The organism is Xanthomonas sp. 3307 (assembly GCF_014199735.1).
Classification (GTDB): domain Bacteria; phylum Pseudomonadota; class Gammaproteobacteria; order Xanthomonadales; family Xanthomonadaceae; genus Xanthomonas_A; species Xanthomonas_A rydalmerensis.
Window position 1 is genome coordinate 230,687 of sequence record NZ_JACHOG010000006.1, and the last position, 56,617, is coordinate 287,303.

A 56,617-nucleotide genomic window follows, 5' to 3' on the forward strand; every position below is an offset into this window, starting at 1 on the left:
ATGGATTTTTCTTTCCCTGCCCTGCGCAGGAGGGTCATGGAGCGACATCAATCTTCCGCTGTGCCTGTTCCCCCCCTCTCGCCGATGGCACGCATCGCGTCCTATGCACGCGATGCGCGCATGCGTGTGGCATGCGGCGACGCTGGGCAAGGACAGAGCCGCTGGCGATGCATTTTTTCGTAGCTGTATCAACAAGGGGTAGTCGATGAAGGACAGTGTGATCAAGGGGACCATGGGGTTGGCGCTTGCGTTGGGCCTGGCGGCTTGCGCGACCGAAACCCATCAGAGCGTCAAGCCGCAGACCGTGGCGGCGGCCAGCGTGCCCTACGCCGGCGCACGCGCGCCGATCGCGGTGGGCAAGTTCGACAATCGTTCGTCCTTCATGCGCGGCCTGTTTTCCGATGGCGCGGATCGTCTGGGCAGCCAGGCCAAGACCATCCTGATCACCCACCTGCAACAGACCAATCGTTTCCGCGTGCTGGATCGCGACAACATGGGCGAGATCAAGCAGGAAGCCCAGATCAAGGGGCAGGCGCAGCAGCTCAAGGGCGCCGACTATGTCATTACCGGCGACGTGACCGAGTTCGGCCGCAAGGAGACCGGCGATACGCAGCTGTTCGGCATTCTCGGTCGCGGCAAGCAGCAGCAGGCCTATGCGAAGGTCAGCCTGAACGTGGTCGATAGCGCGACGTCCGAAGTGGTGTATTCGGTGCAGGGTGGTGGCGAGTACACCTTGTCCAATCGCGAGATCGTCGGTTTCGGCGGGACCTCCAGCTACGACTCCACGCTCAACGGCAAAGTCCTGGATCTGGCGATCCGCGAGGCCGTCAACAATCTCACCGCCGCGGTCCACGCCGGCGCATGGAAGCCGGTCAAGTGACCCGCAACGGACCCTCGCACATGAACACCATCAACGTCCGCACGCGGATCTGGCTCGGCGCCTGCGCCATGCTCGCGCTGGTCGGCTGCGCCCACCAGAACGCATCGCTCTACCAGTGGGGCAGCTACCAGGATCAGGTCTACAGCCACTTCAAGGGCGATAGCCCGGAGCAGCAGATCCAGGCGCTGGAAAAGGACCTGCAGGTGATGCAGGCCGCCAATCGCAGGCCGCCGCCCGGACTGCAGGCGCACCTGGGGATGCTGTACGCGGAAACCGGCAACGATGCCAAGGCCCAACAGCAGCTCCTCGCCGAGAAGGCCCAGTACCCCGAGTCCACCACGTACATCGATCTGCTGTTGAAGAACGGCAGCAACGCCAGGAGCGCGCAATGAAGAACGTCGCAAGAATGGCCTGCGTGGCCGTGCTCGGTCTGCTGCTGAGCGCCTGCGCGACGCAGCCGATGTCCCGCGATTACAGCGCGTACAAGGCCAGCAAGCCGCGGTCGATCCTGGTCCTGCCGCCGGTCAGCCATGCCCCGGATGTCAACGCCAGCCTGAGCGTGCTGTCGGTGACCACGCTGCCGTTGGCCGAAGCCGGCTACTACGTGCTGCCGGTGGCGCCGGTCTACGAGACCTTCAAGCAGAACGGCATCACGGTGGCCGACGAGGCGCAGGCGGTCGCGCCGGAGAAGCTGCGCGAGATCTTCGGAGCCGACGCGGCCCTGTACATCACCGTGGAAAAGTACGGTGCCGTGTATCAGATCATCAACAGCGTGGTGGTGGTTTCAGCCAACGCCAAGCTGGTGGATCTGCGCACCGGGACGGTGCTGTGGCAAGGCCAGGCGCAGGCGTCGAGCGGCGAGAATCAGAACAACGCCGGTGGCGGCCTGGTCGGGATGCTGGTGACCGCTGCGATCAATCAGGTCGTCAACCAGGTCACCGACCAGGGGCATCAGATGGGTAACGTGGCCAGCCAGCGTCTGCTGTCCGCCGGCCACCCTGGCGGTCTGCTGTACGGGCCCTACAACCCGAAGTACGGCACCGATTGACCCTGCGCCACGCCCGGTCTCCGTCAGGTTCGGCGGAGACGGGCATGGCCGCACCTCACACGTCGCCGCCGTCCGCCCAGCCTTCGCCGCTGCCGGCATGGAACACGCGGTCCTGCGGCTGCACCTGGCCGGCCGGCAACTGCGCCTGGTCGGCCAGCGCCGCATAGATCGGGGTGAAGTCCGGCGAGGTCGCCTGCATCAGCTGCTCGAAGCTGTCGATGACGAAGTAGGTCTTCTGGTAGGTGTCGATGCGGTAGCGGGTGCGCATGATCCGCTGCAGGTCGAAGCCGATGCGGTTGGGCGCGTCCGACTCCAGCGAATACAGCGATTCGCCCTTGGACGAGACGATGCCGGCGCCGTAGATGCGCAGGCCGTTCGGCGTGTCGATCAGGCCGAACTCCACCGTGTACCAGTACAGCCGGGTCAGGTTCTGCAGTGCCTCCGGGCCGATCGCATGCGCCTTCACCCCGCCGCGGCCGTAGGCCTGCATGTAGTCGGCGAACAGCGGGTTCATCAGCAGCGGCACGTGGCCGAACAGGTCGTGGAACAGATCCGGTTCGGCGATGTAGTCGATCTGCTCGGGACGGCGGATCCACCAGGTCACCGGGAAGCGGCGGTTGGCCAGATGGTCGAAGAAGTCCAGCTCCGGCAGCAGCCCTTCCACGCCGACCAGGGTCCAGCCGGTGGTCGCCTGCAGTACCGCGTTGAGCGCGTCGAAGCGCGGGATCGCCTGCGGACTCATGCCCATCGCGTCCTGCGCCTGCAGGAACTCGTCACAGGCGCGGCCGACCAGCAGTTCGCGCTGGCGCGTGTACAGCGTGCCCCAGGTGGCGTGGTCGTCGGCGCTGTAGCTGTCCCATGGCTGGGTCACCACGGCGGTGGTGTAGACCGGCACGTAGCCCTTGTCGGTCTGCTGGTGTTCGACGCGGCGCGGTGCGGTGTCCATGGTCGACGCTCCGGAAAGGGATGCCACGATGGTAGGCGCGCAGCCACGCAATGAGCTTGCGAAGTTGCACGGATCCGCGCGCTGCGCGCAAGATTGTTGCGTAGATTCCATGTTGCAGAGCAATAAATGACCGGAACACCGACCTTCGACCGCACCGACCTGCGCCTGCTCGCCCTGCTGCAGCGGCAGGGCCGCGCCAGCAATGCCGAGCTGGCGGCGCAGGTGAACCTGTCGCCCTCGGCCTGTCTGCGCCGGGTGCAGCGGCTGGAGGCCGAGGGTGTGGTCGCCGGCTACGCCGCGCGGCTGGTGCCGGCGGCGATCGGCCTGGGCCTGCAGGCCTTCGTCCGCGTGCAGTTGGAGAAGCACGGCCAGAGCGGCATCGCCCATTTCGCCGACAGCGTGCAGGGCTGGGACGAGGTCGTCGCCTGCCATGCGCTGACCGGCGACATGGACTACCTGCTGCACGTCTACGTCCGCGATCTGGCGCACTTCTCCGCGTTTCTGCTGGACAAGTTGCTCAACGCCGCCGGCGTCGCCGACGTCAATTCCAGCTTCGTGCTGCGTACCGTCAAGGACTTCGCCGGCCTGCCGTTGCCGCGCGGCTAGCGACCAAACCCGGGTGTGCCACTGCGTGTCGGCGCATGGCAGCCCTTGTTAAGTTGTTGCTAACGATTTACATTTGCGTTCTGCGACGGCCATCCATGGCCACAGCCCCTCCGCCAGCCCTCTTGGGCCAGCCACGCCGGTTTCCCCGCCGTGGAGCGCGGCTGCGCCTGCCTGTTTCCTGCCACCCGCAGCGTGACCGTGTTGTCGCTGCTGCGCCCCACCCCGCGAGATCGATCCATGCTTCCCTCCGCTCCACGCCGCCTGCTGTCCCTCGCCGTGCTGTCCGCGCTCTCCGCCGCCTCGGCCCCGTTGTTCGCCGCAGAGGCCGAGGTCGCCGCCGACGTGCAGCCGACCACGCTGGACAAGGTCGAGGTCAGCGGCAGCCCGAGTCGTGCGCAGCCGTCGACGACCACCCGCCTGCCGCTGACGCTGCAGGAGACGCCGCAATCGGTAAGCGTGCTGGGCCAGCAGCGGCTGGAAGAAGCATCGCTGTTCAGCATCAACGATGTGATGCGCAACGTCACCGGCGTCAACGTGTCCTTCTTCGACACCCAGCGCCCGCTGTACTTCGCGCGCGGCTTCCAGATCACCGACTTCCAGGTCGACGGCCTGCCCACCTACAGCGGGTCCACCAACCAGGAATACGACATGGTCTTCTACGACCGCGTCGAGGTGATCCGCGGCGCCAACGGCCTGCTCAGCGGCGCCGGCATTCCCTCGGCCACGGTCAATCTGCTGCGCAAGCGCCCCGGCAAGACCTTCGATGCGGCGTTCGCGGCCTCGCTGGGCACGTGGGACTTCCGCCGCACCCAGGCCGACGTCACCGCGCCGCTGACCGCCGACGGCCGCTTCCGCAGCCGCTTCGTCGCCGCCTGGCAGGACCGCGACTACTACTACGACCACTACACCGAGCAGAAGATGTCGGGCATGGCGGTGCTGGAAGGCGACCTCACCGACACCACAACGGTCACCGTCGGCTACCAGCGCCAGGACAACGACCCGGTCGGCTCGACCTGGGGCACGGTGCCGTACTTCTTCGCCGACGGCGGCTTCGCCGACCTGCCCAGCTCCACCAACCTGGCGCCGAAGTGGGCGCGCTGGCAGCGCAACACCCGCACCACCTTCGCCAACCTGGAACAGCGCTTCGGCGAGAACTGGCTGCTGAAGGTCAACCTGGCGCGTACCGAGGGCGAGGTCGAAAACCTGCGCGTCTACGGCAGCGGCTATCCCCAACGCGACGGCAGCGGCATCTACCTGCGCGCCGCCGCCGGGCAGACCACCGACACCCGCGACGGCCTGGACGTGTACCTGTCCGGCAGCTTCCCGCTGTTCGGCCGCGACCACGACGTGGTCGTCGGCGGCAGCTGGCAGGACCTGCAGTCGAACACGCCGACCCTGGCGCTGCGCTATCCGGGCGACTGGACCACCTGCGGCCGCGAGCGCTGCTACTACATCCCGAACGTCTACGACTGGCAGGGCGACGTGGGCCAGATCACCACGGCCCGCACCGGTGCGCGGCGCGAGGCGCGCACCACCCAGCGCGGCGTGTACGCCTCGACCCGGCTGCGCCTGGCCGAGCCGCTGTCGCTGATCGCCGGCGCGCGCCTGAGTTCCTGGCAGACCCGCACCCAGGCCTTCGCCGCCGACGGCAGCTACACCGGCACCAGCGGCCGCTACCGGGTCAGCGACGAGGTCACGCCCTACGTCGGCCTGGTCTACGACATCACCCCGGCCATCTCCACCTACGCCAGCTACACCGAGATCTTCAATCCGCAGAACTACAAGGACAAGGACAACAACCTGCTGGCGCCGGTGCAGGGTTCCAACCTGGAAGCCGGCATCAAGGCGCAGCTGGCCGACGGCCGCGGGCTGCTCAGCGCCGCGGTGTTCGAGGCCAAGCAGGACAACTACGCGGTGCGCGACATGACCCAGCCGGAAGCCTCGCTGCCCGACGGCAGCTCGGCCTACATCGGCGTCGACGGCACCAAGAGCCGTGGCTGGGAACTGGAGTACAACGGCGAATTGCGCCCGGGCTGGACGCTCAATGCCGGCTACACCCACGCCAAGGTCACCCGCGCGCCCACCGATGCGATCTACGCCAACCTGCCGGAGGACTATCTGCAGCTGTCCACCCAGGTGCGCCTGCCCGGCGCCTGGCAGCGCCTGAGCCTGGGCGGCGGCGTGAGCTGGCAGAGCGCGGTGCGTGGCTACAACATCCAGCGTCCGCTCGGCGACGGCAGCGCCGCCACGCGCCCGGTCACCGTGGTGCAGGATCCGTACGCGCTGGTGCACTTCAATGCCAACTACCAGCTCAGCACGCAGTGGACCGCGACCCTGGCGGTGACCAACGCGCTGAACAAGAAGTACTGGGCCAACCTGGACTACCAGAACTACGGCGAACCGCGTTTCGTCAGCTTTACGTTGCGCTGGCGGTACTGAGCGGCGGCGCATGGCGGGCAAGGACGCCCGTCGCACAGCCTGATATGGCTGCGGCGGTGGCCGCTGTGGCGATGCGTGCCGATGGCCGGCACCGCGCGTCTATACTGCCGCCGCCATTATCGGAGGATGCAGATGCGACCCGCCACGCGCTTGGCCCAGTGCTTGTTGCTTGCCGGCATCCTGCCCCTGGCAGGGTGCGCCCAGTCCGGCTCTGCCGACACGCCGGCGTCCACCTCCACCAATGCCCAGGGCTGCGTGCGAAAGCGCCAGCTCGGCCCACAGGATCCGTTCAAGACGCCGCCGCCACTGATGGAGGCATGCCTGGGTCCGTACAAGCTACGCATTCCGGCCAACTACTTCGGCGACCAGATGGGGCCGAACTTCGACGACAGTTTCGGCCTGTACCTGGAATACCCGTCGCTGCAGCCGTTCGCGCCGGGCGAACGCACGCATCTGCGCCTGGATGTGTCGACGCGGACGGTCGATATCGGGTATCACTATCTGGATCGGGTGAATGTCCATGAGGCGCTACGCAGGCGCTATACAGGCTATTCCGCAGACAAGGACAATCCGGCAGAGCATCTGGAAAGCCGTCTCGAACAAAGACCGGTGTATGGGCTGACCCCCTACTATGCGGACCTGCCGAAAGTGTTTGCCTACTACCAGGCAAAGGGATACCAGGCGTCGGCGCCCGTGTTCAAAGCGGAGGAACACGACGATTGGTATGTCGAACGGGATGCGGATGGCGAAATCCGTACCTTCATCAACTGTACCTCGCACGTGGTCGCCGAAACCGGTGTCGAGTATCGAGACGGCAAGCTGGTGCGCAGCAAGGACGCCGAACTTCCAGAGTGCCATCATATCTTCGCGCTTCCCGAGATCAGTACGCTCGTGGAGGTGCGCTACGTGCGCGCCGCATTGCCGGACTGGAAACGAATAGAGGATGCAGCCCGCAGCTATCTAGATAAGTTCATGGTGACACGGGATAGGACGCAGAACAGGTAGTTCTGCAGGCGGACGGCAAAGGAGCTCTGGAAATGAATGGTCTGGACAAGCGCGATATCGAGGTTCTCGGTTACTACGCCGGGCAGGGGAATCGGGAGCTTTACTGGAACTACCTTGCAAACAAGCAAGGCAACGATGGCTATGGGTTGCTCGCGCTCGGCGTAGTCCGCAACGATAACGCGCCAGGCGCCACCGCAAACGCGTTCGCCGAAAGCCAGGCACGCAGCGATGGTGTCGCAATGAGCGAACGGCAGTGGAACGAATTCGGCGTGGATCTTATGAAGCGCGACTTCGAGAGTCGGCGAAGCTACTTTGACAATGACCAGCCCGCACAAGCACTGAATCTTCCAGTCAAGGACGTCGAAGCCGTCCACGACGCCACCTTTCAGAAGCACCACATCAATCCCAACGGCTGGACGCCACGCGAGCTGCTCGACGCCGCGCGCCGCCATGGCGGTGAGCCCGAGGCGGAAAAGGTCTGGTCGATGATGCTCGACAACTCCGCGCTGGGCCTGGATCGTGCAGGCGCCACGTTGAACGACGTGCGCAAGTACGACGACGCGCAACTCGATGTGGTGTCCTACACCACACGCATGACCGCCGCGCGCCTACTCGCGCACGAAGCGCGGCCGATCACCGATCCGGACCGGATCGGTGCACAGAGCTTCTATTACGAGCGCGATGCGCGAACCGGGCAGTGGACCAATTGGGTGTCCGGTGGCGAGCAGACCATCGCCCAGCCGGTGCGCGACCCGCAGCAGATCCGGGAACTCGACGAGACCCGTGCGCTGCGCCTGGAGCGCCAGCAATTCCGCGAGCAGTTCCATCCCGAGGATCCGTATCGCCACCAGCCGATCCTGCGCAGCCCGCAGACGCTGGCCGAGGCCGATCCGGTCCAGGCGGGTCCGGCGGTCGCGCAGGCCGCGCACATGTCCGATCCCACCGAGCCGGGCCATCCGCGCCATGCGCTGTACCAGCAGTGTGCCGCCGGCACCCAGGCGCTGGACCGGCAGTTGGGACGCAGCCCCGATGCGGACAGCGCCTGCATGGCGGCCAGCGTCACCGACCTGGCCGCACGCAACGGTCTGCAGCGAGTGGATCACGTGCTGTTGAGCGAGCAAGGGCGCACGGCGCAGCCGGGCGAGCGGGTGTTCGTCGTGCAGGGCGATCCGAAGGATCCGGCGCACGTGCGCGCCCACATGTCCACCGAAGAAGCGATCCGCACGCCGGTAGCGCAGTCCTTTGAGCGGCTTGCCGAGTTCGATCGGCAGCAGGCGTTGGTCCAGGCGCAGCAAGTCGCGATGCAGCAGGATGTACACCAGCAGGACGCGCAGCGGCAGAGTGCGGCGGTGCCGCGGATCTGAGCGAAGCGAACCCTGTGGCGCTGCGATCAGGTCCGCAGCGCGGATGGCTGAAGGTACCTGTGGCCTCGACATGAGCCCCAGGTTGGATGAGCCGGCGAGGGGCGTTCGTGTAGAGGCCCCTGGCGCCCGGACCCTCACCCCCGGCCCCTCTCCCGGTGGGAGAGGGGAGCGAAGCCTCAGTCCTTCGGCTTGCAGGGATCGTCGCGGCGCAGCAGGCGGCCCAGGCGCGATGGCGGTTCGCACGGCGGTGGCGCCGGTTGCGCGGCCTTTGCCGCCGCAGCTGCGGCGGCCGCGCGCAGCTGCTGCAGTTGCGCCAGCTTGGCCTTGATCTGCGGCATCGCCGCCAATGCGGCCTTCTCGCCTTCCAGGATCGCGGCGTTGCGCTGGGCGAAGTCGGCCGCGCCGATGTCGTTGACCTTGGGCCGGATCACGATGTCGGCGCGGCCCAGTTCCTGCTGGCCCAGGCGCTGGCCCATGATCGCGATCGACTGGTTGACGGTGCCGAGCATGCTGCCTGGGTTCTTGCCGCTGGCCTTGCTGGAGATGTCCACGGCGATGACGAAGTCGGCGCCGAGCTGACGTGCGGCGTCCACCGGCACCGGGCTGACCACGCCGCCGTCCACGTAGTGGAACTTGCCGATGGTCACCGGCTCGAACACGCCGGGAATGCTGCTGGACGCGCGCACCGCCTGGCCGGCGTTGCCGCGCACGAACACGGTGCGCTCGCCGTCTTCCAGGCGGGTGGCGACCGCGGCGAACGGCTTGGCCAGCTTCTCGATCGGCTTGCCCTTGAGCTGCGCGTTGACGTAGTCCTGCAGCGCTTGGCCCTGCACCAGGCCGCCGGAGAACAGGCGCATGTCGCGGATGCTGCTCTCGTCCAGCGCCACCGCAGCCTGCTGCATCTGGAACGCGTCCATGCCGCTGGCGTACAGCGCGCCGACCACGCTGCCGGCACTGGTGCCGGACACCACCGTCGGCTCCAGGCCGTTGGCCTGCAGCATCTTGATCACGCCGATGTGGGCGAAGCCCTTGGCCGCACCGCCGCCCAGGGCGATGCCGATGCGCAGCGGCTTGGCCGCCGGCGACGGGGCCGGCCCGTTCACCACCGGGGCCGGCGGCGCCGGCTTGGGCTCGCCGCCGCAGGCGGCAAGCAGGCCGAACAGGGACAGGGACAGCAACAGGCGCGGGGAACGGAACACGGTCATGGAAGCGTCGCGGACAAGAGGAAGGAGCCGGCGCGAGCATAGCCGCATCCTCCTGCACCGCCCACGACCGGAGGTCATGCCACGTGTGGTTCTTGCGCTTCAGCGGAGGTGTGGGCGCCTGTGCTCCTGATGCTGCGAGGCGCTGCGCGCCCGTACCCTCACCCCAACCCCTCTCCCGGGGGGAGAGGGGCTAAGTGTGCCGCCTCAGAAGTTGTTGTCGCCGTCCAGGATCCGGCCGAAGCCGCCGAGCACCGAGCCTTCGCCGCGGTTCTGCCCGCCGCCCTGCGGCGCGGCGGCGAACATGCGCCCGGCCAGGCGCGAGAACGGCAGCGATTGCAGCCACACCTTGCCGGGGCCGGTGAGGGTGGCCAGGAACATGCCTTCGCCGCCGAAGAACATGCTCTTGATGCCGCTGACCGGGCGCACGTCCATGTCCACCGAGGAATGGAAGGCGACCACGCAGCCGGTGTCCACGTCCAGCCGCTCGCCGGCGGCGAGCTCGCGCTCGATCACGCAGCCGCCGGCGTGCACGAACACCCAGCCGTCGCCCTCGAGCTTCTGCATGATGAAACCTTCGCCGCCGAACAGCCCGGTCATGATCTTGCGCTGGAAGTGGATGCCCAGCGACACCCCGCGCGCGCCGGCCAGGAAGCTGTCCTTCTGGCAGATCAGGCGGCCGCCGTGCTGGTCCAGCTTCATCGCCAGCACCGTGCCGGGGTAGGGCGCGGCGAAGGCGACCTTGGCCTTGCCCTGGCCCTGGTGGGTGAACACGGTGGTGAACAGGCTCTCGCCGGTGACCAGGCGTTTGCCCGCCGACAACAGCTTGCCCATCAGGCCGCTCTGGTTGCCGCCGGAGCCGTCGCCGAACACGGTGTCCATCTGCACCGCCGCGTCCTTGAACATCAGTGCGCCGGCCTCGGCCACCGCGCTCTCGCCCGGGTCCAGCTCGATCTCCACGAACTGCATCTCGTGGCCGACGATGCGGTAGTCGATCTCGTCGGCGCGGCCGCCCGCGGCCGGCGGCGGCGGCAGGCCCGGCGGCAGGAAGGCAGCGCCGCCCTGCAACGCGGCGATCTGCGCCACCGGGAGCCAGCCGCTCTGGCCCTGGCACCAGGCCAGCGCCGTGGGGTTGTTGCGGGCGAAGGCGACTGCGTCGGCATCGTCGAACGGGCCGGAGCGGGTCTGTTCGCTGCCGGTCAGGAAGTACCACTGGGTCATGGGTGCAGGTCCTTGGCGGGTAGTGGCGGCGAGTCTAGCCTGCCGTCCCGGACCGTTCGCATCTGTCCAAAGGCAGGGGGCCGCAGCGGCGCGGTGCGGGGCAGCGTGGCTCCGCGCAGGCAGCGCCCTGTGGCCGCCGCGGGCGCAGGCGTGGGCAAGCGTCACCTCGACGCGGTGGCCGGATGCACACGCTGCCTGTCCGGCGGATCGTCCATGGATGCGTCCTCGGCGCGCGGGCCGCGCACCGATAGGCGTTGCTACAGCGCGCTGGCCGGGCGCACCTGCAGGACGTCGGCCTCCGCGGCGCAGTCGCTGGCCGGCGCTCGCCCGGCCGCGCGCGCGGCGGCGATCTCGCCGCGTGCCGCGGCCAGGTCGGCGCGGAAGTCCGGGTCGTCGTGCAGCCGCGCCACCGTGGCTGCGCCCATGAAGCGGCCGGCGAGCACGTCGCTCTGCCAGTGCACGTTGCACACCAGCCGGCTCTCGCCGTAGTTGCGGCCGCGCGCGATCAGCGCCTCGGCGCGTTCGGGCGCGATCTCGCTCAGGATCAGCGCCCAGGTCCAGCCGATGGCGCTGTGTCCCGACGGATAGGCACCGCTCTGGCGCAGGTCGTCGAGATCGCCCGGGGTGCACACCGCCTGCTGGTTGCGCAGGAACGGCCGCGCGCGCTGGTACTGGCGCTTGGCCGCCTTGGTGGCGGCGCTGGCGTCGATGCGGCTGCGCTCCAGCAGGGTGTACAGGTGCGGGGTGTGCTGCGCATCGATCGCCACGCCCAGCGCGCAGGCGAACTGGCCGGCGCCGGTCGGGAAGCTCAGATCGGCATCGCGCGCGGCCTGCTGCCAGCGCGCGCTGCCGCGCAGGGCCAGCGCCTCGCGGTTGACCCCCAGGTCCAGCGCCTCGCCTGGCGAGCCGGCCGCTGGCGGTGCCGGCAGCAGTTGCAGGCTGTCCGGGACCGCGGTGGCCGGCAGATAGCCCACGGCCTTGTCCGCTGCAGGCGACGGCGCACGCAGCGCGGGGCCGCTGCACGCGGCCAGGGCGAGCGCCAGCACCACGGCGATGGAGCGGACACGACAGGCGGGCGACACGGGCATGCGAACTCGGACAGCGACGGCGGACCGGTCAGTGTACGGCGCGTGGTGGGGCGAGCGTCGCCTGCGACGATGTCCTTCGCTGGACGCGCTTTGCTGTAGGAGCGGCTTCAGCCGCGACCGGACTTGCCGCGTGGAACCCGGTCGCGGCTGAAGCCGCTCCTACGCATTGTCATGCTCATCCCCCGTCACGCTCCTCGCGCGGCGGGAAGCGCAGCACCACCCCGCGCGACACCGGCGGCGGTTGCCACAGCACCGGCACCTGGGTCGGCGGCGGCGGTTCCAGTTCGTCGTCTGCGACGAGGATCTCGTCCGCGTCGTCCTCGTCCTCCCAGCTGTAGCGCTTGCGTGGCGGCAGCGGATCGCGATGGCGCAGCAGCAGCGCGGCGACCACGCCGCCCACCGCACCGCCCAGGTGCGATTGCCAGGACACCCCGTCCTCGTGCGGCAGCACCGTCACCAGCATGCCGCCGTAGAACAGGAAGGCGATCATGCTGGCGGCGATCGCGGCGCGGTCGCGGCGCAGCAAGGCGAGCACGAATACCAGGAATAGCAGGCCGTGGGCGACGCCGCTGGCGCCCAGGTGATGGCTGCCGGGGTCGCCGAGCCACCAGGCGCCCAGGCCCGAGCCCAACCACAGCAAGGGCAGCCCGGCCAGGGTGGCGCGCGGATACACGCTGCCGGCCAGGGTGCCCAGGATCAGCAGTGCGCCGGCATTGGCCCCCAGGTGCTCCGGCGAGCCGTGCAGCAGCGGCGCGGTCAGCACGCCGAGCAGGCCGGCGGCCGTGTGCGGCGCGACCGCCCACGGCCGCCAGTCGAACAGGCCCTGGCTGGCGAACACCGCCACCAGTACCGCCACAAAGGCCAGGCTGGCATTGAACGCGCGCAGGATCCGCGCGCGGTCGAAGCGGCCCTGCGCCTCGGGTTCGGGCGGGGGCGAGGGGAGCGAAGAGGTGTCCATGCTCCCTGGATGGCGGCGCCCGGCCTGCAAGGCAAGGCGCCGCCGGTGGGAGGGACTGGCCACGGCCGCGGGACAATCCGCGGCCGCGGTGCCAGTGCCGGGTCAGTGCGCCGGCTTGGCCGGGCGCAGCAGGCTCAGCACGATGGTCGCGCCGATCACCACCGCCACCGCCAGCAGCGACACCAGCACCGGGATCTTGTACAGGTCGATGATCAGCATCTTGGTGCCGATGAACACCAGCACGATCGCCAGGCCGTAGGGCAGCAGGTGGAAGCGGTCGGCCATGCCGGCCAGCAGGAAGAACATCGCGCGCAGGCCCAGTACCGCGAACACGTTGGAGGTCAGCACGATGAACGGGTCGGTGGTGATCGCGAAGATCGCCGGGATGCTGTCCACCGCGAAGATCACGTCGGTGATCGCGATCAGCATCAGCACCGCGAACAGCGGAGTGAACCAGCGCTTGCCTTCCTGGGTCACGCTCAGCGCGTTGCCGTGGTACTGCGGGGTCAGGCGCAGATGCTTGCGCATGAAGCGCAGCACCGGGTTGGCTTCCAGGTCAGGCTCCTTGCCCGCCGAGAACCACATCTTGATACCGGTCAGCAGCAGGAACGCGCCGAACACGTACAGCAGCCAGTGGAACTTGGTCAGCAGCACCGAACCGGCGAAGATCATCACCGCGCGCAGCACGATCGCGCCGAGTACGCCGATCACCAGCACGCGCTGGCGCTGCTCCTCCGGCACCGCGAAGTAGCTCATGATCATCAGGAACACGAAGATGTTGTCGACCGCCAGCGACTTCTCGACCAGGTAGCCGGTCAGAAACTCCAGGCCCAGGCGGTTGCCGGTGGCCACGTCGATGGTCTCGCGCAGGTACCACCACAGGCCGCCATTGAACGCCAGCGCCAGCGCGATCCAGCCGATGCTCCACCACAGCGCTTCCTTGAAGGTGACCTTGTGCGGACCGCCGTGGCGCATCAGCACCAGGTCCGCCAGCAGCGCCACGATCACCACGATCGCGAAACCGCCCCACAACCACACGTTGCCTATCGTTTCCATTGGGAATTTTCCGTCAGTGAACAGGGAACCTCGGGGCCGCGGTGGCGGAGGCGTTCCGGACGGAGACGACGGATGTCGTCCAGAGGGTGCCTTCGCCACTGCGGCGAAGGTCTCGCTCGCAGCCGATGAACCGGCTGCCGTTGCACCGGAGCCCGCGGGCTCGAATTGACGGCGACAACGTCGGGAGCTACTCCCCTTCTGCGCGCATTCTTGCCGCTGCCGGCGGTGCCGTCAATCGGGGCGGCTACAATGGCATTCATGAATAGTCCCCTGCCCGTAGTCCGCCTCAAGAACGCCTGGCGCTCCAGCCATCCTTGGATCTTCCAGAAACTGGTCGAAAAACCCGCCGCCAAGCCCAAGCCGGGCGCGCTGGTGGACGTGGTCGGGGTGGATGGCGACTGGATCGGCCGCGGCTTCTACAACGGCCACTCGCGCATCGCCGTGCGCATCCTCGAGACCAATCCCGACATCGCCGTCGACGAGTCCTGGTTCGCGCGCAAGATCGCCGAGGCGGTGTCGCTGCGCCGTGACGTGCTCAAGCTGGACGCGGTCAGCGACGCCTGGCGCGTGGTGCATGCCGAGGGCGACGGCCTGTCCGGGCTGGTGGTGGACCGCTACGGCGACCTGCTGGTGGTGGAGTTCTTCAGCGCCGGCATGTTCCGCCACCGCGAGTGGATCTACGCCGCGCTGCGCGCGCAGTTCCCCGGTGCGCGCTTCTACAGCTTCGCCGAGGAACACGTGCAGAAGCAGGAGAGCTTCGACTACCGGCCGGTGTCCAGCAGCGGCGAGCGCCCGGAGCCGGCGATCATCAGCGAATACGGCGTGCGCTTCCGCGCCGATCCGGCCGGCGCGCACAAGACCGGTTTCTTCGCCGACCAGCGCGAGAACCGGCAGTGGCTGAGCCAGCAGGTGGAGGGCAAGCGCGTGCTCGACCTGTGCTGCAACACCGGCGGCTTCGCGGTCTACGCCAAGGTCCGCGGCGCCACCGAGGTGGTCGGCGTGGACATCGACGAGGACGTGATCGAGATCGCCAAGGGCAACGCCCGCCTCAACGACGTGCGGCCCAAGTTCGTGCAGGCCGACATCTTCCCGTACCTGCGCGATGCCGCCGCGCGCGGCGACCGGTACGACGTGGTGATCCTGGACCCGGCCAAGATGACCCGCGACCGCGATCAGGTGATCCCGGCGCTGAAGAAATACCTGGACATGAACAAGCTGGCGCTGGGCGTGGTCGCGCCGGGCGGGCTGTTCGCCACCTTCTCCTGCACCGGCCTGGTCGCCGAGCACGAGTTCCTGGACATGCTGCGCCGCGCCGCCTATTTCTCCGGCCGCACCATCCAGATCCTGAAGGTGGCCGGCGCCGGCGCCGACCACCCGTTCATGGCCCACGTGCAGGAATCGCGCTACCTCAAGGCGGTGTTCTGCCGCGTGCTGGACTAGCGCGCGGCGCATGTGCCGGGCCGAGCGGCGGTTCCTGCGCAGCGCACCGGTGCGGGTGCGCGCGACGCTGACGACCGCGCGCCGCGCATGAAAATCGTCATCGCCCCGGACGCGTTCAAGGAAAGCCTGTCCGCGGCGCAGGCGGCCGCGCAGATCGCGACCGGCTTCCGCAGCGTGTTCCCGGAGGCGCAGTACGTGCTGCTGCCGTTCGCCGACGGCGGCGAGGGCACCGTGGACGCGCTGGTCGCCGGCGGCGGTGGACGCCGGGTCGCCTGTACGGTGACCGGTCCGCTGGGCACGCCGGTCGCGGCGCAGTTCGGCCTCAGCGAGGATGGCGGCACCGCGTTGATCGAGATGGCGGCGGCCAGCGGGCTGATGCTGGTGCCGCCGCCGCAGCGCGATCCGCGCCTGACCGGCACCCGCGGTGTCGGCGAACTGATCCTGGCCGCCCTGGATGCCGGCGCGCGCCGGCTGCTGATCGGCATCGGCGGCAGCGCCAGCAACGATGGCGGCGCCGGCATGGTGCAGGCGCTGGGCGTGCGCCTGCTGGACGCGCATGGCCGCGACCTTGCGGCTGGCGGCGCGGCGCTGGGTGCGCTGGCGCGCATCGAGATGGGAGGGCTGGACCCACGGCTGCGCGACTGCACCATCGAAGTCGCCTGCGATGTCGACAACCCGCTGACCGGGCCGACCGGCGCCTCGGCGGTGTTCGGGCCGCAGAAGGGCGCGACGCCGGCGATGGTCGCCCAGCTCGACGCCGGGTTGCAGCACTACGCCGCGGCGATCGAACGCACCCTGGGCGTGGCGGTGGCGCAGCTGCCCGGGGCCGGCGCGGGCGGCGGTATCGGCGCGGCCCTGGTCGCCTTTCTCGGCGCGCGCTTGCGGCCGGGCGTGGAGATCGTCGCGCAGGCACTGGGTCTGGAAGCGCACCTGGACGGCGCCGACTTGCTGGTCACCGGCGAGGGCCGTCTGGACGGGCAGAGCGCGCAGGGCAAGGTCCCGGTCGGCCTCGCCCGCATCGCCCGGCGCCATGGCGTGCCGGTGCTGGCCATCGCCGGCGGCCTGGGCGAGGGCGCGGCGGACCTGCATGCGCAGGGGATCGACGCGCTGTTCGGCGCGGTGCAGCGGGTGGCCACGCGCGAGGCCGCCCTGGCCGACGCCGCGGACGCCCTGCGCCAGGCGGCGCGCAACGTGGCCGCGGCGATCGCGCTGGGCCAGCGCTTGGGCGGCTCCCGGGCGCAATAGCGGCCTGCGCCGTTGGCGCGGCTTGGCGGCGCACTGGAATCCGCGGCGATGGCTCGCGGTACGTCAGCCCCTGTGGGAGGGACTTCAGTCCCGACCCGATGACCGGTGATTGCCGCAGGGCCCCCGCGCGGCTGTTGCCCCGCGCGTCGCGGCTGAAGCGCTCCCACACGTGGGTCCCCGCCAGCGGATGCATCACGCGCGGGCAAGCCTTGTGGGAGGTTCAGTCCCGACGCGATGACAGGCGGCGGCCCAATGCGCGCAGAGAAGCAGGTCCCCGGGCCAGGCATGGCAGCGCCAGCCCGCTATTGCCAATCCCGAATCCCGAATCCCGGGCGATCGTGCCTGCACCAAACTGGTGCTCCAGTCCGCGCCCATTTGGCGCGCGCTGCCCCGTTCAGGTAAACTGAAAACGTTTACAACACGGATGCTCATAACCATGGAAACGCCCAATCTCCCGCAACGCGCCCCGCTCAGCCCGAAGTGGCAGTTCCGCTTCGATTTCTTCGATCGTTACGGCGGACCGTCCACGCCCGAGTACAAGGCCGCGTTCAAGGCGCTGCCGTTCATGGAACGGCTGAAGATCAACATGAATTTCTTCGCGCTGTTCTTCGGCTTCATCTACTTCTTCATTTTGGGCATGTGGCGCAAGGCGCTGGGACTGATCGGCATCTCGCTGGCGGTGGGCATCATCGCGGCGTTCCTGCCCGATGCAGTCGGCCGCGGCCTGGGATTCGCCTACTCGGTGCTGGTCGGCATGGCCGCCAACTACGCCTATTACCTCGACCAGCGCAAGGGCAGCGTCAGCTGGAACCCGTTCGAAGGCGTGCGTTGGTGGTAATGGCCGGGCGCGGCGGCGCGCAGGTGCGATGCGCCGCCGCCGCGTTCAGCGCTTGCGTTTCCAGAACTGCCAGGCCGGTACCGGCGTTGGCGTGACCACGGCGGCGGCCGGCTGCGGGGCCAGTTGGCCTTGCACGCGGGTCAGCCGCGCCTGCGCATCGAACTCCAGCACGATGCGGGTGTTGCCGCGGGTCGCCACGGTCTGCGCGGCGTCGCGCTGCAGCGCATAGCCCTGATCCCCGAGCAGGCCTTCAGTCATGGGCCGATGGTCCAGTCCGAACTGCATCGGCAGCTCCCCGAGCAGACGTAGCACGCGGGCGTCGTCGCAAGGTGCGAACACCGTGGCCGGCACGTCCTCGAGCAGGAAGAACAGCGCGCCGCCGTCGTACGGCGCGCGGTAGTAGCAGCGCCCGCGCAGGGCGCCGGCGAGCAGGGCGATGTGGTGGCCGCCGTCCTCGTCCAGCGCCGAGGATGGCGTGGCCAGCTCTTCGATGCCTTCGCGCTCGCCGTGCATGCGCAACGCTTGCGCTTCGGTCAGCAAGGCCGGCGGCAGGTTGCTGGCGGTATTGGCCCAGGCCCACAGCCAGCTGGCGCTGGCCTCGGCGGCGGTGCCCAGCAACTGCATCGGAAACGACAGATCCTCGCCGAAGCGCACCCGGCCTTCGCCCAGGTCCACGCGCCAGTCGCGCTCGCCCAGCACGTCGGCCAGCGCCTGCTGGCGGGCGTAGGCGCTGCCGATGTGCCGTGCCAGCGCTGCCTGGAACTCCGGACTCATCGCGGCGTCTGCGGCGCGCGCTGCAGCAGGCTGTTGCGGCGGCCGTACAGCAGGTAGGCGACCACGCCCAGCGCGTTCCACAGTGCGAACCAGATCTGCGTGGTATGCGGCAGGCTCCAGAACAGGTACAGGCAGCCGCCGATCGCCAGCGGCCCGACCACCCACGCCAGCGGCGTGCGGAAGGTGCGGGTGCGGCCGGGTTCGCGGCGGCGCAGGACCAGCATGCACGCGGCCACGGCGATGAAGGCGGCCAGGGTGCCGGCATTGGCCAGTGCGGCGATCTCGTCCAGCCGCGCCACGCCGGCCAGCGCCGCCACCAGCGCCGCGGTGAACAGGGTGGTGGCCACCGGCGTGCCGGTGCGTGCGTTGACCTTGGACAGTCCGCGCGGCAGCAGGCCGTCGCGCGACATCACGAAGAAGATCCGGCTCTGCCCGTATAGGAACGCCAGCAGCACCGTGGGCAGCGCGATCACCGCCACCACGCCGATCGCCGCCGCCGCCTTGCCGTGACCGAGCTCGCGCAGGATCAGCGCCAGCGGCTCGGCGCTGGCGCCGAACACGTCGTAGCGCATCGCGCCGACCGCGGCCAGCGCCACCAGGATGTAGATCAGGGTGCAGCCGATCATCGAGCCGACGATGCCGATCGCCAGGTCGCGCTTGGGGTTCTTGGTTTCCTCGGCGGCGGTGGAGATCGCATCGAAGCCGTAGAAGGCGAAGAAGATGATCGCCGCCGCCGCCATCACCCCGTGCGCGGCGCCATCGGCACCGACCGTCTTGGGGAAGCCGTAGGGCATGAACGGATGCAGGTTGGCGCTGTTGAACGCCGGCAGCGCCACCGCCACGAAGATGCCCAGCGCGATCAGCTTCAACACCACCAGCACCGCGTTGAGCGTGGCGCTCTCCTTGGTGCCGGCCATCAGCAGGCCGGCCACGGCGAAGGTGATCAGCACCGCCGGCAGGTTGACGATGCCGCCGGCGTGCGGCCCGGCGGTCAGCGCCGCCGGCAGGTTCAGGTCCATGCCGGTCTGCGCGCTGGCCCAGTGCAGGAAGCCGACGAAGTAGCCGGACCAGCCCACCGCCACCGTGCTGACCACCAGCGAGTACTCCAGGATCAGGCTCCAGCCCACCACCCAGGCGATCGCCTCGCCCAGCGCGACGTAGCTGTAGGTGTAGGCGCTGCCGGCGGCCGGCATCATCGTCGCCATCTCCGCATAGGCCAGCGCTGCGCAGGCGCAGATCGCCCCGGCCACCGCGAACGACACCAGCACCGCCGGACCGGCCAGCTGCGCGCCGACGCCGATCAGGGTGTAGATGCCGGTGCCGACGATCGCGCCGATGCCCAGCGCCACCAGATGCGGCCAGCTCAGCGACGGCACCAGCCGGCGGCCGGCCTCGTGGACGGTGACCAGGTCGAGCGACTTGCGCCGGAACAGGAACGACATGCGGGCCTCATGGACGGGAGTGACAAGCCCGGCAGTGTCGCCGAACGCAGTGCAGCAAAGCTATGCCTGCGGCGCGCCGGGGCGCTTGCGCGGGTTGGTGCCAGGGCTATCGAGAGCACATTCGGCGGCGGAGTTGGAGGAACTATTGCCTCGTAGGAGCGGCTTCAGCCGCGACGGGCTTTCCCGATGAGGCCCGTCGCGGCTGAAGCCGCTCCTACGGAATAACGGTGCGTCAGGACGTGTTCCGCCACGCGGCAATCCGCGCGTTCTCGCAACCGACTACCGCCCCAGCCGCTCCGCCAACCGCACCAGCTCGGCCAGCGAGCCGACCTCCAGCTTGCGCATCGCATTGCCGCGGCGCACCTTCACCGTGATCTCGCTGAGCTGCAGCCGCGCTGCCACCTGCTTGTTCAACAGGCCCTGCACCACCAGCTCCACCACCTCGCGTTCGCCGCCACTGAGTCGCGCCCAGCGCGCCTGCAGTTCCGCCTGCGCCGCATCGGCGGCGCGCCGCGCGCGGTCGCGGGCGATGCCCTGGCCGATCGCGTCGAGCAGGTCCTGGTCGCGGAACGGCTTGGTCAGGAACTCGATCGCGCCGTTCTTCATCGCCTCCACGCTCATCGGGATGTCGCCGTGGCCGGTGATGAAGATGGTCGGCAGCGCCAGCCCGGCCTCGTGCATGTTGCGATGGAAATCCATGCCGCTCTGCCCGGGCATGCGGATGTCCAGCACCAGGCAGCTCGGCGCGTCGGCGCGCGGATGCGCCAGGAAGTCGCGGGTCGAGGCGAAGGCGTGCACCTGCAGGTCCACCGAGGCGAACAGGTCTTCCAGGGCGGCACGGATCGAGGCGTCGTCGTCGATCAGGTACACCACCGGGCGCGCGGTCGCGTCGGCGTTCATGACTTGGCTCCGCCGGCGGTGGGCAGGCACACGCAGAACACCGCGCCGCGCGGCCGCCCGGGTTCGGCCCAGATCCGCCCGCCGCCGGCCTCGACGATGCTGCGGCTGATGCTCAGGCCGATGCCGATGCCGCCCTGCTTGGTGGTCCAGAACGCATCGAACAGATGCGCCTGCGCCTGCGCGGACAGGCCTTCGCCGCTGTCGGCCACGCTCAGCCGCACCGAACGCGCGTCCTCGCGCGCGGTGACGATGCGCAGCGTGCGCTGCGCCGCCGGCGTGGCGGCCATCGCCTCGATCGCGTTGAGCAACAGATTGCCGATCACCTGCTGGATCTGCACCGGGTCGGCCGACACCGGCGGCAGCAGCGCCGACAGCTCGGTGTGCACGCTGACCGCGCTGCGTTCCAGTTCGCCCCGCGACAGCGCCAGTACTTCGTTCACCGCGGCGTTGAGATCGAAGACGCGCTGCTGCGGCGCTTCGCCCCGGGTCAGGCTGCGCACCCGCGCGATCACCTCGCCGGCGCGTTCGGCGTCGGCGAGGATGCGCGCCAGCGCCGCGCGCGCCTTGTCCAGGTTCGGCGGCTGCTGGTCGAGCCAGCGCTGGCAGGCGTTGCCGCTGGTGACGATGGCCGCCAGCGGCTGGTTGACCTCATGCGCGATCGACGCGGTCAGGCTGCCCAGGCTGCGCACCCGCGCCAGCCGCAGCAACTGCGCCTGCGCCGCGTGCGCGGCGGCCTTGGCGCGCTCCATGCGCACCGCGATGGAGGCGGTCACCGCCACCACCACGATGCTGATCGCCGAGTTGATCACGCCCACGTGATAGGCCCCGGCGTGGGTGAGATGGAAGCTGAGCACCACCAGCACCACGCAGATGCCGGCCAGCACGCCCAGCCCGGCCGGCGCCAGCAGCCGCACCGCGCCTAGGATCGCCACGGTGTAGAACAGCGCCGCGGCCACCGCGTAGTCGGTGACCGTGTCGGCGACGAAGATCGCGCCCAGCGCCAGGCCCAGCGCGGTCAGGCCGAGCAGGCGGCGGTGCGGCGGCAGCGGCTTGAACCAGGCGATCATCGGCGGCGCAGCATCGGGCGGGGAGTGGAGGCGAACATGGCCGGCTCAGCCTTCGACGCCGGCGTTCCAGAACGCCTGTTGTACACCGGGTTCGCCCTCCAGGCGCTGCACCACCGCATCCAGTTCCTCGGCGCGCACCGCGGTGGCGTACAGGGTGGCGGCGATCTCCACGTCCTTCTGTCCGAACGGATGCTGCTCGACTTCGCGCGCCGGGTAATGCGCTTCCTCCAGCAGCTCGATCAGGCGCTCGCGCACGTCGCCGTGCACCTCGCGCGCGCAGATCGCGTAGAACATGTAGGTGGCTTCCAGCGAGGATTCCTTCAGCGGATGCCGGTTGATCCGGTTCACCATCGGTCGCAGCAGGGTATTGCTGAGCAGCACGAACATGGCCGCCAGCACCGCCTCGGCGACCAGCCCGGCACCGGCGCAGGCGCCGACCGCGCCCGATCCCCACAGCGTGGCCGCAGTGTTGAGCCCGGTGACGTTGGCGCCTTCCTTCATGATCGCGCCGGCGCCGAGGAAGCCGATGCCGGAGACGACGTAGGCCACCACCTGCACCGCGCCCTGGGTGCCACCGTGGATTTCGAACAGGCGGTCGCCGAGCGAGACGAAGATCGCCGCGCCGACCGCGACCAGGGTGTTGGTGCGCAGCCCGGCGGTGCGCTGGCGCACCTGGCGCTCGAAGCCGATGATCGCGCCGAGCACGAAGGCGGCGGTCAGGCTCACCAGGGTGTCGAGCAGCGAGCCGAGATTGAACAGGCGCAGTGCTTCCATCAGGGCGCGTTCCGGTAGGCGAGGGGAGCGATCATGGCGGCTCCAGGAAAGGGAGTGAGCGGATGGAGGGGAGCGCATGATGCCGGGGCAAGATGGCATCCAACACCGCGGCTCAGGCGCGCGCGGCTCAGCGCACCCCGGGCCACCACGCGAGCGCGACATGCAGCCAGTGTGCAGCCGGGGCGCTGGCCCCGGCCTCGTGCAGGCGCCGCTGCGCCGCATGCGGCAGGCGCGCGCGGACGCGGATGCGGTCTGCGACCGGCAGCTGCGACAGCGCGTCGGCCATCACCCGCGGCGATTGTGCGGACAGCGCCAGGGCGAAGGCGCGGGGGCCGTGGGCGGCGAGCAGATGCCGCAGCGCCTCGGTGCGGCGCATGGCGACCGCGGCGCGCAGCGCGCGCTGCAGGCCGCGCTGCAGACGGAAACGGCGGGAAAACAGCGAGAACGCGAACATGACGACCTCCTTGCGGCGCGTGGCCGGCAAGGACGTCGCGGCGTGCGGGCGGCGGGCGTCTTCCGGCTCAGCGCCAGGCAGCGACCAGGCGGGGGGAATGGCAGTGGAATGCGGCGCTGACGCCGCGTCGATGCGGATCGGGGTCCATTACTCGCCTCCAGTGTCAGGGGGAAAGGATCGCGCGGTGCGCGACGCCCTGGCGCGGCTTGATGCCGCAGCGCCGCCCACTGGCCGGGCCAGGAGCGGGTGGCGCAAAGCTTGGCATGGGGCATCTGGGCGCACCAGCCTGCATGAGGCCATGGCGGCGATACCAAGGTATATCCCGGCCCCTTCCGCCTACCGGCGCGTGGCGCAGCGACTGAGACGCGGCCGGCTACACTGGCCGCATGCAAAACGATGCCCATTTCCTGATCCTCGCCGGCCTGTTGTGCGCCGTCATCGTCCTGTTGCTGGCCGTGCTGCTGCGGCGCGGCAACCACGCAGCGCTGGAGACGGCTCTGCGCGAGGAGCAGCGCAGCGGCCGCGGCGAACTGCGCGAGCAACTCGACAGCCTCGCCCGCCAGCAGGACGCGCGCAGCGAAGGCTTCGCCCGCAACCTGGCGGATCTTTCCACCCGCACCGACCAGCGCCTGGACCTGCTGCGCGAAGCGCTGACCGAGGACGCACGGCGTGGCCGGGTCGAGGCCGGCGCCGCGCAGCAGCGCATGGCCGAGCTACTCAGCCAGCGCCTGGTCGAGATCCGCGGCCAGCTGGATGCCTTCGGCCAGCAGCAGGACGCGCGCATGGCCCAGTTCGGCCAGCAGCAGGCCGAACTGATCGCGCGCATCGACGCGCAACTGGGCGCGTTGCGCGAGGCCCTGCTCGAGGACACGCGCAAGGGCCGCCAGGAAGGCGCGGACGCGCAGCAGCGCTTCGCCGACGCGCTCGGCCAGCGTCTGAGCGAGCTGGTCCAGCGTAACGAGCAGCGCCTGGGCGAGATGCGCGGCACCCTGGAAGAGCGGCTGAAGGAGCTGCAGGCCGATAACGCGGCCAAGCTCGAGCAGATGCGCGGCACCGTCGACGAGAAACTGCAGACCACCCTCAACACGCGCCTGGACGCCTCGTTCAAGCTGGTCTCCGAACGGCTCGAGCAGGTCCAGCGCGGACTGGGCGAGATGCAGCAGCTCGCCACCGGTGTCGGCGACCTCAAGCGCGTGCTGAGCAACGTCAAGAACCGCGGCGGCTGGGGCGAGGTGCAGCTGGAGAACATCCTCGAGCAGACCCTGACCCAGGAGCAGTACGCGCGCGGCGTGCGGGTGCGCCCGGAGCGCAACGAGATGGTCGATTTCGCCGTGCGCCTGCCCGGCCGCGGCCACGAGGACACGCCGGTATGGCTGCCGATCGACGCCAAGTTCCCGCGTGAGGACTACGAGCGCCTGCTCGACGCGCAGGAGCAGGGCGATCCGGAACTGGTGCAGGCGATGGGCGTGCAGCTGGAGCGCGCGATCCGGGTGCAGGCCAAGTCGATCTGCGACAAGTACATCGCCCCGCCGCACACCACCGACTTCGCGGTGATGTTCCTGCCCACGGAGGGTCTGTACGCCGAGACCCTGCGCCGTCCCGGCCTGGCCGACCTGCTGCAGCGCGAACACCGCATCGTCGTCGCCGGACCGACCACGATCACCGCCCTGCTCAACAGCCTGCAGATGGGCTTTCGCACCCTCGCCATCGAGAAGCGCTCCAGCGAGGTATGGGGCGTGCTGGCCGCGGTCAAGAGCGAGTTCGGCAAGTTCGCCGGCATCCTGGAGAAGGCCGAGAAGCAGATCAGTACCGTCGGCAAGAGCCTGGGCGAGGCCAGCCGCAAGACCCGCACCATCGAACGCCGCCTGCGCGGCGTCGAGACCCTGGCCGACGCGCAGGCCGCGCCGCTGCTGGACCTGTCGCTGCCGCTGGACGATGCCGAGGCCGACACCGACGCGGAGGAGTCGTCGCGCGACGAGCAGGGGTGAGGGCCGCGCGTTGCGCGGCCGGTATCGGGCATTCGGGATTGGGGATGATCAGTCATTCTGCTGCTGACAGGCCGGGGATTCGCGGAGCCAGCACTGCGCGCCTTGATGGTGCTCGCGCCGACCAGGGAGGCTTTCCGGCAGGCTAAGCGTCGCCGGCGCGGGTGCGGCCAGCGTCGCGCAGACGCATCGAAGCGTGTCGCAGAGCGCGCGGCATGTGGGAGACGCATCCTGGGCCTGCGCTGTCGCGACGCGAGCGTCTGCCGCGTGCGCGTTGCCACCCCTGCCACGCCGCCAGAGGCAGGCACGCATCCGGCTGTCGGCGGGCTGAGCGGAGGGCGGGCGATGCCCTGTCGGCGGTATCGGCAGCGACTATGCTGGCGCTCCCTTTCGACCGAGGTAATGCCCCATGTCCGAGTCGCTGACCGCCATCCCGCTGACCCGCATCGACGGCCAGCCGGCCACCCTCGCCGAGTTCGCCGGCAAGGTGTTGCTGATCGTCAACGTTGCCTCCAAGTGCGGCCTCACCGCGCAGTACGCCGGCCTGGAAGCGCTGTACCGCGAGAAGCAGGCCGCGGGACTGGAAGTGCTCGGTTTCCCCGCCAACGATTTCAAGGGCCAGGAGCCGGGCAGCGAGGCGGAGATCCAGCAGTTCTGCCAGCTCACCTACGATGTCACCTTCCCGATGTTCGCCAAGATCGCCGTCACCGGCGAGGACACGCATCCGCTGTACCGCGCGCTGATCGCCGCGCAGCCGCAGACCGAGGGCGAGGGCCCGATGCGCGAGAAGCTGGCCGGCTACGGTATCGAGCCGAATCCGGCGCCGGGCGTTTTGTGGAACTTCGAGAAATTCCTGGTCGGCCGCGATGGCCAGGTGCTGGGCCGCTTCGCCCCGGACGTCACCGCCGAGGATCCGCGCCTGCGCGCGGCGATCGACGCGGCGCTGGGGTAATGGCGCGCTGCGTTCGACACCGAGAGGCGCCTCCTGTGAGCTGGACGCGTCGTTCGGGCTTGCAGATCGGTGTTGACCGAGCCGAGACGTTGTCGGTGCTCTTGTGATTTTCGGCGTCGTCTATCGCGGCTGAAGCTGAGGGCTTCGCTCCGCACCCTCACCCCAACCCCTCTCCCGAGGGGAGAGGGGCTAGCATTCCATGCGAGGCTTGCAGTTCCATGCTTGCCGCTGCCGCTGCCGCTGCCGCTGCCGCTGCCGCTGCCGCTGCTGTTGCTGTTGCTGTTGCTTTGGCCTTGGCTGTTGCTTTTGACTTGCCGGGTTCCCTTCCGTAGCGGCGGCCATCGCGGGGAAAAACCCGAAGGGCGGCGTACATGGATGTACGCCGTCCGCGGCAGGGGCAGGATGCCCCTTCCGCGGATCCCCGTGATGGACGCGGACCCGGAGCGCGCAGCGCGGAGGGCGCGAAGGCAGGGCGCGCTTTCTTTTGGTTACTTTTCTTTGCGCGAGCAAAGAAAAGTAACTCGCCCGCAAGGGCGAAAGCTTTGCTTCTGCTGTTGTCGTTGATGTGGTTGCTGCGTTTGGAAGCTTGAAAGCAACAACAAAGGCTTTCGCCTGGCGGCGAGTCACTTTTCTTTGCTTGTGCAAAGAAAAGTAACCAAAAGAAGCGCTTCACCACAGCCGAAGGCTGGTCAAGCACACCCCGCAGCGCGCCCTCCGCGCTACGCGCTCCGGGTTCGCAGCCACGACGGGCATTTTTCGACGGCACATCCATGTGCCGGCGAAAAACGACGCGCATCCTGCGCGTCGCCCTTCGGGTATTCGCCCGCCGCGGCTGCCGCGCCGAGGGGACCCCGATAAATCAACAGCAACAGCAGGAGCAACAGCAAAGCCGGCTGCACCTGTAGTTCGCCGCGACACTGGATCACCTACTGCAAACCGAGCACTCATTCCCTCACATCGCGTTGCGCCCAAGGACGATGCCAGCAAAAGCTGCAGACACAAAAAACCCGGCCGAGGCCGGGCTTTTCGTAGGTGCGTGGTCCGCCAGACTCAGCGGCCGCCGCGCCACTCCGGGACCGGCATCGCATCCACCGGCACCGTCGGGTTGGTCTCTTCCTCGCGCAAGTAGGCCGGCAGATCGTCGTCCTGACGCTTGTGCCCGCGCATGTCGCTCTCGATCTGATAGTTGCGGCGCTGCAGCCAGGCATCGCGGGTCAGCTGGTACTCGTCCGGTGCCTGGTCGCGCAGGCTGTCCAGCGACAGCAACTGCGCGCGCGTGTCGACCAACTGCAGGCCCTGCAGGCCAACACGTACCCGGTCTTCCTCGATCTGCTGCAGCGGCGACAGCGGCGCGTCGCCGACCAGACCGAAGGTATCGCGCACCGTGCGCGGACCGAACAGCGGCAGTTCCAGGTAGCGCGAGCGGCGCCAGCCCCACACGCCCAGGGTCTGGCCGAAGTCCTCGCTGCGTCGCGGCAGGTTGGCGTCGGTGGCCGGGTCGAAGATGCCGCCGATGCCCAGCGTGCTGTTGATCAGGAACCGGCTCAGGGTCTGCCCCGCCTGCAGCGGACGGCCCTGCAGCAGCTGGTTGACCATGGTCAGCGGCGAGCTGAGGTTGTCGAAGAAGTTGGTCACGCCCAGCCGTACCGGCCGTGGCACCACGTTGACGTAGGCGCGCGCCAGCGGCCGCGCCACGGCGCGGTCGACCACGTTGTTGAAGGCATGCACCTTGCGGTTGTACTTCTCCCACGGGTCGTAGCTCGGCGGTGCCTGCACGCCCGCCGGCAAGGTCGGATCGGCCACCGGGTTGTACGGATCGCTGCCGTACAGCGCGGCGTAGTCGTCCTCGGCCGAGGTCGGCGCGCCGTTGGCGCCCGCCGTGCCGGTGGCGTTCGCCGGAGGCATGGCCGCCGCCGCGCTGGACGGCGCCGGCGTGGCGCTGGCGTCCATGCCGGTCGTGCTGTCGGTGGACGCCGCCATGGGGTTCGCGTCGGCGGTGGGGGCGCTGTCGCTGGCGGCGGGCGCGGTCTGCGCCGTCGGCGGCGGAGGCGGGGTGCGCTTGGGCGCACCGGCGCAGGCGCCAAGCGCGGCGGCCAGGGTCAGGGAGGTGAGGATACGCAGCACGTTCATGTGTCAGCTCGCCGCAGGGGGAGAGTGGAAGTCCAGGGTCGAGGCCAGCCGGTAGGCGGCGCTCAGGTCGGTCAGGCCGGCCGGGGCGCCATGGATGGCGACCTCGGCCTGGCCCTGGGTGCGCAGGCGCGCGGCGAGTTCGGCGAGCAGTGCCAGGCCGGCACTGTCCACCCGCGACACCGCCTGCAGGTCCAGCGCGCGCGCGCCCGGCAGCGCGCGCAGCGCCGCCGGCCACAACGCGGTGGCCGCGGCGCGGTCGAGCACGCCGCTCAGCGCGAGCGTGTCGCCGTCGCGGCGCACCTGCGGCGCATCACTTGCCACTGTTGCTCGCCGGTGCCGCCTGCAGCGTGCCGTTGCGCAGCTCGGCCGCGACCTCGGCGATCGACTTGTTGCGCAGCGGGGTGTCGAACTGGTTGCGGAAGGTCTGCACGTAGGACACGCCCTCGACCATCACGTCGAAGATCTTCCAGCCCGCGCCGGTGTTGCGCAGCAGGTAGTCCACCGGCACCGGGTCGCCGCCGCTGCGCAGCAGCTCGGTGGAGACCTTGACGCCGCGGCCGCCCGGCAGCGGGGTTTCCGACTTCACCCGCACCTGCGGCTTGCCTTCGAAGGTCAGCAGCGAGGTGCCGTAGCGCTGCATCAGGTTGTCGGCCATCGCGTCGCCGAACAGCTTGACGTCGCCGTCGGAGGCGCCGCGGCCGTGCACGCCCAGCACCAGGCGGGCGGCGTAGTCGCGGTCGAAGGACTTGTTCATCTCGCTGTCGATGAACTGGCGCAGCGCGGAAGGGTTGCTCTTGAACTCGCTGCGGCGCTGTTCCAGCGTGGTCAGGATGCGCGTGCTGTTCTCCAGCACCACCTTGCTGGCCGAACCGGCCTGGGCGGCGGCGGCGGCCGGCGCGGCCTGGGCCAGGGCGGCGGAGGGCGCGGCCACGGCCAGCGCGGCGGCGAGAGCGGCGGAAAGCAGTTTGATCGTCATGGCTTGGGTTCCGTTGCGGGCGTGGTGGGGTCGGCCGAGGGTGCGGCAGCGGGCGTTGCGTTCTTGTCGCCGCCGGCGCTGCCGCCGCCGAACATGTACTTGCCGACCAGCTGGATCAGGTCCACCGCCGGCTGGGTGAAGGCGATTTCCTGGCCGGGCTTGAGCGTGTCGGGGTCGCCGCCGGGCTGCAGGCCGACGTAGCTCTCGCCCAGCAGGCCGCTGGTCAGGATCGCCGCCGAGGTGTCGGCCGGCAGGTCCTTGTACTTGTCGTCGATGGACAGGGTGACCACCGAGTCGAACTTGGTCGGGTCCAGGTCGATCTTGGCGACCTGGCCGATGATGACGCCGCCGATCTTCACCGGCGCCTGCGCGCGCAGCTGGCCGATCTGCGAGAAGCGCGCGACCAGGTCGTAGCGGTGGCCGCCGAAGCCCCACTGGCGGTTGGTGGAAGCCAGCGCCAGCACCAGCAGCGAGGCCAGGCCCAGCAGCAGGAAGGCGCCGACGGCGAACTCGAGACGGGGACCACGGAGAGCCATAACGTGTCTACCTTGTTGATTCAGCGTGGCCGCGGCGCCAGTGCCGCGACCGGGATGTTGCCGCGGGGCCTGCCGTCGCCGGCCGGCTCCGCGTTGGCGCCGCTCAGCGGAACAGCAGCGCCGACATGACGAAGTTGAACATCAGCACCAGCAGCGAGGCGTTGACCACGGCGCGGGTGGTGGCCACCGAGGTGCCCTCGATGGTCGGCTCGGCATGGAAGCCGACATAGGCCGCCACCAGCGCCGCCGTGCCGCCGAACACCGCCGACTTCAGCATCGCCACGCCGAAGTCGTCCCAGAAATCCACGCTGCTCGACAGCGCCGACCAGAACGTGCCGCGGTCCAGGCCGAGCGCCGCCACCGCCTCGAAGTAGCTGGCGCTGATCGCCAGCGAGCAGAAGATGCCGGTCAGCAGCGGCACGGTCAGCACCGCCGCCCAGAAGCGCGGCGCCACCGCCTTGGCCACCGGGTCGATCGCCATCAGCTCCAGCGCCTTGATCTGGTCGGTGGCGCGCATCAGGCCCAGTTCGGCGGCAATGGAACTGCCGGCGCGGCCGATGAACAGCAGCGCGGTCAGCACCGGCGCCAGCTCGCGGTACAGCGACAGCCCAAGCAGGGTCGACAACGCATCGGAGGCGCCGTAGGTCTGCAGCGTGCGGTAGCCCTGCAGGGTGAGCACCAGCCCGACGAACGCACCGCCCACCGCGATGATCGGCAGCGAGCGCGCGCCGACCTTGTAGATCTCGCGGATCAGCTCGGCCAGCAGGTCGCGGGTCGGCAGCGAGCCGCGCAGCACGGTCAGGAAGAACAGCCCGGCGCGGCCCAGGGAACGGATCGGGGCAACGATGGCCATCAGGCGGCGCTCCGCGCGCGCTGCGGCGCATCGAACGGGATCGGGCCGTCGGGACGGCCGTGCAGGAACTGCTGCAGCAGCGGGTCGCTGCTGGCCTGCAGGTCCTGCGGGGTGCCGGCGAAGACCACGCCGCCGTTGGCGATGGCCACGGCCTGGTCGCAGATCGGCAGGGTCTCGTGGACGTGGTGGCTGACGATGATGCTGGTCAGGCCCAGCGTGTGGTTGAGGCGCTGGATCAGGCTCATGATCACGCCGGAGGCGATCGGGTCCAGGCCGGTCAGGGGTTCGTCGTAGATCATCAGCGGCGGATCCAGGGCCAGGGCCCGCGCCAGCGCCACGCGCCGCGCCATGCCGCCGGACAGCTCGCGCGGCCAGGCATCGGCGGCGGCCAGCAGGCCCACCGCATGCAGCTTTAGCGCCACCAGCCGCTGCAGCACCGGCTCGGGCAGGCGGGTGTGGGCGCGCAACGGCAGCGCCACGTTCTCGGCCACGCTGAGGTCGGTGAGCAGGCCATTGCCCTGCAGCAGCACGCCGATGCTCTTGCGCGTCTCGCGCAGCGCGCGGCTGCCGCGCGGCAACGGCTTGCCGAACACCTCCAGCGTGCCCGCCGCTGGCACCAGCTCGCCGGTCAACGCCGCCAGCAGCGTGGACTTGCCGCTGCCGGAGGGACCCAGCACGGCGGTGATGCTGCCGCGCGGCACGCTCAGCGAGACGTCGCGCAGGATCGCGCGACCGCCGCGGTCGATGCGCACACCCGACAACTGCACCAGATTGGATTCGGAAGACGCCATTGCGGCCTTTAACGAAAATACAACATAGGATCGATCCGTTCGGCTGAACTTAACCGAACTGGCCCGTCCAGTATTGTGGCACTGCTCACGCCCCTGTGCGCGCCCGGCGCATATGCCCGTCTACGCAACAGCGTGTCGCGTTTGGGCGGCCTGTCCGTCACGCCATGCGAGGCGGGCCGGCGCGGGTGGGACGCATCCGGCACAATGCCCGGCACATGCCTGCCCCGTCCGCGCCCGATTTCCGGCTGTATCCGTCCAACGCGCTGGATACCCTGGCCGCCCTGCTCGCCGAAGAACTGCGCCGGCCGCCGCCGGAGCAGCCCTTGCTGGCGCCGGAGGTGGTGCTGATCCCGCAGGTGGCGATGCGGCGCTGGCTGCAGTCGACCCTGGCCGCGGTGCACGGGGTGGCGGCGAACCTGGAATTCCTCACCCCCGGCGAATTCGTCGCGCGCGCGCTGGAGCGCAATCTCGGCGCGGCGGCCGATGATCTGGACATGGCGACCATGCACTGGCGCCTGTACGCCGCGCTGCAGGGCGACCTGGGCACCGATGCCGCGCTGGCGCCGCTGGCCGGCTATCTGGCCGATGGCGATGCGCTCAAGCCGTGGAGCCTGGCCGGCGAGCTGAGCAACGTGTTCGAGAAGTACCAGGCCTGGCGCCGCGACTGGCTGCTGCGCTGGGAAGGCGGCGCCGACCCGGACGATCCGCAGGCGCGGCTGTGGCGGCGCATCGCCAGTGGTCGCGCCTACCGCGCGCGGCGCATCGGCCAGTACCTGGACCGCTACGCGCGGCCGGACGGGCCGTTGCCGCAGGGCCTGCCGCGGCGCCTGTTCGCCTTCGCCGTGCTCAATATCTCCCCGGACGTGCTGCGCGTGCTGGCCACGCAGGCGCGCGCCGGCACGCTGCACTTCTACCTGCCGACGCCGGCCCAGGGCTACTGGGGCGACCTGCAGACGCTGTGGCAGCGCCGCCGCGAGGGCGGAGCGGTGGACCTGTTCGCCGACCAAGTGCAGGAGAATCCGCTGCTGCAGGCCTGGGGCGCGGCCGGGCGCGACTTCATGGCGCTGATCGGCGACTACGAGGTGGTGCATCCGCTGGCCGAGATCGCGGTCTATGCCGATCCGCTGGAATCGGGCCGGCGCGCGCTGGCCGACGGTGGCCTCGGCGACAGCCTGCTGCGGCGCATGCAGAGCGACCTGTTCCATCGCCGCGCGCCGGCCCGGCCGGCGCCGCTGGCCGCGGTGGATCCGCACGATCCCAGCCTGCAGGTGCACGCCTGCCACACCCGCCTGCGCGAACTGCAGGTGCTGCACGACCAGCTGCGCGCGCTGCTGGACGACCCGCGTTTCGAGCCGCCGCTGCAGCCGCGCGAGATCGCGGTGCTGTCGCCGGACATCGACCCTTACGTGCCGTATCTGGATGCGGTGTTCGGCAGCCATGGCGGCGACGACCCCTTGCCCTACGCGCTGGCCGACGCCAGCCCGCTGGCCAGCGAGCCGCTGGCCGAGGTGTTCCTGGCGCTGCTCGGCCTGCCGATCGCGCGGTTCGGCCTGCACGAGATCCTGGACCTGATCGCCAGCGCGCCGATCGCCGAGGCCGCCGGCCTGGACGAGGCCGGGCTGGAACGCCTGCGCGGCTGGCTGCACGCCGCCGGCGCGCGCTGGGGCCTGGATGCGGCGCACCGGCAGCGCCACCAGGCGCCGGCCGACGACGCCTACACCTGGCGCTTCGCCCTGGACCGGCTGCTGCTCGGCCATGCCAGCGGTGCCGAGGACGACATCGACGGCGTCGCGCCGTGGCCGCAACTGGAAGGCAGCGCGTTGGCCGCGCTGGACACGCTGCTGCGCCTGCTGCGCGTGCTCGACCGCCACCAGGCCGCCCTGGCCGAGCCGATGCCGCCGGCGCAGTGGCGCGAAGTGCTGCTGGGCCTGCTCGAGGCGCTGCTGCCGCAGAGTCCGTCGGCGCCGCGGCAGCAGCGCGCGCTGGAGCGGCTGCGCGCGCTGATCGACCAGTTCGCGCGCGACGCCGCCCGCGCCGACTACGCCGAGGCGGTGCCGGCCGAGGTGGTGCGCGCGCACTTCGCCGCGGTGCTGGGCGAATCGGACACACGCGCGCCGCTGCTCACCGGCGGCATCAGCTTCGGCCGCATGGTGCCGATGCGGCTGCTGCCGTTCCGGGTCATCTGCCTGCTGGGCATGAACGACGGCGATTTCCCGCGCCGCGATCCGGCCGCCGGGCTCAACCGCCTTACCGCCGAACTGGGCACCACGCGCCGCCGCCATGGCGACCGTTCCACCCGCGAGGACGACCGCTTCCTGTTCCTGCAGCTGTTCGCCTCGGCGCAGGAGGTGTTTTACCTGAGCTACCTGGGCGCCGACGCGCGCGACGGCAGCGTGCGCGAACCCTCGCCGCTGGTCGGCGAACTGCTGGCCTGCGCCGCCCAGTACCACGCCGACCCGGCCGCGGCCGCGGCGCTGGTGGTGCGGCATCCGCTGCAGCCGTTCGCCGCCGCCGCGTTCGGCGCCACCGGTGCCGAGGATGCCGACCCGCGCCGTTTCAGCTACCGCCGGCAGTGGCGGCCGGCGGTGGACAGCCTGGTCGGCCAGCGCCAGCCGCTGGCGCCGTGGATCGACGCCTTGCCGGCCGTGGCCGACGACGCGCTGCCGGCGCAGCTGTCCATCGACGACCTGCGCCGACTGCTGGTCGATCCGGCCGGGCAGTTCCTGCGCCAGCGCCTGGGCCTGCGCCTGCCCAATCCGGCGCAGGCCGACAGCGACCTGGAACCGCTGCTGGCGCCCAGCCGCGGGCTCGACCAGTACGGCCTGCAGCAGCAGGTGTTCGAAGCGGTGCTGCGCGAGGACACCGATGCCCTGTACGAACGCCTGCGCGCCCGCGCGCTGCTGCCGTCCGGGCCGCTTGGCCGGCGCCAACTCGACGAGCGTGTGCGCCAGTTGCGCCCGTACGCCGAGGCGTTCCGGCAGTGGCGTGGCGGCGACGACGCGCCGCGGGCGCCGCGCCTGCAGGTGGACCTCGAGGGCACAGCGCTGCACGGCCGCCTGCCGGGCTGGTACGCACCCGGCGTGGCGCGGGTGCAGGTGGGCGCGTTGAGCGGGCGCAGCGCGATCCGCCACGGCCTGGAATGGCTGCTGTTGCGCGCCGCCGGCGAACGCGCGCCCTACGTGCGCTTCTTCGACCATGACGACAGCCTCGGCCCGCATCCGATGGACGACAGCGCCCCGTTGTCCGCCGCCCAGGCTCGGCAGGCGCTGGGCGAGTTGCTGCAGCTGTATCGGCATGGCCGCCAGGCACCGCTGGCGTTCGCGCCGTACAGCAGCTGGAAGTACTACCAGGCCGCGCGCGCCGGCGATCTCGACAAGGCGATCAAGGACGCCGCCGCGCAGTGGCAGGCCAGCTTCGGCTGGAGCGAGGCGGACAGCCCGGAGCTGCGCCTGGTCGGTCGCGGCCGCGACCCGTTCGCCGATGCGCAGCGTTTCGCCGACTTCGCCGCCACCAGCCAGCGCGTGTTCGGGCTGCTCGAACAGGGCGACGCCGGCCCCGCGCTCGATCCCGAACGGCTCAGCGAAAGCTGGCAGCGCTGGCGCGGCACCCAGGAGGACGCCGAATGAGCGCCGCGCCCGACCGCGACCCCTACCTGCAGTTGCCGCTGCACGGCGTGCGCCTGATCGAGGCCAGCGCCGGCACCGGCAAGACCTTCACCCTGGCGACCCTGTTCACCCGCCTGGTGGTCGAACGCGGCCTGCGCCTGGGCCAGATCCTCGCCGTCACCTTCACCGAGGCCGCCACCCAGGAACTGCGCCGGCGCATCCGCGAACGCCTGGCGCTGGCGGCCAGCCTGGTGCTCGACACCGACCTGGGTCTTGTAGGAGCGGCTTTAGCCGCGACCGACCCATCGCATCCAACACCGCAACAAGACCCACCCGACGTCGCCCTCACCCGCGCCATCCTCGCCGCACATCTGGCCACCAACACCGAAACCCCGGCCGCCCTGCGCCGCCGCCTGCAGCAGGCCGCCGAGGACATCGACCTCGCCGCGATCTTCACCATCCACGGCTTCTGCGCGCGCGTGCTGCGCGAGCACGCGCTGGAAAGCGGCCAGGCCTTCGCCGCACCGCAACTGCTCACCGACGACCGCGAACTGCTGCGCGACGTCGCCGCCGACCTGTGGCGGCAACGCGCCGCCGATGCGGCGATGGCCGAGGACCTGGTGGCGCTGTGGCCGGGCGGGCCGGACGGCATGGCCATCGATCTGCGCGAACTGGTGCGGCATCCGACCCTGCTGCCGGCCGCGCCGGTCTTCGCCGCCGAAGACGGCGCCATGCTGCAGCAGGCCGTGCAGCGCGCCGGCGCGGCGCTGGCCGAAGCGTTTCGCGAACACGGCACCGCTTGTTTCGAGGCGATCGCCGCAGCGATCGAGGCCGGCGTGCTGAGCAAGGTCAGCTACAAGCCCGACTGGTTGACCGCGCTGTGGCACTGGCTTGACGCGTTCGCCGCGGCGCCGGCGCCGGACGCGCCGCCGCACCCGAAGCTGGTCAAGCTCACCGCCGCCGAGCTGGCCGCCGGCACCAACAAGAAGCACGCCGAGCGCACCCCGGCCTCGCCGCTGAGTCACGCCATCGACGGTTACCTGACCGCGTTGGCGCAGCTGGCGCAGTGGCGTACGCAACGTCGCATCTGTCTCTTGCACGCGCTGCGCGCCGACGCCGCGGAACGGCTGGCCTATCTCAAGCGCCAGCGCCGCGTGCAGACCTACGACGATCTGGTCGAGGGCGTGGCCCGCGCGCTGGAAGGCCCGCACGGCGATGCACTGGCGCAGCGGCTACGCGCGCAGTATGCGGTCGCCCTGGTCGACGAATTCCAGGACACCGACGACCGCCAGTGGACGATCTTCCGCAAGGTGTTCGCCCCGGAGACGGCCGGCCCCGCTGCAGCGCAGGGCGATGCGATCGCGCCATCGCTGCCCGCGCCCGACGACACGCCGCCGCTGCTCGCCCTGATCGGCGATCCCAAGCAGGCTATCTACGGCTTCCGCGGCGGCGACGTGCGCACCTACCTGGCCGCCGCCGCGGACGCCGAACGCGCGCCGCCGCTGGCCCACAACTTCCGTTCGCGCCCGGCGCTGCTGGCGGCGATCGACGCGCTGTACGCGCAGGCCGGCTACGCCGACGCCTTCCTCACCGACGGCATCGCCTTCCACCCGGTGCAGCCGGGCAGCAAGCGCGTCGATGCCGACCTGCAACGTGGCGGCGTGCCGGCCCCGGCGCTGACCGTGTGGCGCGCGCCGGAACCGCCGCCGCCGCCGGCCACCGCCAAGCCGGGCAAGCCCAAGCCATGGAGCGCCGGCCGCGCCCGCGAGCTGTGCACCGCCGCCTGCGTGGCGGCCATCCGCGGCTGGCTGGCCGAGGCCCGCGACGGCAGCGCCAGCTTGCTCGGCCGTCCGGTGCAGGCCGGCGACATCGCGGTGCTTGTGCGCAGCCACGGCGAGGCCACGCGCATCCAGCAGGCGCTGGCCGCCGCCGGCATTCCCGCCGTCGCCGCCGGGCGACGCAGCCTGTTCGCCACCGACGAGGCACTGGAACTGCTGGCGCTGCTGCAGGCGCTGCTCGACCCCGGCGACGACGGTCGCCTGCGCGCGGCACTGGCCACCGTGCTGATCGGCGAGGACGCCGCGGCCATCGCCGCGCTCGACCACGACGGCGAGCGTCACCGCCGCTGGCAACAACAGGCGCTGGACTGGCGCGAGCGCTGGCAGCGCGGCGGCCCGCTGGCGCTGATCGGCGACCTCGGCGCCGCGCACGGGCAGCGCCTGCTGGCGCTGGTCGACGGCGAGCGCCGCCTCACCAACTACCTGCAGCTGGCCGAACTGCTGCAGGAAGCCGACACCCGCGCGCTAGGCCCGCGTGGCCTGGTCGACTGGCTGGCGCGGCGCATCGCCAATGCCGACGACAGCGACGAAGCGCAGCAGCTGCGCCTGGAGTCGGACGCGCGCCGCGTGCAGATCGTCACCCTGCACAAGAGCAAGGGTCTGGAGTACCCGCTGGTGTTCCTGCCGTACGCCGGCATCGGCCGCAGCGAACGCAGCCCCGGACGCCATTGCGTGGTGCCGGCGCCGCAGGGCGGGCGCCAGTTGCAATGGAACACCGGCCGCAGCGGCGGCGAATCCGACCCGGCCTGGGACACCGCCGAAGCCGCGTGGAAACAGGAACAGCGCGCCGAGGACGCGCGCCTGCTCTACGTTGGCCTGACCCGCGCCGAGCACGCGCTGTGGATCGCCACCGGCGCCTTCCCGCAGCACGAACGCACCGCGCTGGCACCGATGCTGCGCGAACTCGACGCCTTGCAGGCCGCTGCCGGCCCAGGCGCCATCGCCCTCGACACCACGCCGCCGCCGGCACAACTGCCGCGGCTGCCGCCCGAGCCGGCGCCGCCGGTGCCGCTGGCGCGGGTGCCGCAGCGGCGCGTCGTGCCCGAATGGTGGGTGTACAGCTTCACCCAGTTGGCCAATGCCGACGCCGGCAGCGACCCGATGGCCAGCGCCACCGTGCCCAGCAGCGGCGGCAGCGACGAGCCCGCCGCCAGCGAGCCGGTCAGCGCCGCGGTGGAGGTGGACATGGTCGACCGCCGCTTCGTCGGCAACCGCTTCGGCGTGGCCATGCACGACGTGTTCGAGCGCTGCGACTTCGCCGCCTGGCGCGGCTGGCGGCCGGGCCAGCCGGCGCCGGCCGGGCAGGTCCCCGCCATCGTCGAAGCGCTGCAGCGCGGCGGCTATGCCGAGGACGAACTGGAAGACGGCACCGCCATGCTCACCGCCCTGGTCGGCAACACCCTCACCGTGGCGCTGCCCGAAGGCACCTGCCTGGCCGCGGTGCCGGAAGCGCAGCGACGCAACGAAATGGAATTCCACTTCGCCATGCGCCCGACCCGGGTCGATGCGCTGCTGGCGCTGTTGCACAGCTTCGGCGTGGCCGGCGAGCGCCAGGCGTTCGGCGCGCGGCAGCGCCTGGAGGGGCTGATGACCGGCCTGATCGACCTCACCTACCAGCACGACGGCCGCTGGTACGTACTCGACTACAAGTCCAACCGTCTGCCGGCCTACGACTCCGACGCGCTGGCGCGCGCGATGGCGCACAGCGAATACACCCTGCAGGCGCTGATCTACACCGTGGCCCTGCACCGCTGGCTGCGCTTCCGCCTGGGCGAGGGCTACGACTACGCCCGCGACTTCGGCGGCGTGCGCTACCTGTTCTGCCGCGGCCTCGATGCCGCACGCGACCCGTCGCCAGGCGTGCACGCCTGGCGCTTCGACCCGGATCTGATCGAAGGCGTCGACGCCCTGTTCGCCGGCGCCCCGCTCGAGCCCCTCTCCCCCCGGCGACCGCAGGAAGTCCCCGTGGGAGAGAGGGGTTGGGGTGAGGGTCCGTCCGCCCACGGAGCCCCCCCGTGAGCCAACCCACCCACCTACTGGCCGTCGTGTACCGCACCGGCACACTGCGCCCGCTCGAGCCCCTCTCCCCCCGGGAGAGGGGTTGGGGTGAGGGTCCGTCCGCCCACGGAGTCCACACCCCGTGAGTCAACCCAACCCTCTCCTCGCCGCCCTCTATCGCCACGGCACGCTGCGCACGCTGGACCACGCCTTCGCGCACAGCCTGGCCCGCCTCGACCCGGACACCCCCGACCTGGTCCTCGCCGGCGCCGCCCTGGCCTCGCTGGCAGTCGCCAGCGGCCACGCCGGCCTGGACCCGGCACGCGCCAGCCTCCTGCTCGACAGCCGCGACGGCGCCGCCCCCGCGCTGCCCACCACGGACGACTGGAGCCGCGCCCTGGCCGCCTCGCGCTGGGTCGCGCAACCCGCCGCCGAGGACGCCGCCAGCGCCGACTGCCCGCTGGTGCTGGAACACGGCCTGCTCTACCTGCGCCGCTACCGCGAGTACGAGCGGCGCCTGGCCCTGGGCCTGCGCCGCCTCGCCGCGCAGCCGCTGCCGCACAGCGACCTCGCCGCCCTCGCGCCCCTGTTCGCCCAGCTCTTCCCTCTCCCTCCGGGAAAGGGTGCCCGCAGGGCGGGTGAGGGTACGACCACTGGCGATCTCCAATCAGCGGGCGATCCCCACCCCGACCGCCAAGCCCAGGCCGCCGCGCTCGCGCTGCGCCGCGCCCTGCTGCTGGTCACCGGCGGCCCCGGCACCGGCAAGACCACCACCATCGCCCGCCTGCTGCTGCTGCGTCTCGCCCAGGCCCGTGCCACCGGCCTGCCGCCGCCGCGTATCGCGCTGGCCGCGCCCACCGGCCGCGCCGCCGAACGCATGGCCGAGAGCCTGCGCGCCGCGGTGGCGCGCGCACTCGCCGACGGCGTCGACCCGGCCCTGGCCGAAGCACTGCCGGCCGGCGCCAGCACCCTGCATCGCCTGCTCGGCGTCATTCCCGACCTGCCGCGCTTCCGCCACGACGCCGACAACCCGCTGCCGTTCGACCTGATCGTGATCGACGAAGCCTCCATGGTCGACCTGCCGCTGATGTGCAAGCTGGTCGAAGCCGTGGCCGACGGCGCGCAATTGATCCTGCTCGGCGATGCCGACCAGTTGCCGTCGGTGGAAGCCGGCGACGTGCTCGCCGCGATCCTGCAGGCGGCCGGCCCCGGCGACGCGCTGCAGGCCGACGACGCGCAGGCGCTGCAGCCGCTGCTCGGCGACAGCGCGGTCGCGCACGACCATGGCGGCCTGGCCGGGCACCGGGTGCACCTGCTGCGCGGCTACCGTCAGGCCCAGGACTTCGCCCTGGCGCCGCTGGCCGACGCGGTGCGCAGCGGCGATGCCGACGGCACCCTGCGCCTGCTGCGCGACGGCCAGCTCGCCGGCGTGCAGTTCCACGACGGCGTCGACGATCCGCTCGCCGCCGGCGGCGATGCCTTGCTCGCGCACTGGCGCGCCCTTGGCGATGCCGACGATCCGGCCCAGGCCCTGGGCGCCGCTGCGCGCCTGCGCCTGCTTACCGCCGTGCGCGCCGGCCCGCAGGGCGCGCGCGGGCTCAACGCCCGCATTGAGCAACTACTGGCCGAGACCGCCAGCGGCGCGCGCCGTCTCGGCGCTGCCGCGCCCTGGTTCCACGGCCGCCTGCTGCTGATCACCGAGAACAGCTACCGCCACGGCCTGTTCAACGGCGACGTCGGCATCTGCCTGCGCGACGCGCAGGGCACCCTGGTCGCCTGGTTCGACGGTGCCGGCGACGGCCAGGTCCGCGGCTTCCACCCGGCCGCGCTGCCCGCGCACGAGAGCGCCTTCGCCATGACCGTACACAAGGCCCAGGGCAGCGAATTCGACGAAGTCTGGCTGCAGCTGCCGACCCGAGACGCCCGCGTGCTCAGCCGCGAACTGGTCTACACCGGCATCACCCGCGCCCGCCGCGCGCTGCACATCGCCGCCAGCGAACCGGTGCTGCGCGCCGCGCTGGCGCGGCATGCGGCGCGGATCTCGGGGTTGGCGTGGCGGTTGGGAGGGGTGGAGCGGCCGAGCATTGTCGATGCGGCCGCGGTGCCGCCGCCTGCCCCGATCTCGACGCCCCCCACGCAGGGCACGTTGTTCTGATGTCCGCGATGCACTATCGGCGTTGGCTGCCCGAGGATGCGTCGGGCAGCGGCGCCGGCAGCGATCCGTGCGTGTCGCATGCGCCGGCTGGCGGCATCACCGTATAGCCCTGATGCTCGAGAACGCGTCGGCACAACGCCACGAAATCCGACACCGACAAGTCGTGCTTCGCGTCGTTGGTGCGCCAGGTGCAGATCTTGAAGGTGGCCTGCGTTGCAGAGGCAGAGACATGGTCGATGGTCGGCAGCAGCGCGAAGCCGAGTTTGTAGGCGTGCCGACCGTTCTGTGATTCGGCATTCGTGTAGGTGCTGATCAGCGACCAGTCCAACGCTTCGCCGGTGTAGTGGTCCTTGCCCTCGCTCGCCAGGACCGCGAGGTGGATGGCCTGCTTGTAAGTGGCGCGCGTACAGGTGTGGCCACGCAAGCGGTCGCGCCGCATGTGTGCGATCGCCTTGCGGTCCAGCCAGCGCTCGTAGGCCGCCTCGGTGACGCAGCCGACGAGAAAAGGCGGCAGCAAGTGCTTGCGTGGCATCTCAGCGCTCCGGATCGATGACGGCGCCCATCGCGGCGATTTCGGCATTGCGCACGCCGCAGCGGCGGGCTTCCGACGGCCAGCCGCGCACGGCGGTTCGCACCTGTTCGATGATCTCGCCGGCCTGCGCTTTGCTCAGGCGGTAGTACGCGCACGTATCGAGCAGCAGCCGCGTATCCGGCGTGGGATCGTCCAGGCCGATGCCCAGCACGTGCGCATCCTTGTCCGGATTGGGGTTCACGTCGAAGGCGGGGGAGAGCCGCCAACCGTCGGCGGCGCGCAGGACCCCATGATTGCGCAGATGGTCGTCGCGATTGCCGATCAGCACGTTGAACACGACACGGCGGAACAACTGGCGCAGATCGTCGGCGATCGCCGCCACCGCCCCGTGATTCTCGATGGCGTGCGCGATCTCCGCATAGCTGCTGTGCTCGCTGTCGTCCACGTCCAGCAGCGTGAAGGCCGAGGCGTAGGCGCGGCGGTGCGCGCCGTTCCTGTCGAAACGTTGCACCGCAAAGGTGGTGCCCAGCTCCGACAGCGGTAGCGCACGCGCTGCGGGCATGACGATGCCCGCCGCCAGCGACAGCCGATAGGTCACGTATTCCCAGAGGCCCACGTCGTGGCGATCGTCGCTGGAGGGAAACTTGGCCAGCCACAGCGTCCCGTCGGTATCGCGCACGCTGGCCTTGGGCCTGGCGCCGCCCAGCGACGCACCTGGCGCGACCAGTTGCCTGATCCAGGTGACGTCATGGCCGCTGTCGTCGGCGTCGCCGCGCTCCACGCGCACTGCGATGGCCTCTAGCGTCCGCAGTTCGGTCATGGGCGGCGCACTCAAGATATGGTCGTCCAGATAGCGGCCCCCGCGAGCGCGCAGACGCAATGCGCCCATGCGGGACGCGTCGTTGACCCCAAGAAGGTAGTCCCAGGGCCGCAGTGCACGCACCCTACGATGTTGCTCGCGGGCGTCGATGACCTCGCGCCGATCCATCAGACGCTTGCCCCAACGGTCGGGCGAGCAGTCGAGGAAGGCGCCGGTCAGCGCGCTGGCACCGGCGCGGGCGATCAGCGCGCCGCGATGCAGCAGTAGCTGCGGGTCCAGCGCAAAGGCGCGGTTCGGCGCGGCCCGGCTCAACCAACTGTCCGCGTACTGAAAATGCAGTGTGTCGCCGGTCCGGCTGGGCCGGCGGATGAGGTGGCCGACCAGCGCGGGATCGCCAAGGTCGGCGTCATCCAGCCAGACCTCGACCTGGGCGAGGTCCTGCACCGCGTCGTCGGCTCCGTTCACGGCGGACTCCCGCGTCGGGCGCCAGGGCGGCGCAACTGGCTGTCCTGCAGCTGACGACCCACGTCGTCGTCGCGGGCCAGCAACTCGATGTCCTTGTCCAGGCCCAATGCGGTCAGCACCCGTAGCACGGTCGAAAGACTGGTGGCCGGATCGCCACGCTCCAGCTTGCCGACGGTGGGCACGCTGACGCCGACACGCTCCGCCAACTCGGCCTGGGTCATCTGCCGGCGCATGCGCGCCGCGCGCAGGCGCTCGCCCAGGCCGCGGATCTGGCGCTGGGCACGCGGCATCGTCGGAGGAGTTCGCTTGGCCATGGCAAATTAAATTACATTTCCTGAGCTGAAATGCAAATTTAATTTCCATTTCGGGGGCTTGCTCAGGGAGTTGCGGTCGCATCGGGGCTGCAACGCCGCCGCGCGATCCTGAGTCGAGAGAGGTGTGCGCTCAGGCCAGAGCGCACACGCCCTGCACCGTTACTTGGCCGGAACGCGCTGGTACTCGTCGCTGCCGGTGTTGAGGTGCCCATCGGCCTCGTCGATGGCGAAGTTCACCGTCTCGCCGTCGTTGGTGACCTGCAGCACGCCGTCCTTGTAGATGGCCGGGTAGCTCTCGGTCTTGGGCTTGCGGCTGAAGAAGCGCGGGGTCGTGTTGCGCACCATGAACGACTCCCCGTTGCGCTCGATGTCCATCGTGTCGTCCTTCGACTCCACGTTGACCCAGTGGCCGACGAACTTCTCGCCCTCCACCCTGGCGCAGCCGCTCATCAGCATCGCCGCGGCCAGCGCCGCCCCCATCCACTTCGTCATGTCCCCGCCTCCGGTGTTGGAATCGTGGCGAGGATGCGGTGGGCTGGATGTATGGGAGGTCAAATTCCGGGGAAGGACGGAGCCGCAGAAATCCGGTCGGCGGGCTGGAGCGCCCGCAGCGCCCAAGAGGAGGATGCGGCTTGCGTTGTGCGGCCTTTACATCGCCACGCCACGCATTAGGCCTTGCCCGGACGAGCTTCGGTGTGCGCTGGCAGCAACACCATGCAGGTGATAGTCTGTACAGAATCCTGTAATCAATAGTGAAAGGAGCCGACCATGGGCTTTTCCGTCAACGACGTGGTGCCTTTCACCCTGGCGCGCGCCAATCTCTCCGAACTGGCCGACCAAGCGAAGGCCGGCGCCGAGAAGATCATCACCAAGAACGGCGAAAGCTACGTCGCACTGATCGATGCCGACCGGCTGGACTACTACCACCGGCTCGAGCGCGAGCGCATCCATCTGCTGTTGCTCGACGATGCGAAGCGCGGCTTGGCTGACATCGCTGCCGGCCGGACGGTCGATGCCGATGCCGCTATCGACCAACTGCAGCAGCGACGCGCGGCCGCCAAGGCGCCCAATCCCGCAGACCCCGGCAAGCGGGCGGCCAAGAAGCGGGGTTGACCGTTGCATCGCGTCGAACTGACGGAGAGCTTCCTCGCATGCCTCGACGCGATCGAAACGTTCCTGCTGGATGCCGATGCCGCTGCGGCCTTCGATGACCTGCTCGCCGAGTTGCGGGCGGTCGTGATCCCGAACCTGCGGCGTTTCCCGCGCATCGGCCGGCCCTACCTGGACACTCCGCCGCAATCGGCCGAGGCGCTGGCGCAACTGGCCGCATTGCCGGCGGGAGCACCGGATGCGTTGCGCATCTACCTGCACGGCGACTACTTGATGCTGTACACGGCGGTGGAGGCATCCGCCACCGTGTATCTGCTCTCGATTCGCCACCACCGACAGCTTTCGTTCGATTTCGCTGGGCTGTGGAACCGGGGGTGAGGATACAAATAGTGCCTCAGCTTCCTTTGTTTCGCTGGTCTGCAAAGATACACCTGCCCCAATTTTCGCTTGCGTGTGCGCCATCGACATACCGCCGCAGCGCATCAACGAAATCGTACTAGGCAAGCGCGGCATCACCGCTGACACCACCAAGCTTGACACCTATATTGCTATCCAATTAGAGGTGCCCAGGTTCGCATGCTTTTAGCTTTGTTACTGTTGAAGGTATGCGCTGCAAGCAGTTTGAATAGAACAACCCCAATCTCGTACTCAGAAACTCCACTCAGCTGCCTATGTAGGTTAATTATTATATCCTTACAAATGGATTTCGCCTTACTTCTTTGTTCTTGAGGAGTGCTATTAGCATCAAGTCGCGAAAAATCACCCCGCCTCATCACAATGCTAGATGTTCCAAAATGGGATCGAAGTTGATCTCGAACATCGATCCATTGTAGGTCTAAATATTGTAATAACCCCACCTCAGGAGTGTATGGTAGAAAGCTGATAATATTTTGATGTGTGTTATAAAGTTGGCGTAAATCTTCTGATTGAGCGTTCTCAAGCGAGTCTTGAGCATCCGCATCTAGAATGATAAATCCTTTAGTATTGCTGGACAATAACGGCTTTTGTCGATCAAAAAATCTGAGTACATTGGTGAAGCCGCCGACCGGAACGACAGCAACGGTTGGCCTAAGAGGCATAGGACCCCCATACTTTTGGTCAATTGTTAGATTGATGATCTCTTTTACAATAATAGACGCTATTTCATCTTCGACATAGATCATGCGATCAGCTAGCTTCTCTTCCTGGTAAGCAAGTGATCCCAAGACGTATGATGGAAAGCACCCTACCGTGCATGTGACCTCATCCCCCTGAATTTTCTGCAGAAAAATAATTCGCGCTTTCGCCGCGGACTTTATTAGAGTTGATGAATGAGTCGAGACTATAATGGTTAGGTTGCGAGAAATGGCTTCTTTTTCGAGATACTTCATTAGCTCGATTTGTGCAATTGGATGTAGTGCTAATTCAACTTCATCAACTAGGATTAGCGATTTTTTTGGGGCATCACTAATAGTTTTTGAAAGTCGCAGCATACATAGCTCGCCCAAGCTGAAACTTTTCTCAGAATAGTACTTTTTCTTTTTTCCGCTTGTTGTTGGCAATTCAATAAGGAACGCTTCGTTTCCGACGCCTCGCTTAGTGTTTATCACTTTTAGGTGATCAAATTTTCGTGTGCAGAATATCTGATTTAGTGCTGATATGACTTGTTCAGGTGCATTGCGAGCTCTTCGCACGCTAAAGTCGTCATTTGTTGGCTCAATCCGCCGGCTATCGGCCGCGACATACTTGACTGCTGGGTAGCCAAGCGAGCGTAAGAATTTCTGTCCATCTTTGGGGCTTGGTACCCATCTCTCAGTTCTATACGAGTAAGTAACTTTATCTGTACCTTTTGAGTAAGTAATTCTCGCCCCCGAGTATGAATCCAACTGATCTGATATAAGGGAGCTCTTGAAGTGAACGGGAAATGCCAAGTTATACCCAATTCGGCGTAATGCAGCTAGTAGTGATGTCTTGCCTGTGCCATTTTCGCCCGTGAGTATCCATAGACCAGGGCTTGGCATCTCAAAGTTAAGTTTCTTTATGTGGCGCAAGTTTTCTATATGTATTCTAGCCATTGATTTTCTTCAATAATTGCGAAGTTGGAAGTACTAGTAGATCGCCTGTGCCACCTATCCGCTCCCTCGGCAACGCGGGAAATGGCTGCAGCCAAGGAATGCGTCACCTGTACGTCTGTTGATTCGCCGCACAAGCGTGCTTCCGCATCGAGGGCATGCTGGCGATTGAAAAGTGACATTAATCTGCGAGACAAGCGCCGGTTCGATGCGGGGCTGGGTAGCCGCCTCAGCTATACCATCGGTCTGAGCCACCCGAATCATCTCCAGCAGGCGCTCGCCACAGACCAGCTCGATTGCCTTGCCCCGTGCAAACCGTTCCGCATCATTCGTATAAGTACCGACACAAACGATCTTCACCGCATCCGCTTGGTGATGCGCCAGCAATCCATACATCTCGCGCACGACGCTGACGCCGACCTGCTGTCGCTTCCATTGCTTGCATTGCACCAGCGTGCGGCGGCCGTCCTTGCGCAGGATCAGATCGATACCGCCGTCGGCGCCGCCGAGGCCGGTTTCTTCCACGGTGTAGCCCTGGCGGCGGAAGGCTTCGCCAACCAGGAGTTCGAATTGACGCCAGCCGCCGGCGGTAAGGCTTTCCAAGGTGGTGCGGGTGTCCAGCAGGCGGCGGCGGTGCCGCGCCTTGAGGAATGAGGCGAGCGCTGCCAGCCAGCAGAGCAGCAGCAGGATCCACGCCATCGGAGCGAATGCGCCTTCCGCTTGCTGGGCGATGGCCTGCGACAACGCACCGTCGTGGCGGGAGAACCACCAGGGGATGCCGTCGCGCACGGCGAGGAAGCCGGCGATGCCGGTCATGATCCCCACTGGCCACGGCAACGCCGCCAGCGCGTCGAATCCTGTCTTTCCCCGTCTGCGTCCCATGCGACCCCCGTCCCTGGGCCGACCATAGTCCTGAGCGCGGCAGATGTCTGTACTGTTAACCCTGTCGTCTACAAATCGAGACTCCGTTCGCACTAACGGTACGTGCGTTGGCTTCGCGGCCGGTAACCGGATCGCTCGCGCTGATGGACGGTGTTGCGTGTGCCGCAGCGCTCGCAGACATTCCCGTCTGCCGCCCGGCGCCGCCTTCCGTGACGCCGAGACTTCCATGCTAGCGTCGCGCTGCCGAGGGTCCGGCACAGCCTGGAGCAGGGAATGAACAGCGAGCTGACGCGCCGCCACATTGCGGCACCAAGCACCACGCCAATCGTGCGCCTGGCTTGGTGGCTGCTCTGGCTCGCCCTGGCCTTGTTGGCCGCGGAATTCGTGCACTCGGTGTATCTGAAGTACGCCTCGCTGCAGTCGCCGGCCTATGCGATGTTCATGACCCGCCGCGGGTGGCTGTGGTGCCATCTTGGTGGCGGGGCGGTCGGCCTTTTGCTGGGGGCGCTGCAGTTCGCGACGCAGCGGTGGCGGCGCTTGCCGCGGCTGCATCGTTGGGTGGGGCGGGTGTATTTCGTTGGGATGGTGGTGGCGATGATCGGAGTGGTGGGGCTGATCGCGACCTCGCCGGCGCCGCCTTCGATCCGGGTGGCGTTCGCGGCCACGGCGCTGGCGTGGCTGGTCACCGGGTCGGTCGGGTTGATGGCGATCTGGCGTGGGCAGGTGCTGCGGCACCAGCGCTGGATGGTGCGGGCCTATCTGGCGACGCTGGCGCCGGTGGTGTTCCGCTTGGCGTTGCCGTCGGCGATCGGCCTGGGCCTGACGCCGTCGCCGGGCTTGATCGCGCTGCTGCTGTGGGCCAGTTGGGTGGTGCCGTTGTCGGTGTATGGCGTGGGTCGCGCGGTTGCCGATGCGCGGGGTCGACGAACGCAGGTGTCGATCGTGCCGCGTGGAGCCGGTCTCGGCGCGGGATGATGCCCAGGTGCCCGGGGACGTGTGCCGGCCTGCGATGACCGCTGCCGGCAGCCACGCCGATCTGCCGTCATTCCTGACCTGAATCGGGTGCGCCAGCGCTCGCGCACGCGCTGTCGCGCAGCTCCGCACAACGCGCGGCCAACGCCGTCGTCAGCATCGGCATGAAGGTCGTGCCGCACTCGCACCGCACAAAAAACACTGCCACGCCTGCGCCCAGGCGTGGCAGCCAGCGGGACGGACGATCGCAGGCGCCGGGGGAGGGAGTGCGCCTGCGTTGTCGTCCGCCGCGACCTCAGCGAAGCTTGTCGAACAGTTGCTGGCGCACGGCCACGGCGCAGGCGTCTTCGGTCAGCAGGTGCTCCACCGCGCTGTTGTCGCTGGGCTTGCCGTTGCCCAGGTCGAGCACGGTCGCCTGGTTGCTGCCGCGCGCCTTGAACGCGGCGATGGCGGTGGTGGCGTTCTTCAGCGGCACGGTGGCGTCGTTGTCCGAACCGCACAGCAGGGTCGGGGTGCGCGGCGCCCAGTCGAGCAGGTCGTTGCGCTCCAGGTCGCGCAGGAACGGATCGTTGGCGTTGCTGGCGAAGTCCTTGTAGAAGCCGGGCTGGAAGTACTGGCGGATCTTGTCCACGCCGGGCAGGGTCTCGCCGAGCACCAGGTCGGTCAGGCTCTGGTTGCCGGGGAACAGCTTCTCCACCTGCTTGGCCCACGGATCCTGGAACACCTGCGACGGGTCGAGGTAGAGGTTCTTGTAGGTGTGCTGCATGCCGACGATGGCGTAACTGGCCAGGACGATGCCGAAGGTGTTCTCGCCCACGGCGTTGCGGCCGCTCCAGCTGTCGCGGAAGGTCTGGCTGAGCGCATACGGGCCGGAGATCGGCGCGCTGGCGACCAGGTCGAACTCGTTGGACAGGTGCGCTTCGATCTCGCGCTGGGTGGCCATGGCGGCATGCCCGCCCTGCGAGAAGCCGGTCAGCATGACCTTGCCCGACAGCGGGGTGTTGAGCCGCTGCAGCACCTGGCGCGCGGCACGCATCGCATCGATGGTGGCACTGGCCTCGGACGCGGCGTGGAGGTAGGGGTGGAACGCATAGGTGGACTGGCCGATGCCGAGGTAGTCGCTGCTCACCACCACGTAGCCCTGGGTGGCGAGGTGGGTGACCATGGTGTCGTCGCCCTTGTCGTCGCGGATTTCCTTGGCTTGTTCGGCGCGGCGCTGCGACTCGGTGCCCTGGCTGTAGCTCACCAGCGGGAACGGACCGGGGCACTGGCTGCCGCCCGGCACCAGCAGCGCCGCCGAGGCGGTGGTGGGTTCGCCATCGACGCCGATGGTGGCGTAGGTGAACTCGGCCACGCGCACGTCGCACTTGGCCTGGTCGCTGGACTGGGCGTTGGCCAGCAGCGTGCCGATCGCCTGGCGGGTGTAGCTGGTCAGGACGTTGCTCTTGAGCACGGTGCCGCGCGCTGGCGCCGCCGATGCGGCCAGGGGGAGCAATGCGCCCGCAATGCCGATGAGGGAAAGTGCGCGCAGCGCCAGCCGATTCCGCTGTGTGGCCATGGAAACATCCTCGTGTTGAATCCCGGTCGCCCGGGGGTGGGGGAGGGCGCAGACGCTACTATGTCGCCTGCATTATTTTCGCGACACGCGGAGATAATATTTATCTGCGGTATTGATTCGCATCGCACGCGGCGGCATTACGCGACACATCGCGCTGGAAAACCCAGCGATGCATCGATGCGGCGACGTGCGCTATGCCACAGTGGCGACGAGGAAAGGATGAAACATCCGCATGGTTTCGCAGGAATCCAGCCGAATTCGACTGTTTCGGCTGGCTGCACGCACGTTGCGATCATTTGTCTACGCTTCTGAAGCGGACTTTTCAGAAGTTAATAATCTTGATTTTAAGATTAATCGGGCCGCGACTCGAGATAATCGCCTGTGCTTTGTCGATCGCTGTCCGATGCTGGGGCGAAGTGGGTGGTGACAGGACATAAGCAGGACATGGTCGATGTCGTGCACGACACAGCGGGTCTTGTTCGTTGCCATTCGGCCGCGACGAGCAACATGTGGCGCAAAAAAGCCGGCGGACCCTGCGGGGTCGCGCCGGCTACGGTCGATGTTGCTGGCCCTGCACGGGGCCAGCGGAACAGGGTCAGCGCACCTGATACAGCACGGTGGCACCGGGCTTGGGTTCGAACGCGGGCACCGTTTGCTGCTTCAGCGGCGTGCCCTTGGCGTCCCATACCAGGGTTTCGGACGGGTATTCGTCCTTGCGGGTCATCGCATCGATCTGCTTGACGATCACGCTGGAGCCGGCGGCGACTTCGGGGTTCCAGGCGAATACGCCGAGCCTGCCGTAGAACACGGCGGGCGCGGCGGCGTCCAGGCGCCGGTCGGGGCACATCACCAGGCCGCGGTCGAGCATCACCCGCAGCGCGCCCACCGGCACGGCCTTCACCGTCGGTGAGGTGCGATCGGTGCTGTGGCCGGGGCAGACGTTGGCCGAGCGGGTCAGCATGTCCTCGGCCACCTGTCGGTCGGACTGGGCCAGCGCGGGTAGGGCGACGGCGGCGAGGGTGAGCGTTGCAAGAGGGAATTTCCAGGGCATGTCGAGACTCCTTCAATGGAGGAAAGACGCCGGGCCTGGCGGTCCCTGCAAGGCGGGGAACCGGCGGCCGCGGCGGCGCGGGCCGACTCTAGCAACGGTGCCGGCGGCGAATGCAAAGCGGGCGTGAGGGTGTGGACGGTGACTGTTGCGGATGCGGAGCCGTGCCCCGCCTTCGTCTCGCATCGCCTGCGTCGCGGTTAACCCCATGCCTACAGTCGGCGCATCGCCTGATGTCTTGCGCAAGCGCTGGCGGCATCGCCGAAGGCCGGCAATCCGTTGTAGAGGGACTTCAGTCCCGACTGCAGTGGGATCGGATAGCCCACTGGCTTCGCTCGTCGCGGCTGAAGCCGCTCCTACAGGGACAACGCCTGTGTCTCCGGCGAATGCTGACGGCCACGCTGAAGGCCGGCAATCCCTTGTCGGAGGGATTTCAGTCCCGACTGCAGTGGGATCGGATAGCCCACTGGCTTCGCTCGTCGCGGCTGAAGCCGCTCCTACAGGGGCAACGCCTGTGTCTCCGGCAAATGCTGACGGCCGCGCTGAAGGCTGGCCACTTCTTGTGGGAGGGACTTCAGTCCCGACTGCAGTCAGGTGGACGCACCGATCTCCCGCGCACACCAGCTCAGCGATACGGCCCCGGCCCACGCCAGACCAGTTCGCCCTGGTGGTAGACCTGCAGCATGGTGATGACCTGGCGGGCGTCGCCGATGCCCTTGAGTTCCGGCGAGTCCGGCGGCAGTGCGCGGCACTTGCCGGAGCCACGGGTCAGGGCGATCTCCAGCGGGCAGACCATGCGGTACTCGGTGCCCGGCAGCAGGATGAAAAGCTCCTTCATGCCCTGCTGCTGCCAGGCGCGCAGTTGGCTCTCGCTGCCCAGGTCGTAATAGACCAGGTAGCCGCCGACCTCCAGGCTGGGTTGGGCCGCGTCCATGTCATGGCGGTTGCCGCGGCTGCCGGGGCCGGCGGCCAGGCCGCTGTTGTCCGGCGCGGTGTCGGTGTCGAGCGCGCCGGGCGGGCGCCCGGTCCAGGTCTGCGGGCGGCGCTCGGTCGGCGGCGGCGGATTGCTGTCGGCGGTCTGCGCCGGACTCGGCGCCGGGGCGTCCGCGGGCGGGGTGGGCGCTGGCGGTGCCGGGCGCGGCTGCGGCACCGGGGCGGTCCGCGGGGTGTCGGTCGCTTTCGGCGTGTCGGCGCGATCGGGCGGCGGCACCGGGTCGTCGGACTGGGCGACCAGGGTGGATTGCACGGTGGTGGTGGCGTGGCGGCGCTTGGGCGCGGCGGAGGCCGGCGGCGGGGTCGGCTTCGGTGGCAGCGGCTTCGCCGGTTTGTCGCTTTCGCCGAGGAAGTCCACGCGGATCCGGCTGCCGCCGGCCGCGCCCTGCGGCGTGGACATGGTGGGCTTGGCCGCATACAGCAGGGCGAGCGCCATCAGCACGTGCAGCAGCGCGCTGAGCACCCAGGCGATCCAGCGCTGCCAGCGCTCGCTGCGGGTCTCGGCGGCGACGGGCGCGCGGTGCGACGCGCGGCTCATGCCGTCGCGGCGCCGTCGGGGAGGCCAGCCTTCATGCGGTTCCGGGGAGGGGGCGAACGTGGGAGAGCGCCATCGTACCGCCTGCGCCGGCAACGGCCATGGCAGCCGATGCGACGGCCGGCATCGGCCGACACCTGCCGTTCACGCGCTGGGTCGCTGCCGGCCCACGGCCGCCGCCGGTCGCCCGCGCCGCGAACCGGCGTGGGAAACGCGGCGGCGCGGCGCCCGCAGGTCAGACGTAGGCGCCGACCTTGAACACTTCCACCGCCTGGGTGAGCTGCGCCGACTGCTCCTCCAGCGAGCGCGCCGCGGTGCTGGCTTCTTCCACCAGCGCCACGTTCTGCTGGGTGGTCTCGTCCATGCGCGCGATGGTCTGGTTGACCTGCGCGATGCCGTTGGCCTGCTCGTGCGAGGCGGCGGAGATCTGCCCCATGAGGTCGGTGACGTGCTGCACGCTGGCCACCACCTGGTCCATGGTGGCGCCGGCCTGGTGCACCAGCGTGGCGCCGTGGGCGACGCGTTGCACCGAGTCGTCGATCAGGGTCTTGATCTCCTTGGCGGCGCCGGCCGAACGATGCGCGAGCGTGCCGACCTCCGCGGCCACCACCGCGAAGCCCTTGCCCTGCTCGCCGGCGCGCGCGGCTTCCACCGCGGCGTTGAGGGCGAGGATGTTGGTCTGGAAGGCGATGCCGTCGATCACCGCGATGATGTCGGCGATGCGCTTGGAGGCGGCCTGGATGCCATCCATGGTCTCCACCACCTGGCCCACCACGTCGCGGCCTTCGCTGGCCACGCCGGCCGCGCCCAGTGCCAGCTGGTTGGCGCGCTGGGCGTGCTCGGCGTTCTGCTTCACCGTGGAGGTCAGTTCCTCCATCGAGGCGGCGGTCTCTTCCAGGCTGGCGGCCTGCTGTTCGCTGCGCTTGGCCAGCTCCTGGTTGCCGCTGGCGATGTCCTCGGCGGCGAAGCCGATGCTGTTGGTGGTGCGCTGGATGTGCGCGACGATGTCGGTCAGGCGGTGCACGGTGCTGTTGGCGTCGTCGCGCATGGCGGCGAACACGCCGTGGAAGTTGCCGCTCATGCGCACGGTGAGGTCGCCGTCGGCGATGCAGCGCAGCAGCGCGGAGAACTTGGCCAGGTTGGCGTCGGCGGTGGCCATCATGGTGTCGAGGTTCTCGACCATGGTGCGGAAGGCGTGCTCGAACTTCTCCGGCTGGCCGCGGTGGGCGAAATTGCCGGCGCAGGCGGCTTCGGCCAGGGTCTGGATCTGCACGTTGATGGCGTGCAGGTTCTGCTTGACCTGCTGCATCGCCGCGGTGATCGCGGCTTTCTCGCCGGGATAGCGGGCGATGTCCTGGCTGAGGTCGCCGATGGCGTAGCGGCCCATCACCTCGGTGATGCGCAGCTGGGTCTGCACGTGCGCATCGACCAGGGCATTGGTGTCGGCGACCATGCGCCCGTACTCGCCGGGGAAGCGTTGCGCGTCCATGCGATAGCTGATGGCGCCGGCGTCGTGGCGCGCGGCCATCTCGCGCTGTGCGGAAATCACCTCGTGCAGGCGCCGCTGCATCTGCTGCATGGCGCGCAGCAACTGCCCGGCCTCGTCGTGGGTGGTGGCGGTGTCCGGGCTGCTCAGGTCGCCGGCGCCGATGCGCTCGGCCAGGCCCAGCGCCTGCCGCAGCGGGCGCACCACGCGGCGGGTGAGCAACAGGGCGATCAGCGAGCCCAGCAGCAGCGCCAGCACGGTGCAGCCGATCATCAGCAGGGCGAAACCGCGCGCGGTGGCCATCGCCTCCTTGGCGGCCTGGCGGTTCTTGGCTTCCTGCAGGTCGATGAAGGCGTTGATGCTGGCCAGCCAGTCGACGAAGGCCGGGCGCGCCTGCTGCAGCAGCAGCGCCTGCGCCTGCACGGTGTCGCCGGCATCGCGCAACCGTCGGACCTGCGCGATCAGCGGCATGGTGCGCTGTTCGATGCCCTGGATGCGCTGCAGGATGGCTTTCTCCTGGGCGTCGGTAGAGGCGGCGAGCAGGGCGTCGAGCGGCTGCGCGGCACGCGCGTAGTCGCCGGCCAGCTTGTCGATGGTCTGCTCGGTCGCCTGTCGGCCGGCGGCATCGTCCAGCAGCACCACGTCGCGCAAGGCGATGGCGCGGTCGTGGACGCTGCCGCGGAAGTTGATGGCGTAGCGCTGCTTGACGCTGTTGACCTCGTTGATCGCGGTGAGCCGCCGATCGATGCTGTGCACGCGCTGGATGCCGACCACGGTGAGCAGGACCATCAGCACGATGAGGGTGAGGAAGCCGAGCGCGAGGCGCTGGCCGATGCGCAGATTCGAAAGGGCGTGCATGGGATCGGGGGAATGGGGGAAGGAAGAGGGATGACGGTAGGTGACGGCGGACGGGCAGGCAGGTTGCCTGCGCCCGCGTGACGCGCGCAGGGCGCTGGTCCCCGGGCCGGCGCATGGATAGCGGCGTTGCCCGGTCGAACTGAAGGGATGGGGCCTGGGCGCCGGCGGCGCAGTGCGGGGAACGTGATGGGGTGCCTGTCTGCGTGGCGATGGCCGCCGGCCACGTCAGGCCGTGCGCGGCGCGGCGGCGACCGGCACGGCCCGGCTCGCGCCGCCTGGAACATATCGACCGCCGTGGCACGGTGTTCTGGATCGGCGCGGCAAGCAGGCGCAGGCACAGGTCAAGCGCATCTCCAGCACTTGCGACATGCTTGCCGCGGACAAGCGCCGGGTCTACCGCTCCGATCGCTCGGGCAGGTACGGCAAGGCATTCGCTGCGCCGCAGGCACAATGAGGCGCGCGCCTGGCACACGCGCTGCCGCGACAGGATCCTCGCACGTGTGTGCCTATACTCCGTGACGTCCATCCACGAGGCCCGCCGCATGAGTGCATCCACCTCTTCGTCCGCCGCCGCCGCACCGGGCAGCCTGCGCCGCTCGGTGTCCAACACGCTCAAGGGCTCGGCCGGCAATCTGGTGGAGTGGTACGACGTCTATGTCTATTCGGTGTTCGCCACCTACTTCGAGTCGCAGTTCTTCTCCAAGGAGGACAAGAACGCCACGTTGTACGTGTGGGCGATCTTCGCGGTGACCTTCCTGATGCGGCCGATCGGCGCCTGGTACTTCGGCCGCTTCGCCGACCGCTACGGTCGCCGCCTGGCGCTGACGGTGTCGGTGTCGGTGATGGCCGCCTGTTCGTTCCTGATCGCGGTGACGCCGACCGTGGCCAGCATCGGCAGCGGGGCGGCGGCGGTACTGCTGCTGGCGCGGCTGCTGCAGGGTTTCGCCACCGGCGGCGAATACGGCACCAGCGCCACCTACATGTCCGAGGCGGCGATTCCCGGGCGGCGCGGCTTCCTGTCCTCGTTCCACTACGTCACCCTGGTCGGCGGCCACGTGCTGGCGCAAGCGGTGCTGCTGGGAATGCTGCATTTCTTCGACAAGGGCCAGGTCTCCGAATGGGGTTGGCGCGTGGCCTTCGGCCTGGGCGGCATCGGCGCGCTGGTGGTGTTCTGGCTGCGCCGCACGATGGACGAGTCGCTGACGGCCGAGTCCATCGCCGCGGCCAAGCAGGGCAAGGACACGTCCTCCGGCTCGCTGCGCGAGCTGTTCGTGCACCAGTGGCGCCCGCTGCTGCTGTGCTTCCTGATCACCGCTGGCGGTACCGTGGCGTTCTACACCTACTCGGTGACCGGGCCGAAGATGATCCAGACCGCCTTCGCCGGCGACGACCTGATGGCCGGCACCATCATCAACCTGGTCGCGCTGATCGTGCTGATGCTGATGCAGCCGGTGGGCGGTTGGCTGTCGGACATCATCGGGCGCAAGACCCTGCTGGTGTTCTTCGGCATCGGCGGCGTGCTCTATACCTGGTTCCTGGTGCTGGAACTGCCCAGGCAGAGCGACTGGCTGAGCGCGTTCGCGATCCTCACCGCCGGCTTCGTCATCCTCACCGGCTACACCTCGATCAACGCGGTGGTGAAGGCCGAGTTGTTTCCCACCCACATCCGCGCGCTGGGTGTGGGCCTGGGCTATGCGCTGGCCAATTCGGCCTTCGGCGGCACCGCGCCGCTGCTGTACCAGGCCTCGCTGAAGACCGGCCATGTCACCACCTTCGTCTGGTATGCCACGGCGGTGATCGCGGTGTCGCTGGTGGTGTACATGTTCTTCCTGACCAACAAGGGGTCCAACTGGCTCGACCACGAGGGCGAGATGCGGACGCGTTCGCGCTGACCGGCGCCGCGTCGGCCCGGGCACTGCAGATGGACGCTGAACGGCGCACCCGGTTGCGGCCGGGTCGCCCCGCCACGCGGGGGCCGCCATGCGGCGGCTGCCGGGCGACTCGGGTACCATGCAGCCCCCTCACGGGCGTTCCCCCATGGCCGATTCCGACAATAGCTCCACTCCCCCGGTGACCCAGGCGCAGGCCGAAGACGCAGTGCGCACCTTGTTGCGCTGGGCCGGCGAAGACCCCACCCGCGAGGGCTTGCTGGACACCCCGCGGCGCGTGGCCGAAGCCTATGGCGACTGGTTCAGCGGCTACCGCGCCGACCCGCGCGAGTACCTGCTGCGCACCTTCGAGGAAGTGGCCGGCTACGACGAACTGATCGTGTTGCGCGACATCGAGTACGAAAGCCACTGCGAGCACCACATGGCGCCGATCATCGGCAAGGTCCACGTCGGCTACCTGCCGCGCGGCAAGGTGGTGGGCATCAGCAAGCTGGCGCGCGTGGTCGAGGCCTATGCGCGGCGCTTCCAGGTGCAGGAG

General features: G+C 69.1%; 48 protein-coding genes (1 of these 48 only partly in view). 20 read left to right on the top strand and 28 right to left on the bottom strand.

Going from position 1 to position 56,617, the window contains the following annotated elements; genetic code table 11:
- The first annotated feature begins 205 nt into the window (after positions 1–205).
- The 3 genes from GGR64_RS15585 to GGR64_RS15595 are packed head-to-tail and all read left to right on the top strand — an operon-like array spanning position 206 to position 1,928.
- Positions 206–880 (top strand): CsgG/HfaB family protein, encoded by a 675-nt coding sequence (locus GGR64_RS15585; RefSeq protein ID WP_184646968.1) that lies wholly within the window; start codon positions 206–208, stop codon positions 878–880.
- Between the two features lie 20 nt (positions 881–900).
- On the top strand, positions 901–1,272 hold the full coding sequence (locus GGR64_RS15590; RefSeq protein WP_184646970.1) for a DUF4810 domain-containing protein: 372 nt from the start codon (positions 901–903) through the stop codon (positions 1,270–1,272).
- The gene (locus GGR64_RS15595) at positions 1,269–1,928 is read left to right on the top strand and encodes a DUF799 domain-containing protein (RefSeq protein WP_184646972.1); all 660 of its coding nucleotides are present in this window, start codon (positions 1,269–1,271) and stop codon (positions 1,926–1,928) included. The genes GGR64_RS15590 and GGR64_RS15595 overlap by 4 nt, the downstream gene beginning before the upstream one ends.
- Positions 1,929–1,983: 55 nt before the next feature.
- On the opposite strand, the gene phhA is transcribed toward GGR64_RS15595, so the two are convergent.
- The gene (gene phhA / locus GGR64_RS15600) at positions 1,984–2,874 is read right to left on the bottom strand and encodes a phenylalanine 4-monooxygenase (RefSeq protein ID WP_184448777.1); all 891 of its coding nucleotides are present in this window, start codon (positions 2,872–2,874) and stop codon (positions 1,984–1,986) included.
- A gap of 126 nt (positions 2,875–3,000) precedes the next feature.
- On the opposite strand from phhA, the gene GGR64_RS15605 reads away from it, so the two are divergent.
- From GGR64_RS15605 to GGR64_RS15620, 4 genes are all read left to right on the top strand, one after another.
- On the top strand, positions 3,001–3,480 hold the full coding sequence (locus tag GGR64_RS15605; RefSeq protein ID WP_160968584.1) for an Lrp/AsnC family transcriptional regulator: 480 nt from the start codon (positions 3,001–3,003) through the stop codon (positions 3,478–3,480).
- A gap of 237 nt (positions 3,481–3,717) precedes the next feature.
- A complete protein-coding gene (locus GGR64_RS15610; protein ID WP_184646974.1) occupies positions 3,718–5,919 on the top strand; it encodes a TonB-dependent siderophore receptor in 2,202 nt (733 codons plus the stop codon).
- A gap of 132 nt (positions 5,920–6,051) precedes the next feature.
- Positions 6,052–6,924 carry a hypothetical protein gene (locus GGR64_RS15615; RefSeq protein WP_184647043.1) on the top strand — a complete coding sequence of 291 codons (873 nt, stop codon included), beginning with the start codon at positions 6,052–6,054 and terminating at the stop codon, positions 6,922–6,924.
- Between the two features lie 32 nt (positions 6,925–6,956).
- Complete coding sequence (locus GGR64_RS15620; RefSeq protein ID WP_260303039.1) at positions 6,957–8,288, top strand: XVIPCD domain-containing protein; 1,332 nt, start codon at positions 6,957–6,959, stop codon at positions 8,286–8,288.
- A gap of 176 nt (positions 8,289–8,464) precedes the next feature.
- Here GGR64_RS15620 and GGR64_RS15625 read toward each other — a convergent pair whose 3' ends face one another.
- The 5 genes from GGR64_RS15625 to GGR64_RS15645 all read right to left on the bottom strand — a co-directional run bounded on the left by GGR64_RS15625 (position 8,465) and on the right by GGR64_RS15645 (position 13,813).
- Positions 8,465–9,493: a patatin-like phospholipase family protein gene (locus tag GGR64_RS15625; RefSeq protein WP_184646975.1), complete on the bottom strand. Its 1,029-nt coding sequence runs from the start codon at positions 9,491–9,493 to the stop codon at positions 8,465–8,467.
- Between the two features lie 204 nt (positions 9,494–9,697).
- Positions 9,698–10,711, bottom strand: a complete 1,014-nt coding sequence (locus GGR64_RS15630) for a TIGR00266 family protein (protein WP_160968576.1) — start codon at positions 10,709–10,711, stop codon at positions 9,698–9,700.
- Between the two features lie 257 nt (positions 10,712–10,968).
- Positions 10,969–11,799, bottom strand: coding sequence for a phosphatase PAP2 family protein (locus tag GGR64_RS15635; RefSeq protein WP_184646977.1), 831 nt, complete (start codon positions 11,797–11,799; stop codon positions 10,969–10,971).
- 175 nt (positions 11,800–11,974) lie between these two features.
- Entirely contained in the window at positions 11,975–12,757 is a 783-nt protein-coding gene (locus GGR64_RS15640; RefSeq protein ID WP_184646978.1) for a rhomboid family intramembrane serine protease, read from the bottom strand.
- 102 nt (positions 12,758–12,859) lie between these two features.
- The gene (locus GGR64_RS15645) at positions 12,860–13,813 is read right to left on the bottom strand and encodes a TerC family protein (RefSeq protein WP_160968569.1); all 954 of its coding nucleotides are present in this window, start codon (positions 13,811–13,813) and stop codon (positions 12,860–12,862) included.
- A gap of 258 nt (positions 13,814–14,071) precedes the next feature.
- Here GGR64_RS15645 and GGR64_RS15650 point away from each other — a divergent pair, with 258 nt between their 5' ends.
- The 3 genes from GGR64_RS15650 to GGR64_RS15660 all read left to right on the top strand — a co-directional run bounded on the left by GGR64_RS15650 (position 14,072) and on the right by GGR64_RS15660 (position 17,336).
- A complete protein-coding gene (locus tag GGR64_RS15650; protein ID WP_160968567.1) occupies positions 14,072–15,253 on the top strand; it encodes a class I SAM-dependent rRNA methyltransferase in 1,182 nt (393 codons plus the stop codon).
- 87 nt (positions 15,254–15,340) lie between these two features.
- Positions 15,341–16,498, top strand: coding sequence for a glycerate kinase (locus GGR64_RS15655; RefSeq protein WP_184646980.1), 1,158 nt, complete (start codon positions 15,341–15,343; stop codon positions 16,496–16,498).
- Between the two features lie 436 nt (positions 16,499–16,934).
- On the top strand, positions 16,935–17,336 hold the full coding sequence (locus GGR64_RS15660) for a DUF2628 domain-containing protein (protein ID WP_160968563.1): 402 nt from the start codon (positions 16,935–16,937) through the stop codon (positions 17,334–17,336).
- Positions 17,337–17,381: 45 nt separating this feature from the next.
- Here GGR64_RS15660 and GGR64_RS15665 read toward each other — a convergent pair whose 3' ends face one another.
- From GGR64_RS15665 to GGR64_RS15690, 6 genes are all read right to left on the bottom strand, one after another.
- Complete coding sequence (locus tag GGR64_RS15665; RefSeq protein WP_184646982.1) at positions 17,382–18,110, bottom strand: DUF6882 domain-containing protein; 729 nt, start codon at positions 18,108–18,110, stop codon at positions 17,382–17,384.
- Positions 18,107–19,552, bottom strand: a complete 1,446-nt coding sequence (locus GGR64_RS15670) for an amino acid permease (RefSeq protein ID WP_160968559.1) — start codon at positions 19,550–19,552, stop codon at positions 18,107–18,109. The genes GGR64_RS15665 and GGR64_RS15670 overlap by 4 nt, the downstream gene beginning before the upstream one ends.
- A 279-nt stretch (positions 19,553–19,831) precedes the next feature.
- Positions 19,832–20,452, bottom strand: coding sequence for a response regulator (locus GGR64_RS15675; RefSeq protein WP_184448766.1), 621 nt, complete (start codon positions 20,450–20,452; stop codon positions 19,832–19,834).
- Entirely contained in the window at positions 20,449–21,519 is a 1,071-nt protein-coding gene (locus GGR64_RS15680; RefSeq protein ID WP_184646984.1) for a sensor histidine kinase, read from the bottom strand. Before GGR64_RS15680 ends, GGR64_RS15675 begins: the two co-directional genes overlap by 4 nt.
- Before the next feature lie 45 nt (positions 21,520–21,564).
- On the bottom strand, positions 21,565–22,293 hold the full coding sequence (locus GGR64_RS15685) for an MgtC/SapB family protein (protein ID WP_160968553.1): 729 nt from the start codon (positions 22,291–22,293) through the stop codon (positions 21,565–21,567).
- Between the two features lie 127 nt (positions 22,294–22,420).
- The gene (locus tag GGR64_RS15690; protein ID WP_184448764.1) at positions 22,421–22,747 is read right to left on the bottom strand and encodes a hypothetical protein; all 327 of its coding nucleotides are present in this window, start codon (positions 22,745–22,747) and stop codon (positions 22,421–22,423) included.
- A 386-nt stretch (positions 22,748–23,133) separates the two neighbouring features.
- Between GGR64_RS15690 and rmuC the strand changes: the two genes are divergently transcribed.
- Complete coding sequence (gene rmuC / locus GGR64_RS15695; RefSeq protein WP_184646986.1) at positions 23,134–24,735, top strand: DNA recombination protein RmuC; 1,602 nt, start codon at positions 23,134–23,136, stop codon at positions 24,733–24,735.
- Positions 24,736–25,141: 406 nt separating this feature from the next.
- The gene (locus GGR64_RS15700; protein ID WP_184646988.1) at positions 25,142–25,684 is read left to right on the top strand and encodes a glutathione peroxidase; all 543 of its coding nucleotides are present in this window, start codon (positions 25,142–25,144) and stop codon (positions 25,682–25,684) included.
- A gap of 1,050 nt (positions 25,685–26,734) precedes the next feature.
- On the opposite strand, the gene GGR64_RS15705 is transcribed toward GGR64_RS15700, so the two are convergent.
- The 6 genes from GGR64_RS15705 to GGR64_RS15730 all read right to left on the bottom strand — a co-directional run bounded on the left by GGR64_RS15705 (position 26,735) and on the right by GGR64_RS15730 (position 30,970).
- Positions 26,735–27,814, bottom strand: coding sequence for a VacJ family lipoprotein (locus GGR64_RS15705; RefSeq protein WP_184646990.1), 1,080 nt, complete (start codon positions 27,812–27,814; stop codon positions 26,735–26,737).
- 3 nt (positions 27,815–27,817) lie between these two features.
- On the bottom strand, positions 27,818–28,135 hold the full coding sequence (locus tag GGR64_RS15710) for an STAS domain-containing protein (protein WP_160968543.1): 318 nt from the start codon (positions 28,133–28,135) through the stop codon (positions 27,818–27,820).
- Positions 28,125–28,790: an ABC transporter substrate-binding protein gene (locus GGR64_RS15715; protein ID WP_160968541.1), complete on the bottom strand. Its 666-nt coding sequence runs from the start codon at positions 28,788–28,790 to the stop codon at positions 28,125–28,127. The genes GGR64_RS15710 and GGR64_RS15715 overlap by 11 nt, the downstream gene beginning before the upstream one ends.
- On the bottom strand, positions 28,787–29,326 hold the full coding sequence (gene mlaD, locus GGR64_RS15720) for an outer membrane lipid asymmetry maintenance protein MlaD (RefSeq protein ID WP_017909944.1): 540 nt from the start codon (positions 29,324–29,326) through the stop codon (positions 28,787–28,789). The genes GGR64_RS15715 and mlaD overlap by 4 nt, the downstream gene beginning before the upstream one ends.
- 103 nt (positions 29,327–29,429) lie before the next feature.
- A complete protein-coding gene (locus tag GGR64_RS15725; protein WP_017909945.1) occupies positions 29,430–30,179 on the bottom strand; it encodes an MlaE family lipid ABC transporter permease subunit in 750 nt (249 codons plus the stop codon).
- Entirely contained in the window at positions 30,179–30,970 is a 792-nt protein-coding gene (locus GGR64_RS15730) for an ATP-binding cassette domain-containing protein (protein WP_184450466.1), read from the bottom strand. Before GGR64_RS15730 ends, GGR64_RS15725 begins: the two co-directional genes overlap by 1 nt.
- Before the next feature lie 215 nt (positions 30,971–31,185).
- Here GGR64_RS15730 and recC point away from each other — a divergent pair, with 215 nt between their 5' ends.
- From recC to recD, 3 genes are all read left to right on the top strand, one after another.
- Positions 31,186–34,596, top strand: a complete 3,411-nt coding sequence (gene recC, locus GGR64_RS15735; RefSeq protein WP_184646993.1) for an exodeoxyribonuclease V subunit gamma — start codon at positions 31,186–31,188, stop codon at positions 34,594–34,596.
- On the top strand, positions 34,593–38,432 hold the full coding sequence (gene recB / locus GGR64_RS15740) for an exodeoxyribonuclease V subunit beta (RefSeq protein WP_184646995.1): 3,840 nt from the start codon (positions 34,593–34,595) through the stop codon (positions 38,430–38,432). The genes recC and recB overlap by 4 nt, the downstream gene beginning before the upstream one ends.
- A 121-nt stretch (positions 38,433–38,553) precedes the next feature.
- Positions 38,554–40,566: an exodeoxyribonuclease V subunit alpha gene (gene recD, locus GGR64_RS15745; RefSeq protein ID WP_184646997.1), complete on the top strand. Its 2,013-nt coding sequence runs from the start codon at positions 38,554–38,556 to the stop codon at positions 40,564–40,566.
- 13 nt (positions 40,567–40,579) lie between these two features.
- Here recD and GGR64_RS15750 read toward each other — a convergent pair whose 3' ends face one another.
- The 4 genes from GGR64_RS15750 to GGR64_RS15765 all read right to left on the bottom strand — a co-directional run bounded on the left by GGR64_RS15750 (position 40,580) and on the right by GGR64_RS15765 (position 43,189).
- A complete protein-coding gene (locus GGR64_RS15750; RefSeq protein ID WP_221236240.1) occupies positions 40,580–41,098 on the bottom strand; it encodes a hypothetical protein in 519 nt (172 codons plus the stop codon).
- A gap of 1 nt (position 41,099) precedes the next feature.
- Positions 41,100–42,362 (bottom strand): HipA domain-containing protein, encoded by a 1,263-nt coding sequence (locus tag GGR64_RS21035; RefSeq protein ID WP_221236241.1) that lies wholly within the window; start codon positions 42,360–42,362, stop codon positions 41,100–41,102.
- A gap of 17 nt (positions 42,363–42,379) precedes the next feature.
- A complete protein-coding gene (locus GGR64_RS15760; RefSeq protein WP_184450458.1) occupies positions 42,380–42,673 on the bottom strand; it encodes a helix-turn-helix transcriptional regulator in 294 nt (97 codons plus the stop codon).
- 183 nt (positions 42,674–42,856) lie between these two features.
- Positions 42,857–43,189, bottom strand: coding sequence for a hypothetical protein (locus GGR64_RS15765; RefSeq protein ID WP_184647001.1), 333 nt, complete (start codon positions 43,187–43,189; stop codon positions 42,857–42,859).
- A gap of 276 nt (positions 43,190–43,465) precedes the next feature.
- Here GGR64_RS15765 and GGR64_RS15770 point away from each other — a divergent pair, with 276 nt between their 5' ends.
- The gene (locus GGR64_RS15770; RefSeq protein ID WP_184647003.1) at positions 43,466–43,810 is read left to right on the top strand and encodes a type II toxin-antitoxin system Phd/YefM family antitoxin; all 345 of its coding nucleotides are present in this window, start codon (positions 43,466–43,468) and stop codon (positions 43,808–43,810) included.
- A gap of 3 nt (positions 43,811–43,813) precedes the next feature.
- Complete coding sequence (locus tag GGR64_RS15775) at positions 43,814–44,185, top strand: type II toxin-antitoxin system RelE/ParE family toxin (protein ID WP_184647004.1); 372 nt, start codon at positions 43,814–43,816, stop codon at positions 44,183–44,185.
- Positions 44,186–44,355: 170 nt separating this feature from the next.
- Here the strand turns inward: GGR64_RS15775 and GGR64_RS15780 are convergent, their stop codons facing one another.
- Both GGR64_RS15780 and GGR64_RS15785 read right to left on the bottom strand, forming a co-directional pair.
- Positions 44,356–45,861, bottom strand: a complete 1,506-nt coding sequence (locus GGR64_RS15780) for an AAA family ATPase (RefSeq protein WP_184647005.1) — start codon at positions 45,859–45,861, stop codon at positions 44,356–44,358.
- Positions 45,862–45,915: 54 nt separating this feature from the next.
- A complete protein-coding gene (locus GGR64_RS15785; protein ID WP_184647006.1) occupies positions 45,916–46,740 on the bottom strand; it encodes a restriction endonuclease in 825 nt (274 codons plus the stop codon).
- A 273-nt stretch (positions 46,741–47,013) separates the two neighbouring features.
- Here GGR64_RS15785 and GGR64_RS15790 point away from each other — a divergent pair, with 273 nt between their 5' ends.
- Entirely contained in the window at positions 47,014–47,715 is a 702-nt protein-coding gene (locus tag GGR64_RS15790; protein ID WP_184647007.1) for a DUF2306 domain-containing protein, read from the top strand.
- Between the two features lie 292 nt (positions 47,716–48,007).
- On the opposite strand, the gene GGR64_RS15795 is transcribed toward GGR64_RS15790, so the two are convergent.
- From GGR64_RS15795 to GGR64_RS15810, 4 genes are all read right to left on the bottom strand, one after another.
- Positions 48,008–49,270, bottom strand: coding sequence for a lipase family protein (locus GGR64_RS15795; protein WP_184647008.1), 1,263 nt, complete (start codon positions 49,268–49,270; stop codon positions 48,008–48,010).
- Positions 49,271–49,865: 595 nt separating this feature from the next.
- On the bottom strand, positions 49,866–50,321 hold the full coding sequence (locus tag GGR64_RS15800; RefSeq protein WP_184647009.1) for a hypothetical protein: 456 nt from the start codon (positions 50,319–50,321) through the stop codon (positions 49,866–49,868).
- 622 nt (positions 50,322–50,943) lie between these two features.
- Positions 50,944–51,849, bottom strand: a complete 906-nt coding sequence (locus GGR64_RS15805) for a type II toxin-antitoxin system RelE/ParE family toxin (RefSeq protein WP_184647010.1) — start codon at positions 51,847–51,849, stop codon at positions 50,944–50,946.
- A 232-nt stretch (positions 51,850–52,081) separates the two neighbouring features.
- Complete coding sequence (locus GGR64_RS15810) at positions 52,082–54,190, bottom strand: methyl-accepting chemotaxis protein (RefSeq protein ID WP_184647011.1); 2,109 nt, start codon at positions 54,188–54,190, stop codon at positions 52,082–52,084.
- 542 nt (positions 54,191–54,732) lie between these two features.
- On the opposite strand from GGR64_RS15810, the gene GGR64_RS15815 reads away from it, so the two are divergent.
- Positions 54,733–56,082, top strand: coding sequence for an MFS transporter (locus GGR64_RS15815; RefSeq protein WP_184647013.1), 1,350 nt, complete (start codon positions 54,733–54,735; stop codon positions 56,080–56,082).
- Between the two features lie 145 nt (positions 56,083–56,227).
- Positions 56,228–56,617: the 5' portion of a GTP cyclohydrolase I FolE gene (folE, locus tag GGR64_RS15820; protein WP_017909619.1), read on the top strand. Its footprint extends 210 nt past the window's final position; only the first 390 of its 600 coding nucleotides appear in the window; it begins with the start codon at positions 56,228–56,230; its stop codon lies beyond the right edge, outside the window.

What these genes read in the sequence shown, in the direction of transcription:
- GGR64_RS15585 (WP_184646968.1), top strand. Translation starts at nt 206, where the DNA reads ATGAAGGACAGTGTGATCAAGGGGACCATGGGGTTGGCGCTTGCGTTG.
- GGR64_RS15590 (WP_184646970.1), top strand. Translation starts at nt 901, where the DNA reads ATGAACACCATCAACGTCCGCACGCGGATCTGGCTCGGCGCCTGCGCC.
- GGR64_RS15595 (WP_184646972.1), top strand. Translation starts at nt 1,269, where the DNA reads ATGAAGAACGTCGCAAGAATGGCCTGCGTGGCCGTGCTCGGTCTGCTG.
- phhA (WP_184448777.1), bottom strand. Translation starts at nt 2,874, where the DNA reads ATGGACACCGCACCGCGCCGCGTCGAACACCAGCAGACCGACAAGGGC.
- GGR64_RS15605 (WP_160968584.1), top strand. Translation starts at nt 3,001, where the DNA reads ATGACCGGAACACCGACCTTCGACCGCACCGACCTGCGCCTGCTCGCC.
- GGR64_RS15610 (WP_184646974.1), top strand. Translation starts at nt 3,718, where the DNA reads ATGCTTCCCTCCGCTCCACGCCGCCTGCTGTCCCTCGCCGTGCTGTCC.
- GGR64_RS15615 (WP_184647043.1), top strand. Translation starts at nt 6,052, where the DNA reads ATGCGACCCGCCACGCGCTTGGCCCAGTGCTTGTTGCTTGCCGGCATC.
- GGR64_RS15620 (WP_260303039.1), top strand. Translation starts at nt 6,957, where the DNA reads ATGAATGGTCTGGACAAGCGCGATATCGAGGTTCTCGGTTACTACGCC.
- GGR64_RS15625 (WP_184646975.1), bottom strand. Translation starts at nt 9,493, where the DNA reads ATGACCGTGTTCCGTTCCCCGCGCCTGTTGCTGTCCCTGTCCCTGTTC.
- GGR64_RS15630 (WP_160968576.1), bottom strand. Translation starts at nt 10,711, where the DNA reads ATGACCCAGTGGTACTTCCTGACCGGCAGCGAACAGACCCGCTCCGGC.
- GGR64_RS15635 (WP_184646977.1), bottom strand. Translation starts at nt 11,799, where the DNA reads ATGCCCGTGTCGCCCGCCTGTCGTGTCCGCTCCATCGCCGTGGTGCTG.
- GGR64_RS15640 (WP_184646978.1), bottom strand. Translation starts at nt 12,757, where the DNA reads ATGGACACCTCTTCGCTCCCCTCGCCCCCGCCCGAACCCGAGGCGCAG.
- GGR64_RS15645 (WP_160968569.1), bottom strand. Translation starts at nt 13,813, where the DNA reads ATGGAAACGATAGGCAACGTGTGGTTGTGGGGCGGTTTCGCGATCGTG.
- GGR64_RS15650 (WP_160968567.1), top strand. Translation starts at nt 14,072, where the DNA reads ATGAATAGTCCCCTGCCCGTAGTCCGCCTCAAGAACGCCTGGCGCTCC.
- GGR64_RS15655 (WP_184646980.1), top strand. Translation starts at nt 15,341, where the DNA reads ATGAAAATCGTCATCGCCCCGGACGCGTTCAAGGAAAGCCTGTCCGCG.
- GGR64_RS15660 (WP_160968563.1), top strand. Translation starts at nt 16,935, where the DNA reads ATGGAAACGCCCAATCTCCCGCAACGCGCCCCGCTCAGCCCGAAGTGG.
- GGR64_RS15665 (WP_184646982.1), bottom strand. Translation starts at nt 18,110, where the DNA reads ATGAGTCCGGAGTTCCAGGCAGCGCTGGCACGGCACATCGGCAGCGCC.
- GGR64_RS15670 (WP_160968559.1), bottom strand. Translation starts at nt 19,552, where the DNA reads ATGTCGTTCCTGTTCCGGCGCAAGTCGCTCGACCTGGTCACCGTCCAC.
- GGR64_RS15675 (WP_184448766.1), bottom strand. Translation starts at nt 20,452, where the DNA reads ATGAACGCCGACGCGACCGCGCGCCCGGTGGTGTACCTGATCGACGAC.
- GGR64_RS15680 (WP_184646984.1), bottom strand. Translation starts at nt 21,519, where the DNA reads ATGATCGCCTGGTTCAAGCCGCTGCCGCCGCACCGCCGCCTGCTCGGC.
- GGR64_RS15685 (WP_160968553.1), bottom strand. Translation starts at nt 22,293, where the DNA reads ATGGAAGCACTGCGCCTGTTCAATCTCGGCTCGCTGCTCGACACCCTG.
- GGR64_RS15690 (WP_184448764.1), bottom strand. Translation starts at nt 22,747, where the DNA reads ATGTTCGCGTTCTCGCTGTTTTCCCGCCGTTTCCGTCTGCAGCGCGGC.
- rmuC (WP_184646986.1), top strand. Translation starts at nt 23,134, where the DNA reads ATGCAAAACGATGCCCATTTCCTGATCCTCGCCGGCCTGTTGTGCGCC.
- GGR64_RS15700 (WP_184646988.1), top strand. Translation starts at nt 25,142, where the DNA reads ATGTCCGAGTCGCTGACCGCCATCCCGCTGACCCGCATCGACGGCCAG.
- GGR64_RS15705 (WP_184646990.1), bottom strand. Translation starts at nt 27,814, where the DNA reads ATGAACGTGCTGCGTATCCTCACCTCCCTGACCCTGGCCGCCGCGCTT.
- GGR64_RS15715 (WP_160968541.1), bottom strand. Translation starts at nt 28,790, where the DNA reads ATGACGATCAAACTGCTTTCCGCCGCTCTCGCCGCCGCGCTGGCCGTG.
- mlaD (WP_017909944.1), bottom strand. Translation starts at nt 29,326, where the DNA reads ATGGCTCTCCGTGGTCCCCGTCTCGAGTTCGCCGTCGGCGCCTTCCTG.
- GGR64_RS15725 (WP_017909945.1), bottom strand. Translation starts at nt 30,179, where the DNA reads ATGGCCATCGTTGCCCCGATCCGTTCCCTGGGCCGCGCCGGGCTGTTC.
- GGR64_RS15730 (WP_184450466.1), bottom strand. Translation starts at nt 30,970, where the DNA reads ATGGCGTCTTCCGAATCCAATCTGGTGCAGTTGTCGGGTGTGCGCATC.
- recC (WP_184646993.1), top strand. Translation starts at nt 31,186, where the DNA reads ATGCCTGCCCCGTCCGCGCCCGATTTCCGGCTGTATCCGTCCAACGCG.
- recB (WP_184646995.1), top strand. Translation starts at nt 34,593, where the DNA reads ATGAGCGCCGCGCCCGACCGCGACCCCTACCTGCAGTTGCCGCTGCAC.
- GGR64_RS15750 (WP_221236240.1), bottom strand. Translation starts at nt 41,098, where the DNA reads ATGCCACGCAAGCACTTGCTGCCGCCTTTTCTCGTCGGCTGCGTCACC.
- GGR64_RS15760 (WP_184450458.1), bottom strand. Translation starts at nt 42,673, where the DNA reads ATGCCGCGTGCCCAGCGCCAGATCCGCGGCCTGGGCGAGCGCCTGCGC.
- GGR64_RS15765 (WP_184647001.1), bottom strand. Translation starts at nt 43,189, where the DNA reads ATGACGAAGTGGATGGGGGCGGCGCTGGCCGCGGCGATGCTGATGAGC.
- GGR64_RS15770 (WP_184647003.1), top strand. Translation starts at nt 43,466, where the DNA reads ATGGGCTTTTCCGTCAACGACGTGGTGCCTTTCACCCTGGCGCGCGCC.
- GGR64_RS15780 (WP_184647005.1), bottom strand. Translation starts at nt 45,861, where the DNA reads ATGGCTAGAATACATATAGAAAACTTGCGCCACATAAAGAAACTTAAC.
- GGR64_RS15785 (WP_184647006.1), bottom strand. Translation starts at nt 46,740, where the DNA reads ATGGGACGCAGACGGGGAAAGACAGGATTCGACGCGCTGGCGGCGTTG.
- GGR64_RS15790 (WP_184647007.1), top strand. Translation starts at nt 47,014, where the DNA reads ATGAACAGCGAGCTGACGCGCCGCCACATTGCGGCACCAAGCACCACG.
- GGR64_RS15795 (WP_184647008.1), bottom strand. Translation starts at nt 49,270, where the DNA reads ATGGCCACACAGCGGAATCGGCTGGCGCTGCGCGCACTTTCCCTCATC.
- GGR64_RS15800 (WP_184647009.1), bottom strand. Translation starts at nt 50,321, where the DNA reads ATGCCCTGGAAATTCCCTCTTGCAACGCTCACCCTCGCCGCCGTCGCC.
- GGR64_RS15805 (WP_184647010.1), bottom strand. Translation starts at nt 51,849, where the DNA reads ATGAGCCGCGCGTCGCACCGCGCGCCCGTCGCCGCCGAGACCCGCAGC.
- GGR64_RS15810 (WP_184647011.1), bottom strand. Translation starts at nt 54,190, where the DNA reads ATGCACGCCCTTTCGAATCTGCGCATCGGCCAGCGCCTCGCGCTCGGC.
- GGR64_RS15815 (WP_184647013.1), top strand. Translation starts at nt 54,733, where the DNA reads ATGAGTGCATCCACCTCTTCGTCCGCCGCCGCCGCACCGGGCAGCCTG.